This window comes from Patiriisocius sp., from assembly GCF_051252435.1.
Taxonomy (GTDB): domain Bacteria; phylum Bacteroidota; class Bacteroidia; order Flavobacteriales; family Flavobacteriaceae; genus Patiriisocius.
Genome location: NZ_JBPOFW010000006.1, coordinates 57,672 through 115,342, shown reverse-complemented (window position 1 = coordinate 115,342; position 57,671 = coordinate 57,672). Strand labels below are relative to the sequence as shown.

Here is a 57,671-nt window from a genome sequence, read left to right as displayed (position 1 = left end):
GATGCCTTTGTCTCCCATTATTACTAGCGTTCTATCTTCCACGGCAACATAAATAAGCACGCCGTTGCTATGCTTAGTGTTATTCATGTGCAAGAAATCAAACACTTCCGCAGCTCTTTCAAAAGGGTCAAGTTCTGAAGTCGCTTCAAGGTGAACCCGTATTTCACCACTCGTATTTCCCTCAGCAACACGAATTGCATTGATTATATTGGCCTCGTCTTCAGCGGTTAAAAAATCTTCTACTTTTGACATTATTTAATTTTGCGGGTTATTGTTTTATTGAATAAAATCGGAATGCTTACGTTCCAAAATCAAACTCTACATTTGGCGCTACATCGCTACCTTCTTTTGCTTTAAAATAAGCGATTTGGTCAAATTTTCCCACAAAATTATTGATGATGTTATTTGGGAATGTTTGAATGTGCTTATTAAATGGTCTTGCACTTTCGTTAAAACGATTGCGCTCTACATTAATTCTATTTTCGGTACGTTCTAACTCGTTGATAAGTTCTTTAAAATTTTCATTAGCCTTTAAATCTGGGTATCTTTCAAATACAGCCAATAGTCTTGATAAAGCTCCCGTCATATTTTCCTGTACTTGCTGGAATTGCTCCATTTTTTCAGGAGTAATATTTGTTGGGTCAATAGTAATGGATGTCGCTTTACTACGTGCCTCGATTACTTTCGTCAAGGTTTCTTGTTCAAATTCGGCATATCCTTTTGCCGTATTTACAATATTAGGAATAAGGTCTGCTCTACGTTGGTAAGCGCTTTCAACATTTCCCCATTGTGCCGTGGCATCTTCTTTTAAGGAAATTCCAGTGTTATAAAATTTAGGTCCCATTGTAAATCCAATAATGGTTAGAATAGCTACAATGGCGATAATAAAAATGAGTGATTTTTTCATGATAGGTTGTTTAAAGTTGGTCTTTTATTTTAAGTAATTCGGTTTTAACGCCTTCTAGCTTTCTAATAATATCAAAGCTATCCAGTGTTTTCTTTCTGTTTTCTTTCAAATGAGTTTTAGCTCCTTCGAGTGTAAATCCTCTTTCTTTAACTAAGTAATAGATGAGTTCTAGATTTTTTACATCAGCGGGTGTAAATTTTCTGTTTCCCTTTGCGTTTTTCTTGGGTTGTAGAACGTCAAACTCCTTTTCCCAAAACCGAATCAAACTATTGTTCACCCCAAAAGCCTTGGCTACTTCGCCAATATTATAATATCTTTTTTCAGGTAATTCTATATGCATGTTAGTTGGTGGTCTTTAGTCATTAGACGGTAGTAATATGTTAAGGGTTAAAAGTTAAACGTGTATTTGTTTTTAATTATATCTATGTAAGAACATCACCTCCCAACCTCCACTTCTAAGGGGAGGAGGTTTTCAAATCCTCCTTTCGAAGGGGATTAGGTGGATGTTCTTCGGTTTAATCAATTCTTTATTTCATAAAATTTCAGAAATCGTACATCTACAACCGCACATCGCAAATCCATTAGTCAAGACTCTGATTTTCAGCTTGCGATTTTTTCAAAATATCGGCAAATTCTTCAGGGCTCAAATTTCCGTAGTAAAAATTAATAGGATTGATGCGCTCACCATCTTTAAAAACCTCGTAATGTAAATGAGGTGCTTCAGACCGCCCAGTGCTTCCAATAAACCCAATGAGATCACCACGTTTCACTTTGTTGCCTTGTCTCACATTGTATTTGTAGAGGTGTGCGTACAAACTTTCATAGCCAAAACCATGCTCAATCCGTATGTGATTTCCGTAGCCCGTAGCTGTATTGTCTGCTCGTGTTACTACGCCATCGCCACTTGCGTAAACAGGCGTTCCTCGCGGTGCTGTAAAATCCATTCCAAAATGAAACTTACGAGCTTTTGTAAATGGATCCGTGCGATACCCATAACCAGACGCCATGCGTGTTAAATCTTCATTGTTTACCGGTTGGATGGCAGGAATAGCAGCCAATAACTCTTCTTTTTCCTCGGCCATTACAGCAATTTCATCAAGTGATTGCGATTGAACTACAATTTGTTTGGTGAGAATATCGAGTCTTTTGTTACTAGAAACTATTAAAGACGAATTATCAAATCCCTCAAGGTCTTTATACCTATTAATACCTCCAAAACCTGCCTTTCTCTGCTCATCAGGAATGGGATTTGCTTCAAAATAAACGCGATATAAATTGTTGTCTCGGTCTGCAATTTCATGGAGAACCATTTCTGCCTCTTCCATTTTTTTGTTCAATAAATCTAATTGAAGTTCGAGATTTGCGAGCTCGCGTGCTTGCGTTTTTTCCTTTGGAGTTTCAAAACCAGGAAGATTTAAAAATAACAGCATTAATAGAAAACCGCTGAGCACGATTCCCAAAAGACTCAAAAGAAAAATACCCGTCTTGCGGCCCTTTTTCCGTTCTATTTTTTGATAGGAAAGTGTTTCGCTATCGTAATAATATTTTACCTTAGACATACGCCAAAAAAACTTATTTTTGCTCGTTGATATGTTGCGCTTTTGAGCACAATGTTACACAAATATAGAAATTGTTTCGCTAGTACACTAAACGTATTGGCAACCACAAAAATTATACTATGAAGTCCAGCGAAATACGCTCACAGTTTTTAGAGTTTTTCAAGTCAAAATCCCACGACATTGTACCTTCTGCGCCCATGGTGTTGAAAAATGACCCCACGCTAATGTTTGTTAATAGCGGGATGGCACCTTTCAAAGAATATTTCCTCGGAAACGGAACTCCAAAGAACACGCGGTTGACCGATACGCAAAAATGCCTTCGTGTTAGCGGAAAACACAACGATCTTGAAGAAGTGGGTTATGATACGTATCATCACACTTTGTTTGAAATGTTGGGGAATTGGAGCTTTGGAGATTATTTTAAAACCGAAGCCATTGCTTGGGCATGGGAACTTTTAACCGAAGTTTTCAAAATAGACAAGGACATTTTATATGTAACCGTTTTTGAAGGAAGTGATGATGCTGATACTCTAAAAATGGACACGGAGGCATACGATATTTGGAAACAATACATTTCTGAAGACAGAATTCTCAAAGGAAATAAAAAGGATAATTTTTGGGAAATGGGCGATCAAGGACCCTGTGGACCATGTTCGGAAATCCACGTAGACATTCGCTCTGCGGAAGAAAAAGCACAGGTTGACGGTAAATCATTGGTGAATATGGACCATCCACAAGTGGTGGAAATTTGGAACCTGGTTTTCATGCAATACAACCGTAAAGCAAATGGAAACCTCGAAGTTTTGCCAAACAAACATATTGACACAGGAATGGGGTTTGAGCGTTTGTGCATGGTTATGCAAAACGTAACGTCAAATTACGATACAGATGTTTTTACTCCCATTATTCGTGAAATTGAAACGATAACCGATACAAATTATGGCGAAGATGAAAAGATAGATATCGCCATTAGAGTGATCAGCGACCACGTGCGCGCGGTGGCTTTTTCAATCGCTGACGGGCAATTACCGAGCAACACGGGAGCAGGTTATGTAATTCGCCGTATTCTGCGACGTGCAGTGCGTTATGGGTTTACATTTTTGGATAAAAAGGAACCTTTTATTTACAGGCTCGTTTCAGTATTGAGTAAAAGAATGGGTGATGCTTTTCCTGAAATTAAAAGTCAAAAGCAACTTATTGAAAATGTAATAAAAGAGGAAGAGGTGTCTTTTTTAAGAACATTGGATCAAGGTTTGATTTTGCTCGATAGAATGATTGAAGATGAAACTTCAAAAGAAGTTTCTGGGGCGAAAGTATTTGAACTTAAAGACACCTACGGTTTCCCCGAAGATTTAACCGATCTTATTCTTAGAGAACGCGGCTTCACATATTCAAAAAAAGAATTTGCCGAAAAATTACAAGAACAAAAGAATAGAGGTAAGGAAGCTTCTGCATCACAATCTGATGATTGGGTAATTTTAAAAGAAGATGCCGAAGAAGAATTTGTGGGCTACGACACACTCGAAGCAAACGTACATTTAACACGTTATCGCAAAGTGACTTCCAAAAAGGATGGAGAAATGTACCAACTGGTATTCAATCTAACTCCATTTTATGCTGAAGGTGGAGGACAAGTGGGCGATAAGGGCTATTTAGAAACACCAGATGGAGATGTTGTTTACATACTTGATACGAAGAAAGAAAACAATTTGATTATTCATTTTGTAAAGAATATGCCCAATCAATTGGAAGCTACAATGAAAGCCGTTGTAGATTCAAAACAGCGTTATAGAACAGAGTGTAATCACACAGCCACACACTTGTTGCACCAAGGATTACGAGAAATTTTGGGGACGCACGTTGAGCAAAAAGGAAGTGCGGTTCACTCAAAATATTTACGTTTCGACTTTTCGCATTTTGCAAAAGTGACCGATGAGCAATTGCGCGATGTAGAAGAATTTGTAAATGCTAGAATTGCAGGTAGATTACCACTCCAAGAAAACCGAAGTGTTCCCATGGAAAAAGCAATTGAAGAAGGTGCTATGGCACTTTTTGGGGAGAAATATGGCGATGCCGTTCGTACCATTCGTTTTGGAAAATCGATTGAACTCTGTGGTGGAACGCATGTTGAGAATACTGCGGATATTTGGCATTTTAAAATTAAAAGTGAAGGTGCCGTTGCAGCAGGAGTTAGACGTATCGAGGCCATTACTAATGATGCAGTAAAAGATTATTTTGCAGAAAATGATAAGGCCTACGCCGAAATAAAATCGCTTTTAAATAATACGCAGGAACCTACTGTAGCTATTGAAAAGTTGCAAACAGAAAATTCCTACTTAAAAAAACAAGTTGAGCAATTATTAAAAGACAAAGCAAAAAATATCAAAGGCGATTTAAAGTCCGAAGTGACTCAAGTGAATGGAGTAAATTTCTTGACAAAAGAATTAGATTTGGATGCCAATTCGCTCAAGGATTTGGCTTTCGAATTAGGTGGAGAAATAGACAATCTCTTTATTCTCTTCGGAAGCAATAATGATGGAAAGGCTCTGCTTACCTGCTACATAGACAAAAAATTAGTCACCGAAAAGAACCTAAATGCTGGTACGATTGTAAGAGAATTAGGGAAGCACATTCAAGGTGGTGGCGGTGGTCAGCCCTTCTTTGCAACCGCCGGAGGAAAAAATCCTGATGGAATTGTGAAGGCATTGGAAGATGTGAAAAGTTATTTGAAATAAGATGAAACTAACAACAACAATCCCATTATCAAAAGAGCGTAATCAGATTGATTACAAATCAAAAGTGCTATTGTTGGGGAGTTGTTTTGCCGAAAATATTGGAGAAAAGTTAGAGTACTTTAAATTCCAAAATCTAATAAATCCTTTTGGTATTTTATTCCATCCAGTTGCGATTGAAAAATTAATCACACGTGCCATAAATGAAGTTGAGTTCACTGAGAAAGACATCTTTTTTCAAAACGAACAATGGCATTGTTTCGAGGTGCATTCTTCACTTTCAAATGCAGATAAAGATATATTTCTGTCAAAGTTGAATACAGCTTTGGTTGGTTTTAAAAATTATATTATTGAAGCTTCACACATCATTTTAACGTTGGGAACGGCTTGGGTCTATCGCGAAATTTCAAATGATACCGTGGTTGCCAATTGTCATAAAATTCCGCAGAAAAAATTTATAAAAGAATTATTGTCACCAGACGATGTGAGCGATGTGCTACTCGGTATTGAAGCACTTATTAGAGACGTAAACCCCAATTGTACTCTCATACATACAGTTTCTCCCGTGCGGCATATTAAAGATGGTATTGTTGAAAATAGCCGCAGCAAAGCACATTTGATTGCTGGCACTCAAGAAATAGTTGAACCCAGAAAGCACAATCATTATTTCCCCTCTTTCGAAATAATGACAGACGAACTTCGCGATTATCGTTTTTATGGCGAGGATTTAATTCACCCAAACAACACTGCAATTTCAATTATTTGGGAAAAGTTTAAAACGATTTGGATTGCTTCGGAAACGGAACCGCTTCAAAATAAAATTGACATCATTCAAAAGGGATTACAACATCGTCCATTTAATCCGCAGAGTGAAGGTCATATAAAATTTGAAAAGGATCTGCATCTTAAAATTTCCGAAGTAAAAGAACGATTTCCTTGGATTGATTTTTAATAGAAACTCTTAAAAATTAGTAGTATACGTCAAATGCCCTATTGAATCTGCTTGATTCTTAGGGCATCTTTGTTTCATTAATTAACCATTCCTCATTAAAGGAATCTAAAACTTAAAAATTATGAAACTTTTCAAACATTTTTTTCTTACAATTATTATGGTATCCTCTTTAGTTGCTTGCAAGAGCGATGATGATGGAGGCGATGACCCAACTGGTGGAACAGGTTCGTTTACAGCAATGGTAGATGGTAGTTCTTACAGCGGATTAGAAGGCACTGTGGTTGCACAACTTACTGCATCTGGACCTACTCAAGTACTTGCTGTATCTGCAGGGACTGCTCAGTCTGAAAATTTACAAATGATTGTTACCACCTTTGATGGAGTGGGGACATACCCATTGAATTTTACAAACTTAGGGACATACAGCTTTTTACCAGATTCTTCAAATCCAGACCCAAGTACTGTTGTGATTTATACAACTGCTGGTGCTGCCCCTAACAATGCAGGTGAAATAAATATTTCTAGTTTTGATGGAGAAACGGTACAAGGAACATTTTCATTTACAGGGTATTCTTTAGATAATAATAGCGATACGGTTTCAGTGACCAATGGAGAGTTTAATATTACTGTAACTAATAATTAAACAAATACAATTGCACGTGTTGAGGAGCACTTGCAATGTTTGAAGAGCCCTGTGCTATTTACGGTACAGGGTTTTCTTTTTTAAGTCTTTGAAGGACTAAACCTAAAAAAGCTTAAACAGTTTCACTAATGACTATTAAATGTTTAAATAGCCAATTTAGAATATGAAACTTTAGGAGATTACATGATGAGTCTCAATATATCCCATAAATAACATATAGGGTTTTTGTAATGAAGCTGAATGCGAGTTTTAAAATTTAACTAATCATTACTTTATACGTCAATTGCCTTATTGAAATGGGTATAGAATTAAAGCAACTTTGATGTATATATCAATCATCTAATTTCGAAAAATTATGAAAACAATGTATAATTATATTACAGTACTATTTACATTAACTGTAACAACAATGATAGCTCAAAAAGCCGAAACTCCAGATTTTCGTTATGATACAGGGGCGAAGATAAATGAGATGCGTCTTACTCAAGGAGGAACACTTGTTGTAGCAACGAATGATGGTCTTGTAGGAATCAAGCCAGGGTCAAACGAATTACTTTTTAATTTTACTGAATACGGACGTGTAAAACCAGAGGAACTTACATTTATACCTAACACACCTTATGTAATGGTGGCACAGGGAGGTTTTGCGAATCTTACTTCTAAAAAAAGTATTGTTGACTACATATCTGGTAAAACACTATTTTCAACCGAAGGAAATGGCTGGAAAATGGTGTATAGTTGTGATGTAATGATGCCTCAAAATAAATTAGTCGTTACAGGTCAAAGACGTTCAGAAGAAAAATACGCGTATGACCTTGCAGTATATGACTTAAATACGGGAAAAGAGGACTATCGATTTAACATTGTCGATCCTAACAAAGTTACTATTGGTGGTTCTGGAATGACTTTGACGGGTACTCCATTATTGTTGAAAAATCATTTACTGATACCTACAAATAAGGGTATTCTTGCCAAGAAAGCTTTAACAGGAGAAACGCTTTGGCAAAACGAAACTGATGATGTAAACTGGATGGTAACCAATGAGAATGAAAACGAAATTTATAGTTTTGAAGCAGTTAATCAAGGTAAAAATACACGTATACATAAATTTGGAGTAAATGGTCAAGAGTTGTGGAAGGATGATCATAAGGTTAAGGGACAAGTAGTGAATTTTGAAATCTTACCTTCTGGTATCGCGGTTGTAAGCAACACAAGTGATGGTGGGAGCAATAGTGTATTCTCTCCTAAGAACGAATCTAACATAGCGTTTCTTAGCGCTACAACTGGAGAAGATTTATGGGATAAAGCACCCAAAACAAAAGGATATGTTCAGCATTTTTATGTTATGGAGGATGGAATATTATTTGGTATATACCAAGGGGGTATTAACAAAGTTTCTTTTGATGGTCAAACACTGTTCAAAAAACCACTAAAAACAGGGGAGAACATTCTAACGATGGCGCATACTCCTCAAGGATTAATTTATATTACCAGTGAGGACGCTAATATTGTAGATTTAAAAACAGGAGGCCAAGTATGGGATAAGCCTTTAAAGTATAAAAGGGCAGATGCTATCTCTTCCACCTTTGATGCTAACAAAGATCGCTATTTAATTAGCGCAGACAATACACTTTATGCTGTCGATAAATCTACTGGAAAAGTTAGTGAACTAGCAGATTCAAAATTTGATGGAAAGGAAGCTCCTTCTCATATTGAGGTGAGAAATTCTAATATACTTTTAACGAGCGAGCAGAACATGATGATGCTTGATCAAGACGGCAAAAATGTTTGGCATGAATACTACCGTGCACCTGGGAAAAGTGCAATGGGTGCAATTTTAGCAGGAGTAACTGCAGTTGCTTCAGCGGCTGGGTCAATGGCTGCGGCAAATTCATCATTACAAAATAGATTAGCTGGTTACGACAGCCAGGCTGATCGTGAAAGTGAACTGGCTGGTGGATTGGCAGCCGCTTCCGGTGCTTCAATTTCTGAAATGTTAAAAAGATTTAAAGCAACTGCTGCAACCGAAAATCACCAATTTGTACTAACAAAATTAGATGATGGAGTGGGATTAGTAAAGTTAAATAAAGATACCGGAGTAATGGAAAAAGAAATAATATTGAAAGATAAGAAGCCAGAATATATAGTAGATGATTTTGCAGGAATACTGTATTACAAAGCTGATAACAATTCAATATTTGCGTACGATCTAAAAAAATAAATGTTTAAAATAGGAACACGTTAATCAAATTATAATAGTTGTAATTAGTGAGGAGTAATTGCAACATTTAAAGAGCCCTGTGCTATTTACGGTACAGGGTTTTCTTTTTTCTGAAACATAAATAATTTTTTTATAATGATTTTTGGACTTTCACTTTTTTTTATCTGTAGTGCTATTTTGGTTGTTTTTTATTTCAGAAATAAAAATAATACAAAACAACACAAAGTTAAATGTCTTGAAATTTCAGAAATCCTTGAACTTCATTCTTTTCAAATTGAGAAAAGGCAAAACCATTTACGGCGATACAATTTTTTAGAATACAATCTAAGTCAATGTCTTGTTGTTCAGCATGAAATTGTTTTGTAGCTTTATGACAACTAATCAACACTAACAATGAACCGCAACCAACTTCTCTGGATTTGTTTATTGCTCTTTTTTTCAACCACCGTATTCGCCCAAAATACACTTAAAAATATTGATAGTGTGCTTCAGGTTTTAAAGAACAAACCTCAAGATACTTCAAAGGCGATTTTGTTTCAAGAAATTGCTGGACATTATAATATTACGCACCTTGATAGCGCTCAACCTTTTGCACGGAAAGGTCTTTTGTTATCTAAAAAACTAAATTTTAAAAGAGGGGAGTGGATGAACCTAAGTATGCTAGGCAATTATCACGAGCGTAAAACACAGTATGATTCTGCAAGTTTTTATTACTCCCAGGCATTAAAAATTATAAAAGTTGAAAAGTCTATTAAAGGAGAAGCGATTGTTTATAACAACATAGGCATGCTCAATATTAGGACTGGGGATTATGATGATGCCATTGCCAATTTTTTTAAGTCGATGGATGCTGAGGAGCGATTGGGTAATAAAACCGGAATCGCAGAAGGATTGAACAATATAGGTGTTGCTCACTATTACATGGCAAATTACGATAAAGCGACAGAGTACCTATTGCAGGCACTACAAGCTCAAAAAGAACTCGGCAATACGAAAGGGCTGCAACAAGGTTATAATAATGTGGGTGCTATTTTTGATTACCAAAAAAAGTACAAACAAGCAATTGCTACTTATGAAAAGGCCCTGGCAATAAGCAGAGAATTAGGAGATAAAAAACTGGAAGCTTCAAACCTTACAAATATCGCTTTGGCATATTCAAAAAATGAAGAATTTGAAAAAGCTGACGATTATTTTGAAGAAGCGTTGGCCGTGAGAACTTCCATAGGCGATAAAACAGGACTTGCACATTCATATAGTTCTTTTGGCGAAAGTTTGCGGCAACAAAAACGATTTGATATTTCAGAAAAGTATTTAAAAGAAGGACTTGTTTACGCAGAAGAAAACAAGTTGAAACTTTCCATGAAAGAAACCTATTCGTCTTTGGCAGAGTTGTATAAAGACCAAAATAAAAAGGAACTGGAAAGTGAGTTTCTTCGGAAATATATTTCAATCAACGATTCTATTCTTGACGAAACAAAGGCCAAAGCAATAGCCGAACTCGAAACAAAATATGAAACCGAAATAAAGGAAAAAGAAATACTAGAACAAAGAGCAAAGCTAGCCGAAAAGGAAATTGAAGTAACCCAAAAAAACAATCTTATTTACGGAAGTTTAAGCCTAGCAGTAATTTTAGGACTTTTGGGGTATTTAGTTTACAATCAACAACGCCTTAAAAATCGCCAACTTAAAAAAGAGGGAGAATTAAAAGAAGCACTTGCCAGTATAGAAACGCAAAATAAACTACAAGAACAACGTCTTAGGATTTCACGAGACTTGCACGATAATATAGGAGCGCAGCTCACTTTTATCATTAGTAGTCTCGATAATTTAAAGTTCGGCTTCCCAGAAATGAAAGAAAAATTAGCAAACAAGTTGGGCAGCATCAGTCAATTTACGGGACAGACCATTTATGAGCTTCGGGATACTATTTGGGCGATGAACAAAGAAGAGATTTCGTTTGAGGATTTACAAGTTCGCATTGCTAATTTTGTGGAGAAAGCAAAAGGGATTTCAAATACTTCGGTCGATTTTATTGTGGATCACGATATTTCAAAAAACGTTACATTGAGCTCTATTGTGGGGATGAATGTGTATCGCATCATTCAAGAAGGTGTAAATAATGCAGTTAAATATGCAAACGCGAATGCGATTGTAATTCAAATTTCCGAAGAAAAAAATAATTACAAAGTGGTCGTAAAAGATGATGGAAGTGGGTACAATCCTGCTGAAATTGAAATGGGCAACGGTCTCAGTAATATGAAAAAACGTGCACGGGATATTCAAGGAGAAATTTTATTTACTTCGGAAATTGGAAACGGGACAACCATCGATTTAAATTTTCCAAAATAAGGCAAATGCCCTATACCAAATCGTTGAACTTTTACTGAAATTTGATAGCATAGCCAAAGTGATTTTTCAACTAACAACCAAAAATTTGCAGCTAAAAATAGCCATAGTAGACGATAACAGTTTTTTGATCCATGCGGTCAAAGAAAAGTTATCGTTTTTTGATGATCTTCAAGTAAAGCACACGTCTTTAAATGGAAGCGAACTTTTGGCTAAATTGGAAGAAAACCATGTCATCGATTTAATTTTGATGGATATTGAAATGCCCGTACTCAATGGCATTGAGACAACCGAAGTTGTAAAGAAGAAATTTCCGCAGATAAAAATTATTATGCTCACTGCCTTTGATAACGACGAGCATATTTTCAACGCAATTAAAGCGGGAGCAGATGGTTATTTGTTAAAAGAAACGGGGCCGCAAGAATTATACGACGGAATTATTGAAACCATGGACGGCGGTGCTGCGATGAATCCATCGATTGCCATGAAAACCTTAAAGTTACTTCGCAATCCTTTAAATATTGAGAACCAAAAAGACAAAGAAGAAATCTCCCTTTCCAAAAGGGAAGTTGAGGTATTAGAGCAATTAAGCAAAGGATTAAGTTACACCTTGATTGCAGATAATTTATTTCTTTCTCCCAGCACAGTGCGCAAACACATAGAAAATATCTACAAAAAACTCCAAGTGCACAGTAAAATTGAAGCCGTGCAAAAAGCAAAAAATCATAATCTCATATAATTTGCGTTAACAATACATTGAGATGTTATTGTTAATCTTTCATAACCTTCTAGAAACATACTTTTGGGCTATGTACTTTTAAAACAAATTATATTTTATGAAATACTTCCTTTTAATTACCTTTTCAGCAGTGCTGTTTTCTTGTATGTCGTGCAACAAAAATGACGATAATAATGCCGATGTCATTGTCATAACTCCAGAAGCCCGAGGGATTGGATACTCCTTAAGTGAAAAAGATTTTTCAAATACCTATTTAGACTTACGAAATGCATTACAAAGCAACCCAGATATCTCTATAGTTGCCGAGGTAAACCATACTCAAAATGCTCAAAACAATGGATTTGATCTTCTTAATACGAGAGTAATTCTTTTTGGAAATCCCAACTTGGGAACTCCTTTAATGCAGGAAGACCAATTGGCTGGATTGGATTTGCCACAAAAGATGCTTGTTTATGAAAACGCAGATAACAATGTTTTTGTAGCGTTCAATACAACTACGTATTTAAGCGCAAGGCATAATGTGGGTGGTGCGGAAACCATAGGCCAGATTACTGCAGCGCTCAATAATCTTGCTACGGGAGCAACCAATGGAACGATTACAGAAAATCCATCAACATCAATTACGCTAAATCAGGGAATTTCTACAATTGTGAGCAACAATGATTTTAACTTGACCTATAACAAATTGAGAAATAGCATTACCGACAATGAAAATTTAACTGTTATTGCAGAATTAGATCACCAAGCCAATGCGCAAAGTGTAAATATGCAATTGAATCCCACACGTTTAATTGTCTTCGGAAATTCTAATTTGGGGACACCTTTGATGCAAAATAAACAAACTACTGCCATTGATTTACCGCAAAAAATGCTAGTTTGGGAAGATGCCCAAGGTGTAGTAAAAATATCGTACAACACGCCAAGCTTTTTGAAAGACAGACACGCTATTACAGGAAATGATGAAATTATTTCAACAATAAGTACAGCCTTATTTAATTTAGCTGACTCAGCTGCGAATTAATTAATCCAAAAGCTTAAAACAAAAACCCCAAAATATTTTAAATGTTTTGGGGTTTTTAATTATATAATATTTCCGAAGAGACTATAAGCCAAAGGCTTCTTTTACCTTCTCCACGTAATCCAATTTCTCCCAAGTAAACAATTCTACTTCCATTTTTTTATCCTTTCCATTTGGGATTGAAAAAGTTTTAGTGACTGTTTCATTTTTACGTCCCATGTGTCCATAAGCAGCGGTTTCGCTGTACATGGGTTGGCGTAGATTTAAACGAGCTTCAATAGAGGCTGGACGCATGTCAAAGAGTTGAGCTACTTTTTTAGCGATTTCGCCATCGGTTAAATTCACTTTTTTAGTTCCGTAGGTATCTACAAAAATCGCCATGGGTTCTACAACGCCAATGGCATAACTTACTTGAACTAAAATCTCATCACAAACACCAGCAGCAACCATGTTTTTTGCAATATGTCTTGTTGCATAGGCAGCAGAACGGTCTACTTTACTAGGGTCTTTTCCCGAAAAAGCACCACCACCGTGTGCACCTTTTCCGCCATATGTATCAACTATGATTTTACGTCCTGTAAGACCAGTATCTCCGTGAGGACCACCAATAACAAATTTCCCCGTTGGGTTAATGTGATAGGTAATATCATCATTGAACAATGCTTGGAGTTCTGGCTTCAACATAGCTTTTACTCTTGGAATCAAAATTGAAATTATATCGCTTTTAATTTTGGCAAGCATTTTTGTATCGTCTTGATCAAAATCATCATGCTGTGTCGAAATTACTATACTGTCAATACGCACAGGTTTGTTATCGTCGCTATATTCAATGGTTACTTGACTTTTTGAGTCAGGACGCAAATATGGGATATCTTTTTCTTCCCTTCTTAGAACAGCAAGTTCATGCAACAATCTATGAGATAAGTCAAGCGCTAACGGCATATAGTTTTCCGTTTCTTTGGTGGCATATCCAAACATCATTCCTTGGTCACCGGCGCCTTGTTCCTCTTTAGTATCACGGTCAACACCACGATTAATGTCGTCACTCTGCTCGTGAATTGCAGAAAGCACCCCGCAAGAATTTCCGTCAAATTGATATTCTCCTTTTGTATATCCTATTTTATTGATAACGTCCCTGGCAATTTTTTGTACGTCTAAGTATACCTCGCTCTTTACCTCGCCGGCAAGTACTACTTGACCAGTTGTCACAAGCGTTTCGCAAGCAACTTTTGACTGTGGGTCAAAGGCAAGAAAATTATCAATCAATGCATCACTAATTTGGTCTGCAACTTTATCTGGGTGTCCTTCCGAAACACTTTCGGATGTAAATAAATACGCCATAAAATGGTTTTAATGTTTAAAAATGTTGAGGTAGATTTGACGGGAACGTCCAGAATAAATTACAATTTGTGTAATTCACTATTTAGCATTTAAATCCAATTTTTTTTTGGATTATTTTTTCTGAAATATCAAACATTCAGAAGAGGTTGCAAGCAGTCAAATCTTTCCTCTTTAATTACTGCACAAAGATACTTTTTTCTTATACAATGACAATGATTATTGCTTTAAAAGCTTTGCTCGCTGTATCACTTGGATTGGGTAGGATAATACCTCCGGGGTTTCTTCATTTGTGTCACCGCTTTTCCATTTTTTTTCGATGTCTACAAAGACAATTTCAAATACTAAATGGTCTTTTTCAAACGTGATAAACGTAGTTAATAATTTTCCGCCAACTTCAAAAAGGGTGTAGAGTTTGTTTTCAACCACCTTGTTTTCTAGGAGAATTCCGTTGTTCTCATCGACCACATAAATCCCTTTTTTGGCATCTTTTTCTTTCAATGTGTACAAGCGTACTTGTCTTTGCTCTCCAGTTCCGTAGATAATGGTGTAGGTGTATTCTTCTGAAATTTCAGTCGGTTGCAAATGGAATTCCATGGGGAATTCGGAATTTCCTTTGTCATTATAAATTTTTAAAATGCCTGTATAATTTCCGAAGAAGTCATCCGGAAAATTGACTTTTTCCTCTTGTGCCGAAATTTGAAACACCGAAAAAAATAGAAATGTAATGTAAAGTGAGCGCACTATTGTATTTTTAATGAACCGAAAAGATACTGAAAAATTGATTGGTGATTGCTAACTGCATAATTGAAAAATCATCAATTTACTACCAAAGATTAACTTTATGAAAGTAATCCTAGAAAGAAAAAACGATGATTATTTATTTGAAGCAAAAGGGAAAAGTGGTGTGCCGTTGCTTATTGATAATACTGTTGATGGAGTGAGTTACGGCTCCAGCCCAATGGAACTTTTACTTATGGGAGTGGGCGGTTGCAGCGCTATAGACGTGATTCATATTTTGAAGAAGCAACGTCAAAAAATTACCTCGTACAATATTGAAGTTTCAGGAGAGCGGGAGGAAGTAAAAGAGGCGAAACCATTTACCTCAATGCACGTTCATATTATTCTCGAAGGTGAAATTTCCGCAGAAAAAGCGATTAGAGCAGCGAAGCTTAGCTTTGAAAAATACTGCTCGGTTTCCATAACATTAGAAAATTGTGTGAAAGTAAGCTATGCTATTACTCTTAATTCCGTTAACATTGTGTCAACTTAACAAACTTACTTCTCTATGTTAACTAGAAAAACAAAATACGGACTTAAGGCACTTTCTTTTTTAGCCAAACAAGAACCTGGAATTCCTGTCCAAATTTCAAAAATCGCTGAGGCGGAAAATATTTCATTAAAATTTTTAGAGAGTATTTTATTGACGCTGCGTAAAAATGAACTTCTTATTTCAAAAAAAGGAAAAGGGGGTGGATATCTTTTAGCTAAGAAACCCAACGAAATTTCTCTCGCAGCAGTATATAGAATTCTAGAAGGTCCCATTGCTTTAGTCCCTTGTGTGAGTCTCAATTTTTATAAAAAATGTGATGATTGCAAAGATGAAGATGCCTGTTCCATTCACGATTTTATGATTGAAGTTAGGGATAGTAATTTGAAGATTTTTGAAAATAAATCGGTGGCAGATTTGGTGTAAGATTACCGCTATATTTGTTGCTCAAAATTAGCACTATGTCCATCCCATCAAAAATTGACTTTATCAATACCGTTGCCCGTGTTTCTCCGTACGTGCATCAAACTCCTGTAGTCACGTCAAGACTTTTAAACGAAATAAGTGGCACACAGCTATATTTTAAATGTGAGAATTTCCAAAAAATGGGAGCCTTTAAAATGCGCGGTGCCGTCAATGCTATTTTACAATTGAGCGATGTTCAAAAGCAATCTGGCGTAGTGACGCATTCTTCAGGGAACTTTGCACAGGCCGTTTCTCTCGCGGCTAAAAATTTAAATATTCCAGCATATATTGTGATGCCGTCAAACGCTCCTAAAGTAAAAGTAGATGCAGTAAAAAGCTACGGTGGAAAGATTACAATTTCAAAACCTACTATTGAAAGTCGTGAAGAGGAAGCGGCCAAAATACAAGAACAAACGGGCGCAACTTTTCTGCATCCATCCAATAATATGGATGTGATTTTAGGACAAGGAACCGCAGCTTTTGAGCTTTTAGATAAACATCCAGATTTAGATGTCATTGCAACACCTGTGGGAGGTGGTGGTTTGCTTGCTGGAACTGCTGTGGCAGCGCATTATTTTGGCAACAATTGCCAAATAATCGCTGGCGAACCTTTTGAGGCAGACGATGCTTTTCGGTCTTTAGAGGCAGGAATCATTCAATACAATGAAACGGCAAATACGGTGGCTGATGGCTTGCGAACGCATTTAGGAAACCATAATTTTCCAATTATTCAAGAACTAGTTTCTCAAATAATTAGAGTAGAAGAAGATGAAATAATCGCTGCCATGCGTTTGCTTTGGGAACGCTTAAAAATTATCATCGAGCCATCATGCGCAGTACCTTTTGCTGCAATTTTAAGAGAGAAAGAGCAATTTAAGGGTAAAAAAATAGGTATTATTCTTTCTGGCGGAAACGTCGATTTATCAAACTTGCCTTTCTAAGATCCACAACTTTGCTTTAATTTGTCGCCATGACCCGAATTTTACTTGCGTTGTTTTTATGCATTACCTGTTCCGCTTTTGGGCAGGAAACCACAGGCGCAACTATTGATGTCAATTATTTTTATGGTACAATTCTGCGCCATAATAAAGATATTGCGCATTTAATCAAGGGGCATCCGGACGGATTTATTGCGAGTTACAACACGCAGACATTTGGTAAAAATAGATGGGAACAGGCATTTAATTATCCAGAATATGGCTACTCTATTTTATACCATAATTCGCACAATCCCGAGTTGGGAAATACTATCGGAGTTTTAGGGCACTACAATTTCTATTTTTTAAATCGAAATGTAATGCTCCGTTTAGCGCAGGGAATTTCATACACAAACAACCCTTTTGATTTAAACGATAACCCAAAAAATAATGCCTACGGAAGCCACTTACTTGCGACCACTTATATTTTGCTCAACTATCAAAAAAAGAATATTTTTAAAGGATTTGGCGTCCAAGCCGGTTTGACTTTTATTCATAACTCCAATGCCAATTTTAAAGCGCCCAATTCCAGTACAAATACAGTGGGAGTAAACCTTGGCGTGACCTACGAGCTTGATGGAGGTTTAGAAAAAGAGTTTGTAGAAAATGATACCTTCGGAAAAGTGACAACACCCATACATCTTAATTTCATGGTACGGGGTGGTGTAAATGAAAGCGACTTCCTAGGCTTGGGGCAAAAACCATTTTATATTCTCACCGCATTTGCCGAAAAGCGATTAAACTTTAAAAGTTCCATCCAATTGGGAACGGAAGTTTTCTTTTCAAAATTCTTGGAAAGTGAAATTGATTATATCGCGGCAGCATTCCCGAGCAGAGGGATTACGGGAGATGAAGATTACAAACGAGTGGGGGTTTTTGCTGGCCACGAACTACACATCAATAAACTTTCGTTCATTACACAACTGGGCTATTATGTATATTATCCCTATGATTTTGAGGGCCGTGTTTATTTAAGACCTGGGTTGAAATATCATATTTCAGAAAAATTATTTACTGAAGTTTCCTTGAAAACTCACGGAGCAAAAGCTGAAGCACTAGAGTTTGGAGTTGGATTTAGAATATTGTAAATAATGGAGAAAATAAAACGTTTTTTGAAACAATTGCTCGCTATTTTTTTAGTGGGAATTCTTTTCGTTGCATGCAATTCAGAAAATGGGAACGATTGTTTTCAGGCTGCTGGCACTATCGTTGAAACTAATTTTACCGTCGCTGCTTTTTCAGAAATTAGAGTAGAAGGGGAAGTCACGTTAACCGTAGTTCAAGGCGACGCGCAAGAAGTAATTGTCGAAACGGGAGAAAATTTATTATCGGATATTCAAGTGAGTGTTGTAGGAGATATTTTGATAATAAGGGATGATAATACTTGTAATTTTGTTCGGGATTATGGGGTCACAAAGGCGACGGTGACTACCCCAATATTGACTAAAATACAAAACTCGTCAAGTTATGATGTAACGGGAATTGGGCAATTATCTTTCCCCGAGTTAACCTTACAGAGTAACACTTCGGGCGGCTTGGCAGATCCATTAAAAGGTGGAGATTTTTATGTAGATGTGGCTTGCGATGTGTTAACTATAAATGCAAATGGACAAAGTGTTTTCTATGTAACGGGAACGGCAGCTACTGCGAGAATTAGTTTTTTAGATGAAAATCCACGATTTGAAGGAAGAGATTTGATCATTGGAAGTTTAAACATTTTTCAAAGAAGCGCCAATAAAATGATTGTGAATCCAACCGACCAAATAACGGGCGAAATTGTAGGTACGGGAGATGTAATTTCTGTAAATCGCCCGCCTATTGTTGAAGTGGAAGAACGCTTTACGGGGCGTCTTATTTTTGAATGATGAATGTTGGCAGCGTTTCATATTTATATCGGCACTTTGCTATTTTAATTGTTGCAATTTTCACAATTTTAAACAGTAATGCGCAGCAAATTTCCGAAGAAAAAGCACCTTCATTTTACAGCATTCAGCTAGATTATTACTACGGAAATATATTAGAACACAACCCAGATCTGTCTCATTTAATTTTAGGGCACCCAACAGGATTTTTAGCTTCTTTTAACCGAAAAACTTACGGAGTGAAAAATTGGGAACGGTTTTTTAATTATCCAGATGTGGGAATTACTTTTGGATATCAAGACCCGCACAATCCCTTGCTGGGCAAGCAATTGAGCTTGAACGGGCATTTTACTTTTTACTTTTTAAATCGTAATCTCCAACTCACTGTTGGCCAGGGATTGGCATATATTACAAATCCGTATGACGTTGAAGAAAACCCTTCTAATAATGCCTACGGTTCTCGATTTGCAACGTCTATGTTTTTTAAATTTGGATATGTAAAAGAAAATATCTGGAATGGTTTTGGGCTGCAAGCGGGGTTGTTTTTTATGCATTATAGTAATGGAAATTTTAAAGCACCAAATACGAGTACCAATACAATAGGCTTGAATTTGGGAGTAAAATATGACTTGAATCATGAGAATTTTCCAGACTATATTCCGTTGCAAAACGGAGAAAGTATTAAAGATTTTGCCGAAAGGATAAAGTACAATATCGTTTTTAGAGGGGGAGTGAATCAAAGTGATGTCATTGGCTCGCCGCGATACCCGTTTTTTGTGGTTTCGGGGTTTGCAGATAAGCGGTTAAATTATAAAAGCACGCTACAACTGGGAGTTGATATATTTTTTATGGAATACCTTAAAAAATATATTGATTATCGGGCGGTTGCTTTTCCAGAAAATGGAAATACGGGCGATGAAGATTACAAGCGCGTGGGGGTTTTTGTAGGGCATGAATTGCGCTTTAGTAAAACAGCGTTTGTAACGCAATTGGGGTATTATGCTTATTTTCCTTTTGAAGATGGAAGCAGGATCTACAATAGATTGGGCATCAATCGCTATATGTTCAATGATAAATATTTTGCTGGAATTTCGGTTAAGTCGCATTGGGCAAAAGCAGAGGCGATTGAATTCAGTATTGGTACAAGGCTTTAATTTTTTCTGAAATGAAACACATTTTATACATATTCATTATTTCACTATTCATTGCTTGCAACCGAGAAAACGCTCCAGATTGTTTTCAAAACGCAGGCGAAATTGTCACTTCCGAAGTAAGCGTTGCGCCTTTTACTAAAATTTTGGTTTGGGAACAGGTCACTTTGTTTATCGAAGAGGGAGAAACTCAAAAAGTGCGTATTGAAACTGGAGAAAATTTATTGAATGATGTGGAACTGATTGTTTTGGGTGACCAACTCAATATTTATGACAATAATAGTTGCAATTTTGTACGTGATTATGGCATTACCAAAGTGTATATCACTTCGCCAAATATTACTGAAATAAGAAGCAGTACAGGCTTTCCAATTACCAGTATTGGTACATTAAATTATCCCGAATTAACGCTGATTAGCGAAGACCAAGCGGTTTCAGGTATTACACATGTAGATGGTGATTTTGAAATTACTTTAGCTACAGAAAATTTAAAGGTTGTTTCAAACGGAATTTCAATTTTCAAGCTGCAAGGCACTGCCACAAGAGCAAACTTTCAATTGTACGCAGGAAACACTGGAATTAATGCACGCAATCTTGAAGTCTTTGAGTTAAACTTATATCATCGCAGTAGTAATAATATGTATGTAAATCCTGTGCAATCCATTAGAGGTCAAATTGTTAGTTTTGGTGATGTGATTTCGGTGAATATGCCAAACATTATTGACGTTGAAGAATTGTTTGACGGTAGGCTTCTTTTTGAATGATTCCTTTATATTTACGCTTCTTAAAATGAATATGAAGCATTTCTACCTGTTGGTTATTTTTTGTTTTTGTAGCATTTCGCTTTTAGCGCAAGAGCCACAAGCGGATGAAGATAAAAAATATTTTTCCTTAGAAGCAGACTACTATTACGGTAGTATTTTAGAGCACAATCCAGATATTCAACACGTTATTACGGGACATCCTCGTGGCGTTACATTGAGCTATAATAGAAAAACTTTTGGTGGAGAAGCTTGGGAACGTTTTCATCGCTATCCAGATTGGGGGTTTACTGCGATTTATCAAGACATGCAGAATGAATTTCTAGGCGAAGCATATAGTTTATACGGGCATTACAATTTTTATTTTTTTGAGCGAAATTTAGTTGTTCGCGTGGGTCAGGGAGTTGCATATAGTACAAATCCGTTTGACCGAGAAACAAATTTTAATAACAATGCCTATGGTTCTCGAATTCTGAGTTCCACATTTTTGAAATTCAATTACGTGAAAGAAAATTTTTATAAAGGTCTTGGTTTCCATGCTGGTTTCTCCATTATACATTACAGCAATGCCAATTTAAAAGCGCCAAATAACAGCACAAATACCTTTGGTTTAAATGCGGGGGTGAGTTATCAATTAGACTACGAAGAACTTCCCGAATACACCCCAATTCAAGAAGATGAGAGTAGTAAAGATTATGCAGAGCCTATTAAATACAACGTGGCATTTAGATTTGGAGTTCACGAAAGTGATGTCGTTGGGTCGGGGCAATTTCCTTTTTATATCGTTTCGGCATTTGCAGATAAACGCATTAATTATAAAAGCACATTACAAGCTGGGGTTGACGTCATGTTTTTACCTTTTATGAAAGAGTTTATAAAGTACCGTTCTATCGCTTTTCCTGAAGATAATCTTTCAGGCGATGAAGATTGGAAACGTGTGGGATTGTTTGTTGGTCACGAGCTTCGATTTAATAAAGTTGCCTTTGTTTCGCAATTGGGTTATTATGTGTATTATCCTTTCGAATTTGAAAATAGAGTCTATAATCGTTTAGGGTTGAAACGCTATTTTTTGGGAGATAAAGTATTTGGTTCGGTAACGGTGAGAGCACATTGGGCGAAAGCAGAGGGTGTTGAATTTGGTTTAGGAATACGATTGTAATATGAAAAAACTACTTTTAATAGTGAGCATTTTGTGCTTGGCGAGTTGTACTTCGCCACAGGATTCATTAAATTGTTTTCAAACCGCAGGAACAATTATAGAAACTGAAATGAGCGTTGCCCCGTTTACAAAAATAATTGTTTGGGAACGCGCACAATTATTTATCTCGCAAGGCGAAACACAGAAAGTTGTCATTGAAACTGGCGAAAATTTATTGGATGATGTTGAGTTACAAGTCATCGACGGCGAGCTCAATATTTATAATAACAACAGTTGTAACTTGGTTCGTGACTACGGAATTACGAAAGTATATGTTACCTCACCAAACATAACACAAATAAGAAGCAGTACAGGTCTCACTACTGAAAGTATAGGTGTATTAAGATTTCCAGAATTATTGTTATTAAGTGAGGACCAAAACAATGAAGATGAATTTCACACAGATGGAGATTTTAGACTTGATTTAGAGATTCAAAATTTACGAATTGTAGCAAACGGACTTTCCAGGTTTTATTTAAAAGGTACCGCAGAAACAGCCGACTTTGGATTGTTTTCTAGCGATTGCGGTATTGAATCACGAGAACTGATAGTTCAAAATCTAAACATTTTTCATCGCAGTACAGACGTAATGGTTGTCAATCCACAACAATCTATAACGGGAAGGATTGTGAGTGTGGGTAATTGTATTTCAGTAAATCGACCTCCAATTGTAAATGTCGAAACCCCATATCGTGGGGAGTTAATTTTTGAGTAGGTTAGAGATGAGTTTTGATCTGTTATTGGTGAGAAATTAATTTTTAAGGGTTAATCTTCTAGCGAGCAAGTAATCGTACCTCCAAAATCTTACTTCGTAAATTTAATTACTCCTTCGTCAATTCAACAAATAGTTTTTCCAATGTCGTGTTCTTTTGGTGGAGTTGTAAGATTTTGAGTCCGCTGTCGTGGGCAAAATCAAAAATATCACCACGCATATCCTTTTCAGTAGTGCAATGAATGTTATAAACAAATCCAGCCAAGTTCTCAACTTTTGAAACGTTGGGCAGTTTGTTGAGCGCAACTTCTTCTACCCGATAATCAAATTCTACTTCAATTATCTGTTGTTTGCTTTTGTTGAGATCTGCTATTTTTTTGTCGAGAACGATTTCGCCTTTATTGATAATGATAACGCGGTCGCACATCGCTTCCACTTCTTGCATAATATGCGTAGAAAGCAGGATTGTTTTGGGTTCTTCTTTTTTGCTGAAATTTTTAATCAATGACCTGATTTCAATAAGTTGGTTGGGGTCCAATCCCGTGGTTGGTTCATCAAGAATCAACACTTTTGGGTCGTGCAACAAGGCATTAGCGAGTCCCACACGCTGGCGATATCCTTTAGAAAGCTGTCCTATTTTTTTGTGAGCTTCGGGCGTCAGGTCTGTTTTTTTGATGACTTCGGCGACAGCGGTTTTTGGCACATTGTAAATACTTGCGTTGAATTCTAGATACTCTTTAACATACATATCCAAGTACAATGGATTGTGTTCCGGCAAGTACCCAATGCTTCTTTGGACTTGTTTTTTTTCGGTAGCAACATCAAAACCATTTACCGTAGCGGTGCCTTTGGTTGCCTCGAGATAGGTAGTCAAAATCTTCATGATTGTAGATTTTCCAGCACCGTTAGGTCCTAGAAATCCTACGATTTCACCATCATTTACATGAAATGATACATTTTTTAAGGCCTGCTGATTTCCGTAGGTCTTCGTAATATTTTTTATAGTAATCGCCATTGTTGTATTTGTATTTCAAAGCTAGGGAATTAAAAAAAGCGAGAAAACATTTTGTCACTTTAAAATAATAACTACTTTAGCCATAACAATAACGAACAATGATCAATTCACGTACATATTTTAACTTTTGGTATTTCTTCTTTAGTCGAGAGGCCAGGGTTATTGTATAGTTGAGTTAACATATATAATTTACAAATCCTGGATATTTTATCCAGGATTTTTTTTGCATTAAACTGAAATAGTATGAAATTAAAAATCGCCATCCAAGGAATTGAAAGTAGCTTTCATGACCTTGCCGTAAAACAATTATTTCCTGAAGCCGAAACAACCCTCGTGCCTTGTGAGTCCTTTTCAAAAGTGACTGAAACGGTTAAAAATTTTAACGCAGATTTAGGAGTCATCGCAATTGAGAATACCATTGCCGGAACTATCTTGCCCAACTATAAATTGATTGATGATGGCGATTTTAGTATTCTAGGAGAGACTTTTTTGACCATAGATATGTTTTTGATGGCATTGCCCGGGCAGACCGTTCATGATATTGACGAAGTGCATTCGCATCCTGTAGCATTGCAACAGTGTACTGCTTATTTGCAAAGATTGCAGCCGCATTGCAAATTGATTGAAGGAAAAGATACAGCAAGCGAGGCAAAGCGCATTTTGGACGGAAAATTTAAAGGTGTCGCGGCCATTGCAGGAAAACAAGTTGCTGAAAAATACGGACTCGAAATTATCGCCAGTGATATCCAAGCCAAAAAAGAAAATAAAACGCGTTTTGTGGTCATAGGCCGAAATGCAACACAGGAAAAAGAACCGAATAAAGCCACAATAAATTTTGAGTTGAACCACGACATTGGGAGTTTGTCAAATATTTTACAATTACTGGCGACGTTCAATATAAATTTAACGAAAATACAATCGTTGCCCATTGAAGGAAAGCCTTGGCAATATTCGTTTTTAGTTGAAGTTTTATTTGAAGATTATGAGGTGTTCAAAGAAGTGATAACGATGCTCAGAAAAGCAGTATTAGAATTAAAAATAGTAGGTGTTTACAAACATAATTTGCACAATGCAATGAGCACCTTACACAAAGAAATGAATTATGCAGAATAAAAAAGAATTACGAACATGGTTGGACAAAATGGAATTGGCGCATCCACTAGTAATTGCGGGACCGTGCAGCGCTGAAACAGAACAACAAGTGCTTAAAATAGCACATCAACTAAAAGATACAGATGCTACCGTTTTACGTGCAGGAATATGGAAACCACGCACCCGCCCAGGAAATTTTGAAGGTGTGGGAGCATTGGGTTTAAAATGGTTGCAAAAGGCAAAAGAGGAAACGGGAATGCTTACAACCACAGAGGTTGCCAATGCAAACCATGTAGATTTAGCTTTAAAACATGACGTGGATATTTTATGGATTGGAGCGAGAACAACCGTTTCTCCTTTCATCGTACAAGAAATAGCCGACGCTTTGCAAGGAACCGATAAAATAGTACTTATTAAAAACCCGGTGAATCCAGATTTGGCATTGTGGTTAGGTGCCGTAGAACGTTTTTATACTGCCGATGTTAAAAACCTAGGTGTCATTCACAGAGGATTTTCAACATACGAAAAGACAAAATACCGCAACAATCCAGAATGGCAAATACCCATTGACCTTCAAAATAAATTCCCAGATTTGCCACTCATCTTAGATCCATCGCATATTGCTGGGCGACGTGATATTATTTTTGATCTTTGCCAAACCGCACTCGATTTGAATTATGATGGACTAATGGTAGAAACTCATTTTGATCCGGACAATGCTTGGAGTGATGCTGCACAACAAATTACACCCGCAACGCTTGATCAAATGACGGTTGATTTGCGTATTAGAAAAAAGGATGAAAGTGCACTGGAGTTTAAAAATCAACTAAACACACTACGAACGCAAATTGATGTTATTGACAATAAATTATTGGAGATGATTGGCAAACGTATGAAAATTGCAGATTCTATTGGGCTTCTCAAAAAACAGAATAACGTTTCTATTTTACAAGTGAAACGATGGAACGAAATGCTTGGTAGAATGATTCTTGATGGTGAGCAACACCACTTAAGTGAAGAATTTATTCTGAAATTATACAAAGCCATTCACCAAGAATCAATCAACCACCAAAAGAAAGTGATTAACGGTTAAAATCTGTATTTTTACGGCCAATGAAAGGACTCGTTTATAAATCTACAGGAAGTTGGTACACCGTAAAATCAAACGCGGGAGATTTCTATGATTGTCGTATAAAAGGCAAGTTTAGAATGGATGGTATTAAAAGCACAAATCCCGTTGCAGTGGGCGATACCGTGGAATTTGAAGTGGAGACAATTGGTGATGAGACCATCGGCATAATTTCAAAAATTGACGAACGGGAGAATTATATCATTCGTAAAAGTGTCAATCTTTCAAAACAAACGCACATCATCGCGGCCAATGTTGACATTGCATTTTTATTGGTGACGCTTAACAATCCGCCAACGTTTACAACATTTATAGACCGTTTTTTAGTGACTACCGAGGCGTATCACATAAAAGCGGTTTTGTTGTTTAATAAGATTGATACGTATAACGAAGATGAAATTTTAGAAGTCAAATACCTCGCCGCGATGTATCGAAGCATCGGGTATGAGTGTCTTGGAATTTCAGCAGAAACAGGCAAGAATATTGACAAAGTGAAGGAGATGATGCAGGATAAAGTGGTCATGTTTTCGGGGCACAGTGGTGTAGGGAAATCCACGCTGGCAAATGCTCTTGAGCCAACGTTAGAATTAAAAACGAAGAAAATTTCAGAACAACATTCACAAGGTCAGCACACCACTACTTTTGCCGAAATGTATGATCTTGATTTTGGTGCAAAAATTATAGATACGCCTGGGATTAAGGGCTTCGGTGTCGTGGAAATGGAAAAGGAAGAAATAGGTAATTATTTTCCAGAATTTTTTGCCTTGAAGCAGGAATGTAAATTTAACAATTGCTTGCATATCGAGGAGCCCAAATGCGCAGTGAAGGATGCCCTTGAAGAAGATAAATTGGCTTGGAGCCGCTACAAAAGTTATGTGCAGATTGTGGAGGGTGACGAGGAACATTTCAGAAAAGATATTTACGAAAAAGGCCAATAATTATAATTACTTCGGAAATTTTAATGCAGCCTACAATTGTGTAAAATTCAAAATAGTAAAGGTGAGAGTAGTATTACAAAGGGTACGTGAAGCTTCGGTAACGGTGGCAGGCAATCGTATTGCTGAAATAGGAAACGGATTATTGATTCTGCTAGGTATTGAAGCTGAAGATACACAAGAGGATATCGACTGGCTGACCTCAAAAATTGCTAAAATGCGCATTTTTAGTGATGCCGACGGCGCTATGAACTTATCCGTTCTGGACACAAAAGGCGATGCCATTGTGGTGAGCCAGTTTACATTGCACGCTTTCACTAAAAAAGGCAACCGACCCTCCTTTATAAAAGCTGCAAGGCCTGAAATCGCTATTCCGTTATACGAGCAATTTATCGCAGCACTCGAATTGCAAATGGAGAAGAAAGTGCAGACGGGAGAGTTTGGTGCTATGATGGATGTAGCGCTTATTAATGATGGGCCTGTTACTATTTTGATGGATTCAAAAAACAAGTGTTAAAATCTTAACAATTATTTCTTCTATATTTTCCTGTATTGATATAGATTTGTCGCAAACCCAATTAATGAGAATTACCTACTTATTTCTGCTGTTATCTATCTTTTCTTATTCCAATGCCCAAGATTACAGCGTAAAAAATATCGACGCAACGTTGCTTAAAAATGCCAACGCGGTTGTCCGCAATGAATCCACAAAAATCATTTTAAAAGACTTTGATGTTCAAGAAGAACACTACAGTGTTGTCATTACAGCTCTCAATAGGAGTGGTATTGATGCTCTTGATCCAATAGTTGGCTACAGCGGAAATGATAAAGTAAAAAACATTTCGGCAGTGTTGTACGATAAAAATGGAAAAGAGATTGAATCTTTTAAAGAGAAAGATTTTGCTGATGTTTCTGCATCTGGGGGTGATTTGTATTCAGATAATAGATTGAAGTCACTCAGATATGTTGAGCCACCTTATCCCTTTACATTAAAATTTGAATATGAATTAAAATCCAATACAACAGGGTTTATAAAACCTTGGATTCCCCGAACCTATTCAACCGTCGCCGTTGAGAAATCTAAATATGAAGTTGTAAACGAAAAGGAGGTTCCTTTAATAAAAAAGGAATATAATCTTGAAGGTTACAATGTAGATACAAAAGAAGCATCTAATTACCTATCATACTCAATTAATAAGATGAATGCCGTAGAAAATGAATATGCAAGTCCTCATTACACTGAGTTTGTCCCTATGGTTAAGGTAGCTCTCAAAAAATTTAGACTAGAAAATTCGGTTGCAGAAATTTCAACTTGGAAAGACTTCGGATTATGGCAAAATGAAAAATTACTAAAAGGAAGGGATGAATTGTCGCAAGAGACAAAAAATATTATTTCAAACCTCGTAAAAGATCTAAAAACAGATGAAGAAAAAGTAAAAGCGATTTATGAATATATGCAGAATAAAACCCGTTACATTAGTGTTCAGGTTGGAATAGGAGGATGGCAGCCATCTCCGGCTGAAGATGTAGATAAGTTAGGGTATGGAGATTGTAAAGGTTTGACAAATTATACGAAAGCACTCTTGGAAAGTCAAGGAATTACATCGTATTATTCGATAGTCGATAGCAAAGAAAACGGAGTAGATATAGATGAAGATTTTGTTGCGTTGCAGGGAAACCACGTCATTCTTGCGGTACCCTTTGAAGATGAGAATATATTTTTAGAATGCACTAGCCAAGACATCCCGTTTGGGTTTTTGGGTTCGCATACGGATGACAGAAAAGTAGTGATGATGACTCCAGATGGTGGCGTGATTACAAAAACCCCCACATATTCTGAAAAGGATAACACCAGAGATTTTAGTGCAACCGTAGTACTCGATGAAAATTTAATGATAAGAGGTACCACTACAGAAGTCTCCAAAGGACTCATTTACAACAGCAACTATCATTTAAAGGACTATGATAAAGAAGAGTTAGATCTTGCGTATAAAAACGCTTGGAGCCATCTTAACAGTCTTCGGCTTTCGGATATATCGTTTAACAATGATAAGGACAAGGTTGTATTTACAGAAAACTTAACGTTTGAAGCAAAGAATTATGTGTCTAAAGCAGGAAACAGACTGTTGTTAAACCCAAATATTTTTCATCGTTTTGAATACACGCCCCAATCAGTTTCAACACGGAAATTGCCTATCTCTATTAGAAGAGGTAAAACGTATAATGATGAAATAACATTGATTTTGCCAGATGATTATGAAATTGAGGCAATGTTTGAGCCTATTGAAATTTCAAATGAGTTTGGAAGCTATGAAGCGTCTCTCGAAAACGTAGGTGGTGGTAAGCTGGTTTACAAAAGAAAAGTAGTAATTAAAGCTGTAAAAGCACCTAAAGAGTCATTCGAGAAATACGATTCTTATATCAAAGCATTGGTAAAAAGTGACAACTCAAAAATAGTACTCGCTAAAAAATAAGAATGAAAAGGATTACATGCTTAATATTATTATTTAGTGTTTGTGCATTTGCTCAGGACTATAAATTTGGAAATGTTAGTGTTGAAGAATTAACTGAAACACATGACCCTCAATTTCCAGAGGCAAATGCAAAGGTGATTGTTAGAGATGTTGAGTATAATTTTGGGGTAGTATTGTATGTTTTTGAACGTATTAAAATTTATAATAAAGAGGGCTTTGAATTTGCTAATTGGGAAATAAATTTTGAAGACGTTGAGAGTTTAAAAGCTACTACATATAATTTAGAAAATGGTGAAATAGTTGCTACAAATGTTGAGAAGGGAAATATATTTAAAGAAAAGGTTACTGATGAGGAAGAAGTAAGTAAGTTTTCTTTTCCTAATGTAAAAGAGGGTTCTGTCCTTGAGTTAAAATACAAAGTTAGAGATATTGGTTTGCGTTGGATTGGCACACAAAGCTATATTCCCATAAAAAATGTAAAGGTCCTTATCAAGAATCCATATTCAAGAAAATTAAAAATTACCCAGAATCCCTTAAGTAGTGTTGAACTAAGGACTCTTGATAAACCTTATGAGCTTTTATATTTAGGGGAGAACATTGAGCCCATAAAAAGAGAAAGTTTCGTCTCAAATTTAGGTACATATCGGGGTAAAATTTTTATTGAGCTGGTAGGTTATTATGGTAATCATAAAATGAAAAATTGGACAGATGTAGTTACAGTATATAATGATGCGCAGTGGTTTGGAGCAGAATTAAAACGATCAAGCTATTTCAAACGCGATTTGCAGTCATTGCTTGATGGAGAGCCCAATCAACTGACTTTAGCAAAGAACATTTATTATTATTTGCAAGATAGAATGACTTGGGACGAACTCTACAGTCGAAATGCTGACGAAACGCGAACCGCATACAAAAACAAGAAAGGAAATTCAGCTCAAATAAATGTAACATTAACTTCGATGTTAAGAAAAGCGGGATTCACGGCCAACCCGGTTTTGGTCGCTACAAAGAGTAGGGGTTATATATTGTTTCCCACAGTACTTGGGTTCAATAGTATTTTAACCGCTCTTGAGCTTGAAGGAGAAATCTATTTACTGGACGCATCTAAAAAAAAATTAGGATTTGGCGAAATTCCTAACAAATTAATTAATGGAACTGGTGTAATTGTTTATGAGGATGATACTTTTAAAAAAATATCTACGAGACCCTCAAAAATTTCAAAAAGCTTCGTTATTGCGACCGCAACTTTAGATATTGATTCTGGCTCACTTTTGGGTAACTACAAACAGCGTATAGATGGATATCTAGCAAACAAATATAGAGAGGATTATAGTGGCAAGCAATCAAATGCATATTGGTTAGATTTACAAGAGGAAAATTCTTTGCTTTATTTTGCTGAATCTAATATTAAGGGGGAAATTGATGTGAGAGAGCCAATTACCTTAGAAACCAATTTTAAGTTAGAGGGTTTTATTGAAGGGGTAGGCAAAAATCTATATATTGACCCATTATTTATTTTCGGATTAAAAGAAAATAAATTTAAGGATGAGAAACGGAAATACCCTATTGATTTTACTTTTCCATATTCAAAAACCTACAAGATAACTTATAAAATTCCTGAAGGGTACCAAATTGAAAGTTTACCAGAAGGTAAGAATATTTCGATGCAGAAAAATATTGCATCTATTAAATATAATAATGAGGTTAGCGGTAATAACATATTGGTTTCTCTAGATGTTAATGTCAATTACCCGTTAATTGGAGCCGAATATTATGAAGGAATAAAAACAATTTTTTCTGAATTTTATAAAATTTCGAACTCAAAAATCGTATTAATAAAAAAATAATCAATATGCGTAAATTTATTACACTTCTCTTATTAATAACTTTTTCTGTTGCATTTCCGCAGAACTTTAAATCTGGCAAAGTTTCAAAAGAAGAACTTTTAGAAAAACAAAACACTTTAAACCCAAACGCAAATGCAGCTGTATTGTATAGAGAACATAAAACATCATTTGCGTATAATCAATCCAAAGGGTTCGAGCAGATAACAGAAGTCTTTGAACGCATAAAAATATATAATCCAGAAGGTTATGAATGGGGGACAAAAAAAATAAAGGCATATAATTATAATGAGGATAGGGAGCAGGTAGAAAGTATAAAAGGAACAACTTTTAATATAGAAAATGGGAAAGTGAAGAAAACCAAGCTTGATAACGATAATATCTTCAAGGAACGATTGAATAATTATTATGTAATTCATAAGCTGACCATGCCTAATTTAAAGCCAGGTAGCGTCATTGAAGTTGAATATACTATAACTTCACCATTCTTAGATATTACTGATATTCCCTTGCAATATGAAATTCCTATCAATAAATTAGTTGTTAATTTGGGGATTCCAGATTTTTATGTTTACCGAAACTACCCTAATCCTCAAGCTAGTAAATCCTATACATACACCGAAGATACTAAGAATGTTGATGTGACCATTCGCGGAAAAAGTGGTATAGGTTCTGCAGGATATAAGCCAGGTAGTGCCGGGAATTTAGGTCAAAACGTACAAAGTTATAAGGAAAGATTATATAGCTTGAATGAAGTAAATGTACCCCCACTTAAAAAGGTTGCATACGTAGATAATATTGATAACTATGCGGCAAAGTCGGTTTGGGAATTGACAATGATTAAAAACGGGAATGGTATTCCTAAAAGATATTCAAACACATGGGAAAGTGTTGTAACATCAGTTTATGAGCGAGATAGTTTTATAAATGCTGTAAATAACTCTTCTTTTTATGAAGAGGATTTGAAAAATACCATTGGTTCTGAAACGGACCCGGCTGTTAAAATGCAACTTATTTATAATTTGGTAAAAAGCAAAGTTGCTTGGAATGGATATTATGGTTATTTCCCAGAAGAGGGGACAAAGAGAGCCTATAAAGAAGGTAAAGGTAATGTGGGAGATATAAATTTATTGCTAGTTTCTATGTTACAAAAAGCTAATTTGAATGCTGAACCAGTGCTAGTAAGTTCAAAATCTCATGGAATTCCTTTGTTTCCTACTCGTTTTGGATTTGATTACTTAGTAGCACAGGTTTCTTTGGGCGGAAAGACTTATTTGTTAGACGCATCGAATACGGTTTCTACTATTGGAATTTTACCAGAACGCGCAATGAACTGGCAGGGGCGTGTTATTCGTCAAGACGGATCATCAGATTGGGTACCTTTATACCCCGGTTTCAGCTCTCAAAAGTTATCGTATGTTCAAGCGGAAATTGATTCCGATGGTAACCTTTCAGCAAAAGTGAGAGGCAGGTTAGGAAATCATTATGCTCGTGAGTATAGGTCAAAATATTATGGAAAAACTATTAAAGATCAACTTGACGGCATGGATACAAATGGTGAGGAAGTTACATATTCAAATCTTGACGCTAAGGATGTGAATAAGACAACGGAAAATGTAACATTAAGCTATGAGGCAAAATCCTCATCTTTAATTGAAAAAATTAATGATGATATTTATATTTCGCCAATGCTGTTCTTTGCACAAAAGGAAAACCCATTTAAAGATGAGAAAAGAGAATATCCTGTGTTCTTTAACTATCCAAGGGCGGATAAATATAATATTACGATAAAAGTACCGGAAGGTTATGAGGTAAAGTCTATGCCAGAATCTACGAAAGCTGCTCTAGCGGGAGATGCAGTATCTTATTCGTATTTAGTAAGTGAATCTAATGGAATGATTCAGCTCGCTGTTTCGTTAGAAATCAATAACCCTATTTTGGTCTCAAGCGATTATCAATATTTGAAACAAATGTTTGGACAAATTGTTGAAAAAGAAACTGAGAAAATAGTGCTTTCTAAAACCTAGCTATGGACATAAAAAACGCACAACAGGAAGTAGATACGTGGATTAAAAATCACGGAGTTCGTTATTTTAATGAACTTACAAACATGGCGCAACTTACAGAAGAAGTGGGGGAAGTTGCACGTATTATAGCTAGAAGATATGGTGAACAAAGCGAAAAAGAAAGCGATAAAAGTAAAGATTTGGGGGAAGAATTGGCTGATGTTATGTTCGTAGTTTTATGTCTCGCCAATCAAACGGGTGTAAATTTACAAGAGGCTTTTGATAAAAAGTTAGACATCAAAACCAAGCGTGACCATGACCGTCACCACAATAATGAAAAGCTCAAATAATGTTTAAAAAAATTGTTGGTCATAAGGGTTTTTGGAAGTCGGTTGTAATGCTGGGAATTAGTTTTGGTGTTATTCTTTTCATCTTAAGATGGGCATTTGCGGGTTTTTCATTTGAAAATTTATCCCCCACACCTCGTTTTTTTATTGGATGGGCACTAACCTCCTTTTTTTATGGGTTCATAATGACATATATTAAATTTTGGGCAAAGCTTAAAGAAAAAGATAATCGGAATAAATGATAGCACATCTTCATAAATCTAGTGATGTAAATGCTGTAACTGTTGAAATCACGGGCTCAAAAAGTGAGAGCAATAGGTTGCTAATTTTGCAGTCATTATTTCCTCAAATTACGATTGAAAATCTTTCAAATAGTGACGATACCGAAGTTCTCAAAAAGGCACTAAAAAGTACCAAAGAGATTATCGATATTCATCACGCAGGGACAGCAATGCGATTTTTGACAGCCTATTTTGCTGCAAAGAAAGACTCCAATGTAGTGCTTACGGGTAGCTCGAGAATGCAGGAAAGACCTATTGGGATTTTGGTCAAAGCATTGCGTGAGATGGGCGCAAATATTGAATATGAAGGTGAAGAAGGATTCCCTCCATTACGAATTAAAGGCGTTTCAACATTAAAAAATAAAGTAACAATACCGGCGGGAGTGAGTAGTCAATATATTTCTTCAATGATGCTTATTGCTCCTAGTTTAAAAGACGGATTAGAAATTGAATTAACTGGAGAAATCACATCCCGTCCCTATTTAGAAATGACATTAAAGTTGCTTTCTGAAATAGGAGTAACCTATCATTTTCAAGGACGACATATTAAAATTTCTCCGCTCAAAAATATAGCTTCACAAACCATTACGGTAGAATCAGATTGGTCTTCGGCTTCTTATTTTTATAGTTTGGTGGCGCTTTCAGAAAATTTATCGGTAACACTTTCGGCTTATAAAAATGATAGTTTGCAAGGGGATGCCGAGTTGGCGTCTTTGTATGAGAATTTTGGAGTTGTTACTCGTTTCAACCGTGATAATTCTATGACCATTTTAAAAGACAAACAGCCAGTTTTAGAAGCGATTAATTTGAATTTAATAAACACCCCAGATATTGCGCAAACAATTGCTGTGACTAGTTTTGGGTTGGGAATATCATGCAATTTAACAGGATTACACACCTTAAAAATCAAAGAAACAGACCGCCTAAAAGCCCTCAAAACTGAACTTTCAAAATTAGGCGCGTCCATTACAGTCACAGAAAATTCATTACATCTCAAAGCTAATAATAAAGCCGAAATTTCAGAAATTACAACCATTGAGACTTACCAAGACCACCGTATGGCGATGGCGTTTGCGCCGCTCGCGTTGCGATTTCCTATTGCGATTAAAGAGCCGATGGTGGTTTCAAAATCGTACCCAGAATTTTATACCGATTTAGAAAAAGTTGGCATTATTATTTCATTTTCAGTTTAGAATTTAGGAACTTTTATTCGCTTCGGAAATATGACTACCTGTATTTAATTGCTATGTATTTTAACGTTCTGCTGGCATGTTTTAGGATTATACTTACTTCTTAGATGAAAATAGAGCGCTTTGATGTTTCATATTTCAGAATAAATTAAAAAGATCTTGAAATTCCTGAAGGAATAGGTTCGGATTTAAACGTTAAAATTTCATTTTGAACGCTGATAATGATATTCTTCAAAAGATAAATGCCGTTTTACTTGACAACGCCTATCGCCAGATTGTATATTTGCAACTTTTAAAACCTAAAATCCAGAACCTATGGGGATGAAACTCTCGCATTTTAATTTCGAATTACCTGAAGAACTTTTAGCCGAATATCCAAGTGAAGAAAGGGATGAAGCCAGATTGATGGTCTTGAACCGCAAGGAGAAGACGATTGAGCACAAACAGTTCAAGGATTTAATAAACTATTTTGAAGAAGATGATATCCTTGTTTTAAATAATACAAAGGTTTTTCCTGCACGATTGTACGGTAATAAGGAAAAAACAGGAGCGAGAATCGAAGTGTTCTTGTTACGTGAATTAAACCCAGAAACAAGACTTTGGGACGTGTTGGTGGATCCAGCGAGAAAGATACGAATTGGTAATAAGTTATACTTTGGTGATGACGAAACGTTAGTGGCTGAGGTAATTGATAATACGACATCCAGAGGAAGAACACTGCGTTTTTTATATGACGGGTCGTATGAGGAATTTAGAAATAAATTGACCGAACTTGGCGAAACTCCATTGCCAAAATACATTAAACGAGAAGTGCAACCGGAAGATGCAGAACGTTACCAAACAATTTTTGCAAAAGAGGAAGGTGCTGTAGCAGCTCCAACGGCTGGATTACACTTTTCAAAACATTTATTAAAACGTCTTGAAATTAAAGGGGTTAAATTTCCAGAAGTTACATTACACGTAGGTTTAGGAACTTTTAGTGCTGTTGAGGTGGAAGACCTTTCAAAGCATAAGATGGATAGTGAGGAAATGCATATTCCTGAGTCTTCGGTAAAAGTGATAAATGACGGAATCGTAAAACAAAAGCGTATTTGTGCCGTGGGAACTACGGTAATGAGAGCTTTAGAGAGTTCGGTTTCTTCAAACGGAACTTTGAATGCGTATGATGGTTGGACAAATAAATTTGTTTTTCCTCCTTATGATTTCAGTATTGCAAATGCTATGGTTACAAATTTCCATACGCCAAAATCTACGTTATTGATGATGGTGGCTGCCTTTGCAGGACATGAATTTACTAAAAAAGCATACGAAGAAGCAATTAAAGAAAAGTATCGTTTTTATACGTATGGCGATGCTATGTTGATTATATAATCAAAAAACACTATTCAGTTAGAGATTTAAAACCTGATGGAAACATCGGGTTTTTTATTTATTGGTGATTTTTTATTGTTATGTGCGGTTTTTAAGTTATTTTAGTTGAGTTATTTACAAAGTAATTCCAAGGATATTTGAAGCACATTACTTATATAATTATTTTATTGACAACGGGTCTTTTGTTTGCACAAGAGCCTATAAGTTGGTCATATAAACTTGATGCTTCTCCAGAAATCATTGAGCTTCCATACCTAGATTTAGATTTAATCCAACAACAAGACAGCATTAATGACCTGGACAAGGGTCAGCCTTGGCGTTATGGAATTGAAAGAGAAGTTGTTTTGGATTTAAATAATCAAGGTGTTTGGACAGATCTTCCAGATGAAAACGGTCGTATTTGGCAAGCTGCAATAAAAAGTATTGGGGCTATTAATTTGAGCGTAAATTTTGAATCATTCTATCTCCCTGCGGGAAGTAGATTACAATTTTTCAATGAAGATAGAACTGATATTTCTAAATTATACGGCAGTAGTGAGAATACACCCAATAGTAAAATTGCATCTTGGTTTGTAGAGGGGGATTTAATATATGTAGAATATTTTGAACCATACACCGTCTCTGATGATGTGGTTTTGAAAATAGGAAGTGTAATTCATGGCTATAGAATGGGAAAAGTACATGAATTGTTAGATGCTAACCGTGGATTAAATGATAGCGGGGATTGTAATTATGATGTAAATTGTCCTGTGGGTGAAGATTTTGATGGATATAAATCAGTTATTAAAAAAGCGGTTGCTTTACTTACTCTTGGTAACGGATATTTGTGTTCTGCTTCAATGATAAATACTACTGCAATGGATAAAACGCCCTATTTAATGACGGCTAATCATTGCTTACAAAATAGTGACCCAACATTTTGGAGTGTTCGTTTTAATTGGGTGAGTCCAAACCCTGTTTGTGGGGAAGAAGTTAATAGTGTAGATATTCAAACCAACTTTACAATGAGTGGAGCCGAGCTAATTTCTAATAATACTATTAGTGATTTTGCGTTGGTAAAATTATATAATCCTGTCCCGGTTTCATGGGATATTACATTTGCGGGTTGGGATAGAAGCGATGTATTGCCAGAATTTCAAGTAGGTATTCATCACCCCAATGGTGACATTATGAAGATATGTAGAGATAACGATGGTGCTACTAAGGACAATGCAAATGGAACCGATGTTTGGCTCATAGGCGGTGTAACTCATGGTACAGGTGATGGCTGGGAAATAGGAACAACCGAGAGTGGTTCTTCTGGATCCCCTTTATTTAATGAGAGTGGAAAATTAATTGGACAACTTTATGCGGGCCAAGCTTCATGCAACGGAATTGAGAATAATAATGATTACGATATTTATGGTCGATTTGCCACCTCTTGGGATGCTGGTGACACTCCTCAAACTCGTTTAAAGGAATGGCTGGATCCAATTAATAGTGGCCAGACAACTATTGAATCTGTGCAAAATATTCTTAATACTCCGGATAATCAACTCACCGGAATTTTAGAAATATACCCCAATCCAACTTCGTCGGTAATCAATATTACTAATAGTAAATATCCAAATTTAGTATATGGTTTTTATAATACGATTGGGCAACAAGTAATGTCGGGCTCGTTGTCAAATACTTATAATGTGCTTGATGTTGAGAATTGTACCGAAGGGATTTATTTTTTAAATCTAATTGACGAAGATTCAAATCAACAAATTACTAAGAAAATAATTATTAGTAAATAGAGGTTTATTTGTAGCTTATGATTCCAATTCCGTTTTCTGCGGAATTTTTTTTGCTCTTTTGCCATCCATAAATTGTATTTTTGCTTTCAGATGAAATTAGAAAAAAAAGACATACGATCACTTTCAAAAGAAGAGTTAAGAGATTTTTTTACAAGTATAGGCGACAAACCTTTTCGTGGTAATCAAGTCTATGAATGGCTATGGAGTAAAGGTGCCCATGATTTTGATAAAATGACCAATATTTCAATTGAAACAAGAGCGCACTTAGAGGAGAATTTTGTCATTAATCATATTGAAGTAGATAGTCTTCAGCGAAGTGAAGATGGAACAGTTAAAAATGCTGTTAAATTGCATGATGGTCTTATTGTAGAATCTGTATTAATTCCAACTAAAAAAAGAACAACAGCATGTGTTTCATCTCAGGTGGGTTGCAGTTTGGACTGTAAGTTTTGTGCTACTGCAAGACTCAAAAGAATGCGCAATCTTAATCCTGACGAGATTTATGACCAAGTAGTTGCGATTGATAAAGAGAGCAGGCTTTATCACAACCGCCCACTTTCAAACATAGTCTTTATGGGTATGGGGGAGCCATTGATGAATTACAAAAATGTATTAGCCTCTATTGAAAAAATAACCAGTGAAGAAGGACTTGGTATGTCGCCAAAGCGAATTGTAGTTTCAACTTCAGGTGTTCCCAAAATGATAAAGAAGCTCGCTGATGATCAGGTAAAATTTAACCTCGCCGTTTCACTACATTCAGCTATTCAAGAAACTAGAGAGCAAATTATGCCATTTGCGAAGTCGTTTACCTTACCAGATTTAAAAGAATCATTGGAATATTGGTACGAGCATACAGGTAAAGGTGTTACTTACGAGTATGTAGTTTGGGATGGGATAAATGACAAAGAGGAGGATATAAACGCGCTCGTTCAGTTTTGCGGCTATATACCATGCAAGGTAAATATCATTGAATACAACCCTATTAATGACGAGGAATTTCAGCAGGCAAATAATGCGGCAATTGATAATTATATAGTCAAACTAGAAAAGGCTAGAATTCCTGTAACCGTAAGGCGCAGTAGAGGCAAAGATATCGATGCTGCTTGTGGGCAGTTAGCGAATAAGGCATAAAAAAAGAGCCTCATTACGAGGCTCTTATTAAAACTCTAAGTTAATTAAAATTATTTTTTAACAATTTTAATGGTATTAGTTAGGTCACCTACATTTACTCTTGCAATATACATTCCTGAACTTAAGCTTGATAAACTTACAATTTCGCTAGTCGCAGATAGATTAGATTCAATTACTTTTTGACCGTTAACATTGTAAATAGAAACAGCACTTAGTTGGTTTGCTGCTTTTAAATTTAGATTATTATTAGCGTCTACAAAATATGTAAATCCATCTATATTATTATTATCAATTCCTAAAATTCCTTCTCCAGCTTCAAGACCTTCATTTGGAGTTAAATTGATAGCATAGTCCTTAATAGTTATACTTGATGCATCGGCAGGTACATCTAACCTTACCCAACCATAATGTTGGTCTGCACCAACAGTAATTCGTAAACCTAAATATTTGTCAACTTGACCATCACACCATTGACTATTGGTATATGCACAGCCCATCCAGTTTAAAGTTTGGTAGTTCATATTTGCAATCCAAGTCATCTCAGCAGCATCTATGGGTGCACCTTCGCTCAATGCAAAAGGATAATTGTAGTTTCCTCCGTTCAAACCTAAAATTGAACTAGAGTTACTAGTATATACTCTAGCTGTTGTTCCGGGAGTTGCCCCTGAAAATACACCATCATTACTTATCTCATAATCAACAGTAGCGTCACCGTTTAAATCTAACATAAATCTTGTCCCTGTTAAAGTTTCATCAGGGTCAACGTCAGTATATTGAATTTGACCAGTAGCGTCTGAAACGCCTGCAATAGCCAGGGTTAGAGCGCCGTATTGGGCAAGTCTTTTGCTTAATTTTTTTGAAGTATTTTTTTTCATAATAGATTTAAATTTAGATTAAAAAGAATTAAAATATATCTTAATTTTGAGATAAATTTAATTAAAAGATACTTCATTCACAAAAAAAATGGAAGAAAATAAAAATAAAATCAAATTTAAAATCACGCCTGAGGGATCGTTAGGGCTTCTTGCTTTAGGTGATATTGGTCTTAGGGAGTGGAGGAAAGTGAGAAATGAATTTACAAAAACAGAAATTGATGAAGAAGAATAAGTTATTATTGATAGGATGGGATGCTGCCGATTGGAAGATAATCGGACCTTTATTAGCCAAGGGAGAAATGCCAGCGCTTAAAAAATTAATAGATAACGGTGTCTATGGAAATATGAGCACAATGAACCCACCATTTTCTCCTATGTTGTGGACGAGTGTTGCAACAGGTAAAACCCCAGATAAACACGGGGTTTTAGGTTTTATTGAATTGGCTCCAGATTTAAAAGGAGTCCGTCCAGTGACAACAAACTCGCGAAAAACAAGAGCTTTATGGAATATTTTACATAACAAAGGGTTTAAAAGTAATTTAGTGGGTTGGTGGCCTAGTTTTCCTGCTGAACCAATTAACGGAGTTGTAATATCTGAAAAATTTCAAAAAATAAATAAAGACCCAAAAAAGAAAAACCCACTTCATCCAGATGCTATACACCCAAAGAATTTTAAAGGAGAAGTTTTAGATTTACGTATGCGCCCATATGAAGTGACTGATCAACATATACTTCCTTTTATTCCTAAAGCTGCTGAAATAAACCAGGATAAAGACCAATCCTTGTCAACTTTTTCAAAGCTCTTTGCAGAAAACGTCTCAGTTCATGCTGCTACTACATATACAATGCAGAACACAGAATGGGATTTTATGGCCGTTTATTATGACTTGATAGACCATTTTTGCCATGCATTTATGAAATACCATCCACCTAAATTAAAAGAAGTTCCTATTTGGCATCATGAAATGTATAAGGATGTTGTAAAAGGAGCCTATAAATTTCAAGACATGATGCTTGAACGCACACTTGATTTAGTTGACGATGACACTACGGTAATGATTTTGTCTGATCACGGATTTGAATCCGGACCCAACCGTATTTTAGAAATGCCAAAATATCCCGCTGCACCTGCTTTAGAACATCGCCAATTTGGAATGTTTGTGGCTAGTGGACCAAATATAAAAAAGAATGAAAAAATCTTTGGCCTAGGTTTAATTGATGTAGCACCAACGGTTTTACATCATTTTGGACTTCCAGTTGGAGAAGACATGGATGGTAAAGTAGCACTTGATATATTTAAAAATCCGGGCAAAATCGAAACTATTAAAAGTTGGGATGCAATTGATGGTGATTTCGGTGAATTGAAAAGTGACCATGAAACCGATCAGTTTTCAGATCAAGAAGCTTTACAACAACTTATTGATTTAGGTTATATCGAAAAACCGGATGAAGATATTGAGAATGCTATTTTCAAAACAAAATGTGATCTTAAATTAAATTTAGCGCGAGTTTATTTAGGAAAAAAAGATTATGAAAAAGCAAGAGAGTTATTACTAGAATTGATTACGGAGCCAGAACCAATTGACGTAATTCCTTTTTATATGGATTTACTGACTATTGAATTAAAATTTTCAAATTTTGAAAAAGCAAGAGAATATCTAGATAAATTAAGGTCGCTCAATAGTGAGTTTGAGTCCACAACTTATTTTGCAGAATCACAAATATTATTAGGAAATGGCGATATGGATGGTGCTTTGTCATTATTAGACAAAGCTGTTAAAAATAAACCAAGTCCAGAAGTGTATTTCCAAATTGGTAAAGTCTACAGGAGAACTAGCAAATTTCAAAATGCTAAAACTGCATTTGAAAAAGCAATAGATTTCGAACCTGATAGGGCAAAATATCATAGGGCTTTAGCTGAGGTCTTGGTTCGTTTGGGAGAATATGAAGAAGCTGCAGAGTCGGCCTTAACTAGTATTGAACTTGTTAAGTATTTCCCAGATGCTCATTACACTTTAGGAGAAGCATTAGAAAAAATGGGAGATTTAGAAAATGCAAAATTAGCATTTGAAACTGCAAAACGCCTCAAGCCTAAAGAATTTCATAGAGCCGCAAAGGCTATTGAAAACTTGACAGAAAAATTGGCTAAACCAATGGAGCTTCGAGACAAAACAGACTATAAGTATAGAGAAAATCAAATCGTTGTTGTGTCTGGTCTTCCAAGGTCTGGTACATCATTGATGATGCAAATGTTAGATAAAGGAGGAGTTGAGCCACTTGTAGATGGTGTTAGAGAGGCAGACTACTCAAATCCAAAAGGATATTATGAATATGAGCCAGTTATGTCGTTGCATAGAAAGAATGATTGGCTAGATAAGGCTCAGAATAAATCTGTGAAAATAGTTGCTCCATTACTCAAGCATATAGATCCTCAATTTAGATATAAGGTGATTTTTATGAAACGTAATTTAAATGAAGTTGTCAAATCACAGCAAAAGATGATTGGCAAGTCTCCAGATACGCTTCCGGTAAAATTACTTAATGCTTATCAGGAGCAACTAAATCAAATTGAGGTTTGGAAAAATAAAGAGCCTGGAGTCGAAATTATTTTTATCGATTACAAGGATGTTCTTGAAAACACTCAGAGCGTCACTAAAAAGGTTTGTTCTTTCGTAGGGAAGGATTTAGATGAAAAGGCAATGGCAAGTTGTGTAGATAAATCACTCTATAGAAATAAAGTAATTTCAAAATAAAAAACTTTAAATATTTGGAAAAGGCACAATATTAAAATTTTAATTCTGTGCCTTAATTTTTACTGTATTTTTGACCTACAAATGAAGGTAGTAGCGCAAATAAAATTGCCCATCCAGGCAGAAATGGAACTTTTTGAAAAGAAATTTTCGAATTCCATGACCTCAAAAGTGGCGTTGCTCAATCGTATCACTCATTATGTTGTCAATAGAAAAGGCAAACAAATGAGGCCCATGTTTGTTTTTCTAATCGCAAAAATGACCGGTGGTGGCGAATTAAACGAACGCACCTACCGCGGTGCATCGGTAATCGAATTGATACACACAGCTACTTTGGTGCACGACGACGTGGTTGATGACAGTAACCGAAGACGAGGCTTTTTCTCAATAAATGCACTTTGGAAAAATAAAATAGCCGTACTCGTTGGAGATTTTTTACTTTCAAAAGGATTGTTGCTTTCTATTGATAATGGCGATTTCGATTTACTTAAAATTATTTCAGTAGCCGTTAGAGAAATGAGTGAGGGCGAGTTACTGCAAATTGAAAAAGCAAGAAATCTAGATATCACAGAGGAAATCTATTTCGAAATTATCCGTCAAAAAACAGCAACATTAATCGCTGCCTGTTGTGCCATGGGAGCACAATCTGTAAATGCGCCCAAAGATACCGTTGAGCAAATGCGCAAATTTGGTGAACTCATTGGTATTGCATTCCAGATCAAAGACGACCTATTTGATTATGGCGAGGAAGCAATCGGTAAACCCACCGGGATAGATATCAAGGAGAAAAAAATGACGCTGCCCTTAATTTATGCCATTAATAACGCTTCGAGTAAAGATAAAAAGTGGCTCATAAATTCGGTGAAAAATAAAAATCACGATAAAAAAAGAGTAAAAGAGGTTATTACTTTTGTAAAAAATAATGGTGGTTTGGAATACGCCGTTACAACAATGAAAGACTATCAGCAAAAAGCCCTTCAAATCCTTCAAGAATATCCAAAATCTGAATATCGAGACTCACTTGAGTTAATGGTCAATTATGTAATCGACAGGAAAAAATAGAAGCAGATTAGTTTTAACCGCTCAAATTTTATAAATTTTTAATTTTTTTCAGAAATATTAACTAGGTGAAACTTATTGATTTTGAGTAATTTAAACTTTGAAAAATGCCAAAATCCAAAATTTTTCATATTTTTTTAATTCTTCAGACAACCAAAACAAGAAATGCTGCGTCTTTAAAATAGAAGCCATCTCTAAACTAAATTTTGAAACTAATTTCATTACATAAAAATTACAACAACCTTATTGCCAAGGCAAGCAAAGGAAACCGAAAAGCGCAACAGCAACTGTTTGAACTTTTCGCTCCAAAAATGCTAAGTGTATGCCGTAAGTACATGAAGCACCAAGACGCTGCCGAGTCTGTAATGTTAGCTGGTTTTTTAAAAGTATTTCTAAATCTGGACACCTTTAAAAACCAAGGTAGTTTTGAAGGTTGGATTAGAAGAATTATGGTCAACGAATCTATTTCGCAATTACGGAAAGACAAAAAACTAGATTTTAAGGACACGGTAATGATTGAAAATTCCATGGAGCATGTTACATATTTGGAAAGCGAAATGGAAGTTGAAGAAATACAAAAAATAATTGATGGTTTACCGGACGGTTACAAAACGGTATTTGTACTGTACGCCATTGAAGGATACAAACACAGTGAGATAAGCGAGTTGTTGCAGATAAGCGAGAGCACCTCAAAAACACAGTTATTCAAAGCAAGAAAAATGTTACAACAGCGCATTACACAACAAGAAAATACACACTATGGAACGCATTAAATTTGAAGAAAATAGCCGAGAAAAGTTTGAGGAGCGCGAGCTGCAACCTTCGGCCGGGGCGTGGAATAAACTTGAGGGAATGCTCAACGAAGCGCAGCCTAAAAAGAAAAAGGGAGGTTTTCCTTGGTTGGCTGTTGCCGCAAGTTTTATAGGATTTGTAATCATCGCATCCATTTATTTCAATCAAAACGACAGTGAAGACAGTTTAGTAAATGAAGATACGCCTTCGGAAATTTTAAAAACCGAAAATAACAAATCTCCATTTAAAACTGTAGAGGAAATAAACAAAGAAAACGAAGCAGTCGCCAACACCGAGACTGAAAATGAAGCAATGGAAAATGGTACGGATGAGCTTAAAAATAGCGCAAAAACGACTCAAAATGATAAAGACAGAATTGCAACAAGCGACGTTAATAAAAATACCAATCCGTCGCAAAAAACGCAGCAAGGAAAAAGTAGTGTGCTCAAAACTATAAATAACACTCCTTATAATAATGCGGGTCAAATTTCGGCTGTCCCTAATGATAAAGGGAATGCGATAACTGGAGAAAATAAAGAGGGAATGAGTAAAATTTCAGAAACAAGTATTTCAAAAGTGGATGAGGTAGTTGCCCAAATTAAAGATGCTCAAAACAAAAACGGCACCGTTACCGAAGCTGAAATAAATACCCTGCTCGCTTCTGCCCAGCAAGATTTAAAGCTTCAAAATTTATTGGATATCAATACTGGTAAAGTGGATGCGATGGCGCTATTGGGAGAAGTAGAAATGGAGATGGAGCAGTCCTTTAGAGATAAAGTATTTTACGCTTTGGGCGAGGGTTTTGAACAATTAAGAACATCAATATCGGATCGTAATAATTGAAAGTAATAAAGTAACCTATTGAATAGTAATAAATTAAATAACATAACAATGTTTTGACTGTAAGACCTTCCGTCTTACGGAAGGGACTCTTAAACTCAAAAAACAATGAAAACAAACACACTAGTATTAGCAGTTTCACTTTGGATCTTATCAATCTGTGCAGCAAAAGCGCAAGAAACCGAAATGGACAAAAAGAGAGATTTCATCGTACAATCTGAAAAAGAAGCTTTGAAAACTGAGGTTGACAAAATAAACGAAGACCTCGATGCCGGAACCATTACTCTTGTAGAAGCAGAAAATTTAAAAAAAGAAGCCGCAACAAAACATGCCCTAAATATTGAGAATAAAGTGGCAATCCTTGAAAATAAAGAAGCGTTGAAAGAACGAAATGGTGACGAAGAAATGAGTAAAAAAATGTTTAAAATTACATTTGACGATGATGGATACTATTTTGATGATAAAAATGATACAATTCAAAAACGCAAGGAAGATATTCGCACCTATTCAGGTTTAACGTTTGCTTTCGGACTTAACAATGCCATAGCAGATGGACGCTCATTAGATGATTCTCCTTATAAAATAGGCGGAAGTCGTTTTGCTGAAATTGGACTTTCATGGTCAACACGAGTTTTTAAAGAAAGCAATTGGTTGAGAGTAAGATATGGTCTTTCGTTTCAGTTCAACGGTTTAAAAGCTGAGGATAACCGATACTTTGTTGAGAACGGAGACCAAACAGAATTACAGGAATACCCTTTAAATCTGGACAAGCAAAAATTTAGAATGGACAATTTGGTAATCCCTATACATTTTGAATTGGGACCCTCAAAAAAGATTCAGAAGAAAGATTATTTTAGATACAACACAGATAATAGCTTCAGACTTGGGTTGGGTGGATATGCCGGGATTAATTTAACGACACTTCAAAAATTGAAATTTGATGATAATGGACAAGACGTAAAGCAAAAACAAAAGGACAATTTTAATACAAATAATTTTATTTACGGGTTGAGCGCCTATGCAGGTTGGGGAGACACATCGTTGTATGTTAAATACGATTTGAATACCATTTTTAAAGATAACCCTATTGAAGAGCGCAACGTATCTTTGGGTATACGTTTTGATTGGGATTAACAAAATTTGTGTTAGTTAGATAAAAGAGATTTCAGGGAAACCAGAAATCTCTTTTTGATTTTTTATTATAACGAATGTGTGGTTGAGCGCAGTGGAAACCTTCAATGAAAAAACGAATCTAAAAAAAATCATCCTCTACCTTTTCTTCGGAAATGTGACAATAAAATCCCTCTCTTTCTGAGTCATTTTTATGTAGTTTTGTTTTCTTACTTTAGTAGCAATGATTAGCCGTACCACCATAGACAATGTTTTTGAAACCGCCCGCGTAGAGGAGGTCATTGGTGATTTTGTGCAGCTAAAAAAATCTGGGAGTAATTTTAAAGGCCTCAGTCCTTTTACAGATGAACGTTCTCCGAGTTTCATGGTGAGTCCCGTGAAACAAATTTGGAAAGATTTCTCCAGCGGAAAAGGAGGAAATGCCGTCACCTTTTTAATGGAGCACGAACATTTTACCTATCCAGAAGCCATAAAATACCTCGCCAAAAAATACGGAATCGAGATTGAAGAAACCGAACAAACCAACGAACAAAAAGAACAAGCAAGCGAGCGAGAGAGTTTGTATCTCGTCAACGAATTTGCTAAACAATATTTCCATAATACACTACTAAAAACCGAACCCGGAAAAGCCATCGGCCTTTCCTATTTCAAGGAACGTGGTTTCATAGATGAAACTATTGAAACGTTTTCTTTAGGATACTCCATTGACGAATGGTCAGCATTTACAGATGCTGCGATAAAAAAGGGTTATAATTTAGAATTTCTAGGAAAAACGGGACTTACGATAATTAAAGAAGAAAAGCAATTCGACCGCTTTAAAGGACGAGTTATGTTTCCCATTTTGAGTATGAGCGGGCGCACACTAGGATTTGGTGGGCGTATTCTTGTCAATGATAAAAAGGCGGCAAAATATTTAAATTCTCCCGAGAGTGAGGTGTATCACAAAAGCAAAGTGCTTTACGGAATTTATCACGCCAAACAGAGCATTGCAAAAGAGGATAATTGCTATTTGGTTGAGGGATATACAGATGTGATTCAATTTTACCAACGCGGCATTCAAAATGTGGTTTCATCTTCAGGGACGGCATTGACGCCTGAGCAAATTCGCCTTGTAAATAGGCTTACAAAAAATATAACGGTGTTGTTTGATGGTGATGCCGCGGGATTGAGAGCGTCATTGCGCGGAGTTGATTTAATTTTGGAGCAAGGAATGAACGTCCGTATTTGTACATTCCCGGAGGGAGAGGATCCAGATAGTTTTGCGAAGAACAATACATTAGAAGATGTACAAGCCTATTTGGCGGAGCAGTCTCAAGATTTCATTTCATTTAAAGCATCTCTTTTAGCAAATGAAGCCGCAAACGACCCCATTAAAAAAGCGGAGACCATTCGGGATATGGTGGTGAGCATTTCTAAAATTCCTGATGTTATTAAACAGGAAGTTTATATCAAAGAATGTTCGCGCATTATGGATATTAGCGAAGATGTGCTATTTAGTACGTTGGCGCAAATCCAAAAAAAGGATACCAAAGAAGCTGCCAAAAAACAAGCAGAACCCAACAGGCCTTTTGAGGTTATTTCTGCGGAAATGCAACAAACTAAAAAAGTTGATGTTCAATTTGAATTAGAGAGAAAAATCATCCAATTATTATTGCTCTACGGAATGCAAGAAGAGGAATTTGAAGATTTAATTTTGGAAACAAATGAAAAAGGAGACATCTCATTTCAGCCTGAAATAATTACCACTAAAGTTTTTGAAAAGGTGTATTTGGACCTTCAGGAAGATGAAATTGAATTCACAAATGATGACTTCAAAAGCTTATATTTCATAATTATTGATAGTCTCAATCAGCAACAGGAATTTAAGGTTGATACATTTATAAATGAGCTAGAGCCCGAAAGTGCAAACGTGGTTTCTACAATTTTAATGGATGAAGAAAAATATGTTTTACATGACTGGGGGAGCAAAGAAATTTATGTAAAACAAAAAACAACCACAGTTGCACAAATAGTGAGCGAGACAATTTTAAATCTCCGTAGGTTTTTGGTTACTAAAAAGATAAATGAGTTGATAAAATCTCCTGTGGAAGGTGGTGAGTACAAAGATAGAAGCGTATTGGAAACCGTTAGGGATTACAACACGCTGCATCATATAATTTCAGAAAAACTTAGGCGTGTAGTCTAGTCTAATTTATTTCTATCCAAATTGGAACATTCTTGATTGATGAATCAAATCGGCAAGGTTGTCAACTTTTAATTTTTTTAGCAATCTAGTTTTGTAAGTACTAACTGTTTTTTCGTTAATGTCTAGAGCGTTGGCAATATCTTTATTTCTCTTTCCGCTAGAGAGCAGATTAAGTACTTCGATTTCCCTCGATGATAATTTTTTATAACGACTGATTGCATTGCTTTCTCCCACATTTCTACTTGTAAATGTAGAAGTTAATTCTTCATTTAAGAAAATACCACCCTTGGCAATTTGCTTCATCGCTTTCACAAATGTCTTTATGTTGGCGGTTTTTGGTACATATCCAGCAGCACCAGATTTTATAGAACGTAACGCATAAATTTCCTCAGGATGACAAGAAAAAATCAAAACGCGCATTCCTGGAAATTCTGTTTTGATACCTCTTAGGGCATTGATTCCATTAATATTTGGAATATCGATTTCCATGACTAAAATGTCTGGTGTATTTTCTCTTAAACTATCATAAAGTTCTTCTGCGTTTGTTGCTTTTCCAATGATTGAAAAATTATCATTTTTCTTAAGCATAGACGTAATGCCCTTTCGGGTCATTGGGTGGTGGTCTGCTAGTAAAACTGTCTTCATAAATCTTTACTGTAAGGTTGCCGCGAGTTAGTTTGAGCGGGTTGTATTTATTGTAATATTAATACTACAAATCAAATGTAAGTAAAGTAGTAATTGTTAAATTTTCTTTTCGTTATAACGTTTAAAAATTCGTTTAAAAACGATTATCTCCTAAATTTCATTGGAATTTCGCACACGGGTATTGGGTTCATTTTATGTTGGTTTGCTTTGTTTAACCTAGTGTATATGTCAAAAACAATTTTTTGGCGTCCTGTAAAGTCTTGAGATTTCTTTCCTACATCTGCCATTTTCATTGCCCATTCTAGTTCATCATAACTAGCACCTATCTGGTCCTCATCGGTTCTGCTATCGCCAAAAAGCCCATCAGTCGGTGCGGCTTTTAATATGCTCTCTTGAACTCCCACATATTCCCCAATGGCATACACCTCGCTTTTCATTAAATCGGCAATGGGACTTAGATCCACTCCGCCATCACCATATTTTGTGTAAAATCCTACTCCAAAATCTTCTACTTTATTCCCAGTTCCCGCTACAAGGTAACGATGCAATCCTGCAAAATAATAGAGCGTCGTCATTCTCAGGCGAGCACGTGTGTTTGCTAGTGATAGATCTAAAAAAGTATCGTCAGCAGTAAAAGGTACGTGGGATTTAAAGGTTTCAAAAGTTGGTGTTAAGTCAACTTCAACGTTCGTGACGTTTGCAAATCTCTTTTTGAGTTGTGCAATGTGTTCGTCGCCACGAGTCACTTGACTTTTTGCTTGATGAATGGGCATGGTAACACATAAGGTGCGAAGCCCCGTCATTGCGCATAATGTTGAGGTTACAGCGCTGTCAATTCCACCGCTTACACCAATTACAAAACCGTCCATTCCGGCATTTTGAGCATATTCTTTTAACCAATTAACTATATGATCTGCTACTTTTTCTGTTTGCATATTTCTTCTTTTTGATTTTGTTTTGCTATACTTCGGAAATGTTTAACACCTTATTTTTTTGGTGTTGTTTAAAGAATGACCAACCTTAAAATTGTATTTTTGTCGCCAACCGAAGGACAAAAAAATTGTTCCACCGTAAAATTAATAAAAAGGAATTGCGTTCCATACATTCACTCCGTTTTAATTCTATGAATAAATTTATTTCATTGCTCATTTCCGTAGTAATTCTCATTTCCTGTGAGGAAAAAAGTGCTGTGGAAAAAGAAATTGAAAAGGTACCGGTGGACGTTTCTGTTTTGCGATTTGATAAAATTTTTGCCAATGCAACCGAGGAAGATCTGCCAAAATTAAAATCACAGTACCCCATGTTCTTTTCGCCAAGGGTGGCAGATAGCATTTATGCGCAGCGAATGGATGATACGTTGCAACATCAATTAGAGGACGAAGTTTTAAAAGCGTTTCCCAATGAAGAAAAGTTGGTCGAAGAAATAGGGCCACTTTTCCAACATATTAAATATTATTTTCCACGATTTAAAGTGCCCACAATTGCAACCGCAATATCTGATGTTAGCTACGAAAATAAAGTCATTGTCGCAGATACACTGCTCGTTATATCGCTGGATACATATCTTGGTTCAGACCATTTTTTCTATACCGATATTAGCAAGTTTATCACAAAAAATATGCGCGAGTCGCAGATTATGCCAGATATTGCTACTCAATATGCTAGAAAATTTGTGAGTCCGCCAAATTCAAATAGTTTGCTGGCTCAAATGATTTACTTCGGAAAAGAGCTATATTTAAAAGATCTTTGGTTACCAGAAATTTCCGAAGCCGAAAAAATAGGCTATACCGAAGCCGAAATGCAATGGGCAAAAGATAACGAAGAGCAAGTTTGGCGTTACTTTGTGGAGCGGGAAATGTTGTTTAGCACAGACCCTAAATTAGCGCCTCGGTTTATAAATCCAGCTCCTTTCACAAAATTTTATCTTGATATTGACAACGAATCTCCTGGAATGATGGGAAGATACATGGGGTGGCAAATTGTACGTTCATTTATGGAAAAGAATGACGTAACTCCGCAACAACTATTATTATTTGATGCTGAAAGTTTATTTCAGAAATCAAAATACAAACCAAAAAAGTAAAGCAAAATGGCAATCTTACATAAATCAAAAATATCTATTGACGTTTCACTAGATGAAAATAAAGTCCCAGAAAAATTGCATTGGACAGCACAGGACGGAGGCGTTAATAATGAAGAAACAAAGGCAGTTTTATTGTCTGTTTGGGACCAAAAAAATCAAGAATCTCTGCGTATTGATTTGTGGACCAAGGACATGCCTCTTGATGAAATGAAGGTGTTTTTTCATCAAACATTAAGTGCCATGACTGATACATTTCAGCGTGCAACAAACGACGAAAAGATGGCAGATACCATGCGTGATTTCTGTGATTACTTTGCCGAAAAGCTAGAGTTGAAGAAGAAGTAAACTAGCCATCAGCTAGTTGCTGGTAGTAGGTGTTTTTTCAATTTTTATATGTCTTAAAATGAAACTTATCTTTATTTACAACGCAAATTCAGGAACTATAAATGGGTTGTTGGACAGCGCCCACAAAATACTCAATCCATCTACATATAATTGTAAATTGTGTGATATTACGTTTGGAGTTCTTAATGAAAAAGAGGTCTGGAAAAATTTTAGAGAAACTTCAAAAACTGAAATGATATTCCTTCACAAAGACGAATTCTTAAAACAATACCGCTCAAAGTGGTTGCCTAAATATACCTTTCCCATTATTCTTCAAGAAGAAAATAACGAGCTGCACATATTTTTGAATACGCCTGAAATAAATAAATTGGAAGAAACGAAAGCGTTAATTGCTGCTATCCAAGAGAAAATTTAATTTTCCTAATTCCTAATTCCTAATTCCTAATTAAGAATAATCAAGCTTGTCAATAGACCCTGCCACATCTTCATTTACTGTGTCAATATATTCCAAAAGATCATCGCGTCCCACATATTTGCTTGATGAAGTAGTAAAGTACTGTGGCATTTCTTCCCAGGTTTCAAGCATTTTTTGTTCATAAGCAGCTAAGTTTCTTTCGAGCGCTCCAGGCTTCAATTTGTCTGCTTTTGTAAAAATGATATTGAACGGGATTGCACTTTCTCCTAGATATTGCATGAATTCCATATCAATGGGTTGAGGTTCATGACGGCAGTCAATGAGTACAAAAGCGAGTACAAGTTGTTTGCGTTTTTCAAAATAATCTGTGATGAATTTTTGAAAAGTCTTTTTTGCTTTTTTAGAAACTCGTGCATACCCATAACCCGGTAAATCCACTAAAAACCAATTTTTATTAATCAAAAAGTGATTGATCAATTGTGTTTTTCCAGGTCGCCCCGAAGTCTTTGCAAGGTTTTTTTGATCAACGAGCATATTTATGAGCGAAGATTTCCCCACATTACTGCGACCAATAAAGGCATATTCGGGCAGCCTGTCTTTAGGACATTTAGCAACTTCGCTGTTGCTCATTGTGAATTCTGCGCTTCTTATTTTCATATGGATTACTCGCGTATGCGGGTAGCTTTAAAATTTTAGCTAAAGTTTATTTGTTTTGACTCAAAATAGAGATAGAGTTTACTGTTTTAATCTGTAAAATTCCCCTTCCTCGGAGGGGTTAGGGGAGGTTTTTTAATATCCTCGCTTCTCTAGCCAAGCATACAATAGCTCGTTAAAAGCATCAGGATGTTCCATCATTGCAGCATGACCACATTTTTCAATCCAGAACAATTCGCTATCTGGTAATTTCTCGTGAAATTCTTTCGCAACTTCGGGAGGAGTTACGTTGTCATTTTCGCCCCAAATAATACAAACTGGAGTTTGCATTTTGGGTAAATCTTTACCCATATTATGACGAATAGCACTTTTTGCAATGGATAATGTGCGAATTAATTTATTACGGTCGTTGACGGTTTCATACACTTCGTCAACAATTTCTTTGGTCGCTATTTTAGGGTCATAAAAAACATTTTCAGCTTTTTTCTGAATATAATCACGATCCCCTCTCTTAGGATAGCTTTCGCCCATAGCGCTTTCATAAAGTCCAGAACTTCCAGTGATAACAAGAGCTTTGATATATTCGGGGTATAATTTTGTGCATAACAGCCCAATATGTCCCCCCAACGAATTTCCTAGTAAAATAACATCTTTCAATTCTTTATGGTCGATGAAAGATTTTACGTATTTCGAAAAGTTTTTAACATTGGTTTTTAGAATTGGCATATTGTAAATTGGCAATTCAGGAATCAAAACTTTGTATCCCTTAGGAGGGAAAAAGTTGGCGACGCCATCAAAATTGCTCAATCCGCCCATCAACCCATGAAGAATAATTATTGGAGTGCCTTCGCCAATTTCTAGGTAGCTAAACTTCCCTTCTTTTTTAAGTTGATTGTTCATTGAGTTGGTTGTGTTATCAAAACAAAAGTACATTATTTTTTTCGGAAATATTAACCCCTTTTTTAACCGATAAATTTCATTTCACTATCCGTTTTGGTGGAGTTGTTGAAAACATTCTGATACCATTGAGGTACAATGAATTAAGAGCGGATTGATGCTTTTAAAATTTCGGAAGTGGTAAAACTTATCAACAAAGTGGTAAAGAGTGGGAAAAAGTGGGAAATACTTTTTATATTTGACTTTTACCGTTGTCGCTTATAGGTGTGGTATTCTCAGGTAGTTAACTCGTAAAATCATGACCAATTTAATTGGAACATACGAATGTAAGGCAGACGTCAAGGGGCGTGTGATGGTTCCTTCGGCTTTGAAAAAGCAGTTGGACCCTGTCGCAGCAGGCGGTTTTGTGATTAAAAGAGCGGTGTTTCAACCGTGTTTGGAATTGTACCCCATGGAAGAGTGGAATGCGCTGATGGATAAAATGAGCAAGCTAAACCGGTTCAATCGAAAAAATGTAGATTTCATTCGCAGGTTTACAGCTGGTGTGAAAACGGTGGAATTGGACGTTTCGGGACGATTGAATATTCCCAATGACCTTGCTTTGTTTGCGGGAATTACAAAAGATCTGGTCATTTCTTCAGCAATAAATATTGTTGAGATTTGGGATAAAGAGAAATATGAACAGGCTATTGACGACGCTGCCAATGACTTTGCAGACTTGGCAGAACAAGTAATGGGCGATGTAGAAGATAGCGATGGAATATCATAATCCAGTATTGTTGCACGAGACCGTTGATGGTTTAAGTATCAAGCCAGATGGCGTGTATGTAGATGTCACTTTTGGTGGTGGTGGTCACTCGAGAGAAATCTTGAAACGACTTGGTAAAAATGGTGTTTTAATTGCTTTTGATCAAGACAAAGATGCGTTAGAAAATGCACTCGATGACCCTCGATTTATCATGGTAAATGAGAATTTTAGATTTCTGAAACGATTCTTAAGATTTCACGGATATAAAGAAGTAGATGGCATTTTAGGGGATTTTGGTGTTTCATCACATCAATTTGATGTTGCGGAAAGAGGTTTTTCGACCAGATTTGAAGCAGACCTCGATATGAGGATGAATCAAGATAGTCCGTTTTCGGCGTACGATGTCATCAATAAGTATGAAGAGTCGCAATTGCGAAATGTTTTGTTTCAGTATGGTGAATTGAGAGCGGCGGCGGGAATGGCGAGAATTATTTGTGAAAACCGAAAAGAAACTCCCATTACTTCAAGTGAACAACTGAAAAAAGCATTGGGAGGGTTTTTGCCAAAGCACAGAGAGAACAAAATTTTAGCCCAAATATATCAAGCGATTCGGATTGAGGTAAACCAAGAGCTAGATGTTTTAAAAGAATTTTTAGAGCAAACAATTGAAGTTCTAAAGCCAAATGGAAGATTAAGCTTGATAAGCTATCACAGCCTCGAAGACAGATTGGTAAAACGATTTATGCGAAATGGAATGTTTGAAGGAGAGCCAGAGAAAGATGTGTTCGGTAGAGTGGAAGTACCATTAAAGCCAGTAGGAAAATTTATCATCCCCAGTGTTGAAGAAATAAAAATAAATAACAGAGCCAGAAGCGCAAAGTTGCGAATTGCTAAGAAACTCTAAATGAAAAAAGGACTTTCAAATATCATTAAAGGAAAATTCTTGGTAAGTGACGACGCTTTTAAAAATTGGCGTTTTATCATTTTTTTGAGTGTATTGGCTTTGATAATGATTGGGAGCAGTCATACCGCAGATAAAAAAGTGCACCATATTGCTGCACTTAATAATAAAGTGAAAGAATTAAAGAGTGAGCGGTTGGATTTGCGAAAGCAAGTAACACAACTCAAAATGGAAAGTAAAATAACGGCGGCTATGTCACAGAGGGGGTTATCTCCTAGCGAAACGCCACCACAAGTAGTAACAATCATAAACAAAGAAGACTAGCGGTGCCCATACAAGAAAAAAACATATTAAACCGCTTATACTTTATCGCCGGAGGTATGTTTCTCTTTGCGCTTTTGATTGCCGTAAAATTAGTGGATATTCAATTTGTTGATGGTGACAAATACCGCGAGCTCGCCACAAAGAATACGACTAAAAATGCTATCATTCCAGCAAACAGAGGAAATGTTTATTCAGACGACGGTAGTCTGCTTGCTAGCTCAGTGCCTAAATATGATATTCGGTTTGATGCGGTAACGGTTTCGTCTAAAGATTTCAAGGAGTTTTTGGTGCCACTTTCTAAAGAGCTCAGCAAGATGTTTGGGAAACCAGCTTCGTATTATCAAAATGTGCTTCGTAAGGCTCGCGCGAATAAAAATCGCTATTTACTTATTGCGAAGAATTTAGGGTATTCAGATTATATAAAGGTAAAATCAATGCCTCTTTTCAGAAAAGGGCCTTATAAAGGTGGAATTATCGTAGACCAGCGAACCGTGCGAGAACACCCAATGGGAAAAATAGGCGAGCGTCTCGTGGGAGATGAAGACCGAAATACTCCAGGTTATTACGCTGTAGGATTAGAAGGTGCGTTTCATCAAATGCTGAGTGGAAAAGAAGGGAAACGCTTAAAGCAGAAAATAGCCAAAGGCCAATGGAAGCCTGTTTATGATGAAAACGAAGTAGAACCGCAAGATGGCTACGACGTGATTTCTACAATAAATGTAAACATGCAGGATATTGCGCATCACGCATTATTGAAACAACTAGAGGAATATGAGGCGGATCACGGTAGTGTAATTGTGATGGAAGTTGCCACGGGCGAAATTAAAGCTGTTTCAAACCTTGGGAAAGGAGCCGGAGGTAACTATTATGAGCGCTTAAACTATGCGGTGGGCGAATCTACTGAGCCTGGATCTACATTTAAAACTATTGCATTGACAGTAGCTTTAAATCAGAAAGTCATTGATACAGGTACCGTGGTCGATACAAAAAATGGAAGTGATAGATTTTATGGGCGTACCATTTCAGATTCTAAACGTGGTGGCTATGGTGAAATTTCAGCAGCCAAAGCACTTGAGGTTTCCTCAAACATAGGTTTTGCAAGATTAATTGACAATGCATATAAAGACAATCCAAAAAAGTTTACGAACCAAGTCCAAGAATGGGGTCTCGATAAGAAAATAGGTATTCCAATAAAAGGAGAGGCAGATCCAATTATTCCTGAAGAGGGCGATAATGTATGGTCGCGTAATGCATTGCCGTCTATCGCTTATGGATATAATTTACAAATGACGCCTTTGCAAATTCTCACATTTTATAATGCAATTGCAAATAATGGAAAAATGGTAAAGCCACACTTCATTAAAGAAATTAGAGATTGGGACGAGAAGATTAGGGAAGTGGAAGTCGAAGTGCTGAATGAAAAGATTGCGTCTCAAGAGACTATCGATAAAATACAGGCTATTCTAGAAAATATAGTAAAACGAGGAACGGGGAAAACGTTGTATTCCAAAAATTTCTCTATGGCAGGAAAAACTGGAACTGCCAGAAAAGACTACGCCAACTTTGAAGAGTGGAAGAAA

The 57,671-nt window shown here is 36.2% G+C and carries 54 protein-coding genes (2 of these 54 cut by a window edge); 42 read left to right on the top strand and 12 right to left on the bottom strand.

The window, feature by feature from the left end:
• The 4 genes from ACSHW7_RS13330 to ACSHW7_RS13315 form a co-directional block, all read right to left on the bottom strand.
• Positions 1-252, bottom strand: the 5' portion of a protein-coding gene (locus ACSHW7_RS13330; RefSeq protein WP_435679862.1) for a TPM domain-containing protein. The gene continues 186 nt to the left of window position 1, outside the view; the window shows 252 of its 438 coding nt (coding positions 1-252); its start codon is at positions 250-252; its stop codon lies beyond the left edge, outside the window.
• 46 nt (positions 253-298) lie between these two features.
• Positions 299-907, bottom strand: a complete 609-nt coding sequence (locus ACSHW7_RS13325) for a LemA family protein (RefSeq protein ID WP_435679861.1) — start codon at positions 905-907, stop codon at positions 299-301.
• Positions 908-917: 10 nt separating this feature from the next.
• Positions 918-1,247, bottom strand: a complete 330-nt coding sequence (locus tag ACSHW7_RS13320; RefSeq protein ID WP_435679860.1) for a MerR family transcriptional regulator — start codon at positions 1,245-1,247, stop codon at positions 918-920.
• 241 nt (positions 1,248-1,488) lie between these two features.
• The gene (locus tag ACSHW7_RS13315) at positions 1,489-2,466 is read right to left on the bottom strand and encodes a M23 family metallopeptidase (RefSeq protein WP_435679859.1); all 978 of its coding nucleotides are present in this window, start codon (positions 2,464-2,466) and stop codon (positions 1,489-1,491) included.
• 119 nt (positions 2,467-2,585) lie between these two features.
• Here ACSHW7_RS13315 and alaS point away from each other — a divergent pair, with 119 nt between their 5' ends.
• The 7 genes from alaS (at position 2,586) to ACSHW7_RS13280 (ending at position 13,120) form a co-directional block, all read left to right on the top strand.
• Complete coding sequence (alaS, locus tag ACSHW7_RS13310; RefSeq protein WP_435679858.1) at positions 2,586-5,201, top strand: alanine--tRNA ligase; 2,616 nt, start codon at positions 2,586-2,588, stop codon at positions 5,199-5,201.
• A gap of 1 nt (position 5,202) precedes the next feature.
• Entirely contained in the window at positions 5,203-6,150 is a 948-nt protein-coding gene (locus tag ACSHW7_RS13305; protein WP_435679857.1) for a GSCFA domain-containing protein, read from the top strand.
• A 121-nt stretch (positions 6,151-6,271) separates the two neighbouring features.
• Positions 6,272-6,793 (top strand): DUF6252 family protein, encoded by a 522-nt coding sequence (locus ACSHW7_RS13300; protein WP_435679856.1) that lies wholly within the window; start codon positions 6,272-6,274, stop codon positions 6,791-6,793.
• Positions 6,794-7,148: 355 nt separating this feature from the next.
• Positions 7,149-9,014 carry a PQQ-binding-like beta-propeller repeat protein gene (locus ACSHW7_RS13295; protein WP_435679855.1) on the top strand — a complete coding sequence of 622 codons (1,866 nt, stop codon included), beginning with the start codon at positions 7,149-7,151 and terminating at the stop codon, positions 9,012-9,014.
• 393 nt (positions 9,015-9,407) lie between these two features.
• On the top strand, positions 9,408-11,363 hold the full coding sequence (locus ACSHW7_RS13290) for a tetratricopeptide repeat-containing sensor histidine kinase (protein ID WP_435679854.1): 1,956 nt from the start codon (positions 9,408-9,410) through the stop codon (positions 11,361-11,363).
• Between the two features lie 85 nt (positions 11,364-11,448).
• Positions 11,449-12,099, top strand: a complete 651-nt coding sequence (locus tag ACSHW7_RS13285) for a response regulator (RefSeq protein ID WP_435679853.1) — start codon at positions 11,449-11,451, stop codon at positions 12,097-12,099.
• Between the two features lie 97 nt (positions 12,100-12,196).
• Positions 12,197-13,120 carry a DUF302 domain-containing protein gene (locus ACSHW7_RS13280; protein ID WP_435679852.1) on the top strand — a complete coding sequence of 308 codons (924 nt, stop codon included), beginning with the start codon at positions 12,197-12,199 and terminating at the stop codon, positions 13,118-13,120.
• A gap of 81 nt (positions 13,121-13,201) precedes the next feature.
• On the opposite strand, the gene metK is transcribed toward ACSHW7_RS13280, so the two are convergent.
• Together metK and ACSHW7_RS13270 are read right to left on the bottom strand one after the other, a co-directional pair.
• A complete protein-coding gene (metK, locus tag ACSHW7_RS13275; RefSeq protein WP_435679851.1) occupies positions 13,202-14,458 on the bottom strand; it encodes a methionine adenosyltransferase in 1,257 nt (418 codons plus the stop codon).
• 216 nt (positions 14,459-14,674) lie between these two features.
• A complete protein-coding gene (locus ACSHW7_RS13270; protein WP_435679850.1) occupies positions 14,675-15,199 on the bottom strand; it encodes a hypothetical protein in 525 nt (174 codons plus the stop codon).
• Positions 15,200-15,299: 100 nt separating this feature from the next.
• Here ACSHW7_RS13270 and ACSHW7_RS13265 point away from each other — a divergent pair, with 100 nt between their 5' ends.
• From ACSHW7_RS13265 to ACSHW7_RS13225, 9 genes are read left to right on the top strand one after another with little or no spacing between them, the layout of a single operon-like run.
• Positions 15,300-15,728 (top strand): OsmC family protein, encoded by a 429-nt coding sequence (locus ACSHW7_RS13265; protein WP_435679849.1) that lies wholly within the window; start codon positions 15,300-15,302, stop codon positions 15,726-15,728.
• Between the two features lie 15 nt (positions 15,729-15,743).
• Positions 15,744-16,151: an RrF2 family transcriptional regulator gene (locus tag ACSHW7_RS13260; protein ID WP_435679848.1), complete on the top strand. Its 408-nt coding sequence runs from the start codon at positions 15,744-15,746 to the stop codon at positions 16,149-16,151.
• A gap of 35 nt (positions 16,152-16,186) precedes the next feature.
• Positions 16,187-17,131: a pyridoxal-phosphate dependent enzyme gene (locus ACSHW7_RS13255; RefSeq protein ID WP_435679847.1), complete on the top strand. Its 945-nt coding sequence runs from the start codon at positions 16,187-16,189 to the stop codon at positions 17,129-17,131.
• Between the two features lie 29 nt (positions 17,132-17,160).
• The gene (locus ACSHW7_RS13250; RefSeq protein WP_435679846.1) at positions 17,161-18,255 is read left to right on the top strand and encodes an acyloxyacyl hydrolase; all 1,095 of its coding nucleotides are present in this window, start codon (positions 17,161-17,163) and stop codon (positions 18,253-18,255) included.
• Between the two features lie 3 nt (positions 18,256-18,258).
• Positions 18,259-19,032: a head GIN domain-containing protein gene (locus tag ACSHW7_RS13245; RefSeq protein WP_435679845.1), complete on the top strand. Its 774-nt coding sequence runs from the start codon at positions 18,259-18,261 to the stop codon at positions 19,030-19,032.
• The gene (locus ACSHW7_RS13240) at positions 19,029-20,183 is read left to right on the top strand and encodes an acyloxyacyl hydrolase (RefSeq protein WP_435679844.1); all 1,155 of its coding nucleotides are present in this window, start codon (positions 19,029-19,031) and stop codon (positions 20,181-20,183) included. The genes ACSHW7_RS13245 and ACSHW7_RS13240 overlap by 4 nt, the downstream gene beginning before the upstream one ends.
• An 11-nt stretch (positions 20,184-20,194) precedes the next feature.
• Positions 20,195-20,944, top strand: coding sequence for a head GIN domain-containing protein (locus ACSHW7_RS13235; RefSeq protein ID WP_435679843.1), 750 nt, complete (start codon positions 20,195-20,197; stop codon positions 20,942-20,944).
• Between the two features lie 31 nt (positions 20,945-20,975).
• Positions 20,976-22,100 (top strand): acyloxyacyl hydrolase, encoded by a 1,125-nt coding sequence (locus tag ACSHW7_RS13230; protein ID WP_435679842.1) that lies wholly within the window; start codon positions 20,976-20,978, stop codon positions 22,098-22,100.
• A 1-nt stretch (position 22,101) separates the two neighbouring features.
• On the top strand, positions 22,102-22,854 hold the full coding sequence (locus ACSHW7_RS13225; RefSeq protein ID WP_435679841.1) for a head GIN domain-containing protein: 753 nt from the start codon (positions 22,102-22,104) through the stop codon (positions 22,852-22,854).
• 106 nt (positions 22,855-22,960) lie between these two features.
• On the opposite strand, the gene gldA is transcribed toward ACSHW7_RS13225, so the two are convergent.
• Complete coding sequence (gldA, locus tag ACSHW7_RS13220; RefSeq protein ID WP_435679840.1) at positions 22,961-23,866, bottom strand: gliding motility-associated ABC transporter ATP-binding subunit GldA; 906 nt, start codon at positions 23,864-23,866, stop codon at positions 22,961-22,963.
• A gap of 243 nt (positions 23,867-24,109) precedes the next feature.
• Between gldA and ACSHW7_RS13215 the strand changes: the two genes are divergently transcribed.
• The 12 genes from ACSHW7_RS13215 (at position 24,110) to rlmN (ending at position 39,447) form a co-directional block, all read left to right on the top strand.
• Entirely contained in the window at positions 24,110-24,979 is an 870-nt protein-coding gene (locus tag ACSHW7_RS13215) for a prephenate dehydratase (RefSeq protein ID WP_435679839.1), read from the top strand.
• Positions 24,969-26,051, top strand: coding sequence for a chorismate mutase (locus ACSHW7_RS13210; protein ID WP_435679838.1), 1,083 nt, complete (start codon positions 24,969-24,971; stop codon positions 26,049-26,051). Before ACSHW7_RS13215 ends, ACSHW7_RS13210 begins: the two co-directional genes overlap by 11 nt.
• 20 nt (positions 26,052-26,071) lie before the next feature.
• Entirely contained in the window at positions 26,072-27,025 is a 954-nt protein-coding gene (gene rsgA / locus ACSHW7_RS13205) for a ribosome small subunit-dependent GTPase A (protein WP_435679837.1), read from the top strand.
• A gap of 61 nt (positions 27,026-27,086) precedes the next feature.
• Positions 27,087-27,539 (top strand): D-aminoacyl-tRNA deacylase, encoded by a 453-nt coding sequence (gene dtd / locus ACSHW7_RS13200; RefSeq protein WP_435679836.1) that lies wholly within the window; start codon positions 27,087-27,089, stop codon positions 27,537-27,539.
• 64 nt (positions 27,540-27,603) lie between these two features.
• Positions 27,604-29,496, top strand: coding sequence for a DUF3857 domain-containing protein (locus ACSHW7_RS13195; RefSeq protein ID WP_435679835.1), 1,893 nt, complete (start codon positions 27,604-27,606; stop codon positions 29,494-29,496).
• A gap of 2 nt (positions 29,497-29,498) precedes the next feature.
• Positions 29,499-31,343, top strand: a complete 1,845-nt coding sequence (locus ACSHW7_RS13190) for a DUF3857 domain-containing protein (protein ID WP_435679834.1) — start codon at positions 29,499-29,501, stop codon at positions 31,341-31,343.
• Between the two features lie 5 nt (positions 31,344-31,348).
• Positions 31,349-33,367: a DUF3857 domain-containing protein gene (locus tag ACSHW7_RS13185; RefSeq protein WP_435679833.1), complete on the top strand. Its 2,019-nt coding sequence runs from the start codon at positions 31,349-31,351 to the stop codon at positions 33,365-33,367.
• 2 nt (positions 33,368-33,369) lie between these two features.
• Positions 33,370-33,696 (top strand): nucleotide pyrophosphohydrolase, encoded by a 327-nt coding sequence (locus ACSHW7_RS13180; protein ID WP_435679832.1) that lies wholly within the window; start codon positions 33,370-33,372, stop codon positions 33,694-33,696.
• 235 nt (positions 33,697-33,931) lie between these two features.
• Positions 33,932-35,167 carry a 3-phosphoshikimate 1-carboxyvinyltransferase gene (locus ACSHW7_RS13175; protein ID WP_435679831.1) on the top strand — a complete coding sequence of 412 codons (1,236 nt, stop codon included), beginning with the start codon at positions 33,932-33,934 and terminating at the stop codon, positions 35,165-35,167.
• Between the two features lie 318 nt (positions 35,168-35,485).
• The gene (queA, locus tag ACSHW7_RS13170; RefSeq protein ID WP_435679920.1) at positions 35,486-36,535 is read left to right on the top strand and encodes a tRNA preQ1(34) S-adenosylmethionine ribosyltransferase-isomerase QueA; all 1,050 of its coding nucleotides are present in this window, start codon (positions 35,486-35,488) and stop codon (positions 36,533-36,535) included.
• 137 nt (positions 36,536-36,672) lie between these two features.
• Entirely contained in the window at positions 36,673-38,316 is a 1,644-nt protein-coding gene (locus tag ACSHW7_RS13165) for a T9SS type A sorting domain-containing protein (RefSeq protein ID WP_435679830.1), read from the top strand.
• Between the two features lie 90 nt (positions 38,317-38,406).
• Positions 38,407-39,447 (top strand): 23S rRNA (adenine(2503)-C(2))-methyltransferase RlmN, encoded by a 1,041-nt coding sequence (gene rlmN, locus ACSHW7_RS13160; RefSeq protein ID WP_435679829.1) that lies wholly within the window; start codon positions 38,407-38,409, stop codon positions 39,445-39,447.
• A 50-nt stretch (positions 39,448-39,497) separates the two neighbouring features.
• On the opposite strand, the gene ACSHW7_RS13155 is transcribed toward rlmN, so the two are convergent.
• Positions 39,498-40,322, bottom strand: a complete 825-nt coding sequence (locus ACSHW7_RS13155) for a T9SS type A sorting domain-containing protein (RefSeq protein WP_435679828.1) — start codon at positions 40,320-40,322, stop codon at positions 39,498-39,500.
• 88 nt (positions 40,323-40,410) lie between these two features.
• Between ACSHW7_RS13155 and ACSHW7_RS13150 the strand changes: the two genes are divergently transcribed.
• The 7 genes from ACSHW7_RS13150 to dnaG all read left to right on the top strand — a co-directional run bounded on the left by ACSHW7_RS13150 (position 40,411) and on the right by dnaG (position 49,079).
• Complete coding sequence (locus tag ACSHW7_RS13150; RefSeq protein ID WP_435679827.1) at positions 40,411-40,554, top strand: hypothetical protein; 144 nt, start codon at positions 40,411-40,413, stop codon at positions 40,552-40,554.
• Positions 40,541-43,075 (top strand): alkaline phosphatase family protein, encoded by a 2,535-nt coding sequence (locus tag ACSHW7_RS13145; protein WP_435679826.1) that lies wholly within the window; start codon positions 40,541-40,543, stop codon positions 43,073-43,075. Before ACSHW7_RS13150 ends, ACSHW7_RS13145 begins: the two co-directional genes overlap by 14 nt.
• A gap of 81 nt (positions 43,076-43,156) precedes the next feature.
• Positions 43,157-44,134, top strand: coding sequence for a polyprenyl synthetase family protein (locus ACSHW7_RS13140; protein ID WP_435679825.1), 978 nt, complete (start codon positions 43,157-43,159; stop codon positions 44,132-44,134).
• Positions 44,135-44,337: 203 nt separating this feature from the next.
• Positions 44,338-44,904: an RNA polymerase sigma factor gene (locus tag ACSHW7_RS13135; protein ID WP_435679824.1), complete on the top strand. Its 567-nt coding sequence runs from the start codon at positions 44,338-44,340 to the stop codon at positions 44,902-44,904.
• A complete protein-coding gene (locus ACSHW7_RS13130) occupies positions 44,891-45,766 on the top strand; it encodes a hypothetical protein (protein WP_435679823.1) in 876 nt (291 codons plus the stop codon). Before ACSHW7_RS13135 ends, ACSHW7_RS13130 begins: the two co-directional genes overlap by 14 nt.
• A 105-nt stretch (positions 45,767-45,871) precedes the next feature.
• On the top strand, positions 45,872-46,897 hold the full coding sequence (locus ACSHW7_RS13125) for a hypothetical protein (RefSeq protein ID WP_435679822.1): 1,026 nt from the start codon (positions 45,872-45,874) through the stop codon (positions 46,895-46,897).
• 220 nt (positions 46,898-47,117) lie between these two features.
• Positions 47,118-49,079 carry a DNA primase gene (gene dnaG, locus ACSHW7_RS13120; RefSeq protein WP_435679821.1) on the top strand — a complete coding sequence of 654 codons (1,962 nt, stop codon included), beginning with the start codon at positions 47,118-47,120 and terminating at the stop codon, positions 49,077-49,079.
• A 12-nt stretch (positions 49,080-49,091) separates the two neighbouring features.
• Here the strand turns inward: dnaG and ACSHW7_RS13115 are convergent, their stop codons facing one another.
• Together ACSHW7_RS13115 and nadE are read right to left on the bottom strand one after the other, a co-directional pair.
• A complete protein-coding gene (locus tag ACSHW7_RS13115; RefSeq protein WP_435679820.1) occupies positions 49,092-49,724 on the bottom strand; it encodes a response regulator in 633 nt (210 codons plus the stop codon).
• A gap of 143 nt (positions 49,725-49,867) precedes the next feature.
• Positions 49,868-50,659, bottom strand: coding sequence for an NAD(+) synthase (nadE, locus tag ACSHW7_RS13110; RefSeq protein WP_435679819.1), 792 nt, complete (start codon positions 50,657-50,659; stop codon positions 49,868-49,870).
• 188 nt (positions 50,660-50,847) lie between these two features.
• Between nadE and gldB the strand changes: the two genes are divergently transcribed.
• The 3 genes from gldB to ACSHW7_RS13095 are packed head-to-tail and all read left to right on the top strand — an operon-like array spanning position 50,848 to position 52,567.
• Positions 50,848-51,807 (top strand): gliding motility lipoprotein GldB, encoded by a 960-nt coding sequence (gene gldB, locus ACSHW7_RS13105; protein ID WP_435679818.1) that lies wholly within the window; start codon positions 50,848-50,850, stop codon positions 51,805-51,807.
• Positions 51,808-51,813: 6 nt separating this feature from the next.
• A complete protein-coding gene (gldC, locus tag ACSHW7_RS13100; protein ID WP_435679817.1) occupies positions 51,814-52,152 on the top strand; it encodes a gliding motility protein GldC in 339 nt (112 codons plus the stop codon).
• 58 nt (positions 52,153-52,210) lie between these two features.
• Positions 52,211-52,567, top strand: coding sequence for a GTPase (locus tag ACSHW7_RS13095; protein ID WP_435679816.1), 357 nt, complete (start codon positions 52,211-52,213; stop codon positions 52,565-52,567).
• A 30-nt stretch (positions 52,568-52,597) separates the two neighbouring features.
• On the opposite strand, the gene yihA is transcribed toward ACSHW7_RS13095, so the two are convergent.
• Together yihA and ACSHW7_RS13085 are read right to left on the bottom strand one after the other, a co-directional pair.
• Complete coding sequence (gene yihA / locus ACSHW7_RS13090; RefSeq protein ID WP_435679815.1) at positions 52,598-53,224, bottom strand: ribosome biogenesis GTP-binding protein YihA/YsxC; 627 nt, start codon at positions 53,222-53,224, stop codon at positions 52,598-52,600.
• Between the two features lie 132 nt (positions 53,225-53,356).
• Positions 53,357-54,121, bottom strand: coding sequence for an alpha/beta fold hydrolase (locus ACSHW7_RS13085; protein ID WP_435679814.1), 765 nt, complete (start codon positions 54,119-54,121; stop codon positions 53,357-53,359).
• A 295-nt stretch (positions 54,122-54,416) separates the two neighbouring features.
• Between ACSHW7_RS13085 and mraZ the strand changes: the two genes are divergently transcribed.
• The 4 genes in view from mraZ to ACSHW7_RS13065 are tightly spaced (at most 2 nt apart) and all read left to right on the top strand, a layout consistent with a single transcriptional unit that may run on beyond the window.
• Positions 54,417-54,887 carry a division/cell wall cluster transcriptional repressor MraZ gene (gene mraZ / locus ACSHW7_RS13080; RefSeq protein ID WP_435679813.1) on the top strand — a complete coding sequence of 157 codons (471 nt, stop codon included), beginning with the start codon at positions 54,417-54,419 and terminating at the stop codon, positions 54,885-54,887.
• The gene (rsmH, locus tag ACSHW7_RS13075) at positions 54,874-55,770 is read left to right on the top strand and encodes a 16S rRNA (cytosine(1402)-N(4))-methyltransferase RsmH (protein ID WP_435679812.1); all 897 of its coding nucleotides are present in this window, start codon (positions 54,874-54,876) and stop codon (positions 55,768-55,770) included. The genes mraZ and rsmH overlap by 14 nt, the downstream gene beginning before the upstream one ends.
• The gene (locus ACSHW7_RS13070; protein WP_435679811.1) at positions 55,771-56,091 is read left to right on the top strand and encodes an FtsL-like putative cell division protein; all 321 of its coding nucleotides are present in this window, start codon (positions 55,771-55,773) and stop codon (positions 56,089-56,091) included.
• A 2-nt stretch (positions 56,092-56,093) separates the two neighbouring features.
• Positions 56,094-57,671, top strand: partial view of a penicillin-binding protein gene (locus tag ACSHW7_RS13065; protein WP_435679810.1) — the 5' portion only. Its footprint extends 426 nt past the window's final position; 1,578 of the gene's 2,004 nt are visible here — the first part of the coding sequence; its start codon is at positions 56,094-56,096; its stop codon lies beyond the right edge, outside the window.

What these genes read in the sequence shown, in the direction of transcription:
- ACSHW7_RS13325 (WP_435679861.1), bottom strand. Translation starts at nt 907, where the DNA reads ATGAAAAAATCACTCATTTTTATTATCGCCATTGTAGCTATTCTAACC.
- ACSHW7_RS13320 (WP_435679860.1), bottom strand. Translation starts at nt 1,247, where the DNA reads ATGCATATAGAATTACCTGAAAAAAGATATTATAATATTGGCGAAGTA.
- ACSHW7_RS13315 (WP_435679859.1), bottom strand. Translation starts at nt 2,466, where the DNA reads ATGTCTAAGGTAAAATATTATTACGATAGCGAAACACTTTCCTATCAA.
- alaS (WP_435679858.1), top strand. Translation starts at nt 2,586, where the DNA reads ATGAAGTCCAGCGAAATACGCTCACAGTTTTTAGAGTTTTTCAAGTCA.
- ACSHW7_RS13305 (WP_435679857.1), top strand. Translation starts at nt 5,203, where the DNA reads ATGAAACTAACAACAACAATCCCATTATCAAAAGAGCGTAATCAGATT.
- ACSHW7_RS13300 (WP_435679856.1), top strand. Translation starts at nt 6,272, where the DNA reads ATGAAACTTTTCAAACATTTTTTTCTTACAATTATTATGGTATCCTCT.
- ACSHW7_RS13295 (WP_435679855.1), top strand. Translation starts at nt 7,149, where the DNA reads ATGAAAACAATGTATAATTATATTACAGTACTATTTACATTAACTGTA.
- ACSHW7_RS13290 (WP_435679854.1), top strand. Translation starts at nt 9,408, where the DNA reads ATGAACCGCAACCAACTTCTCTGGATTTGTTTATTGCTCTTTTTTTCA.
- ACSHW7_RS13280 (WP_435679852.1), top strand. Translation starts at nt 12,197, where the DNA reads ATGAAATACTTCCTTTTAATTACCTTTTCAGCAGTGCTGTTTTCTTGT.
- metK (WP_435679851.1), bottom strand. Translation starts at nt 14,458, where the DNA reads ATGGCGTATTTATTTACATCCGAAAGTGTTTCGGAAGGACACCCAGAT.
- ACSHW7_RS13265 (WP_435679849.1), top strand. Translation starts at nt 15,300, where the DNA reads ATGAAAGTAATCCTAGAAAGAAAAAACGATGATTATTTATTTGAAGCA.
- ACSHW7_RS13260 (WP_435679848.1), top strand. Translation starts at nt 15,744, where the DNA reads ATGTTAACTAGAAAAACAAAATACGGACTTAAGGCACTTTCTTTTTTA.
- ACSHW7_RS13255 (WP_435679847.1), top strand. Translation starts at nt 16,187, where the DNA reads ATGTCCATCCCATCAAAAATTGACTTTATCAATACCGTTGCCCGTGTT.
- ACSHW7_RS13250 (WP_435679846.1), top strand. Translation starts at nt 17,161, where the DNA reads ATGACCCGAATTTTACTTGCGTTGTTTTTATGCATTACCTGTTCCGCT.
- ACSHW7_RS13245 (WP_435679845.1), top strand. Translation starts at nt 18,259, where the DNA reads ATGGAGAAAATAAAACGTTTTTTGAAACAATTGCTCGCTATTTTTTTA.
- ACSHW7_RS13240 (WP_435679844.1), top strand. Translation starts at nt 19,029, where the DNA reads ATGATGAATGTTGGCAGCGTTTCATATTTATATCGGCACTTTGCTATT.
- ACSHW7_RS13235 (WP_435679843.1), top strand. Translation starts at nt 20,195, where the DNA reads ATGAAACACATTTTATACATATTCATTATTTCACTATTCATTGCTTGC.
- ACSHW7_RS13230 (WP_435679842.1), top strand. Translation starts at nt 20,976, where the DNA reads ATGAAGCATTTCTACCTGTTGGTTATTTTTTGTTTTTGTAGCATTTCG.
- ACSHW7_RS13225 (WP_435679841.1), top strand. Translation starts at nt 22,102, where the DNA reads ATGAAAAAACTACTTTTAATAGTGAGCATTTTGTGCTTGGCGAGTTGT.
- gldA (WP_435679840.1), bottom strand. Translation starts at nt 23,866, where the DNA reads ATGGCGATTACTATAAAAAATATTACGAAGACCTACGGAAATCAGCAG.
- ACSHW7_RS13215 (WP_435679839.1), top strand. Translation starts at nt 24,110, where the DNA reads ATGAAATTAAAAATCGCCATCCAAGGAATTGAAAGTAGCTTTCATGAC.
- ACSHW7_RS13210 (WP_435679838.1), top strand. Translation starts at nt 24,969, where the DNA reads ATGCAGAATAAAAAAGAATTACGAACATGGTTGGACAAAATGGAATTG.
- rsgA (WP_435679837.1), top strand. Translation starts at nt 26,072, where the DNA reads ATGAAAGGACTCGTTTATAAATCTACAGGAAGTTGGTACACCGTAAAA.
- ACSHW7_RS13195 (WP_435679835.1), top strand. Translation starts at nt 27,604, where the DNA reads ATGAGAATTACCTACTTATTTCTGCTGTTATCTATCTTTTCTTATTCC.
- ACSHW7_RS13190 (WP_435679834.1), top strand. Translation starts at nt 29,499, where the DNA reads ATGAAAAGGATTACATGCTTAATATTATTATTTAGTGTTTGTGCATTT.
- ACSHW7_RS13185 (WP_435679833.1), top strand. Translation starts at nt 31,349, where the DNA reads ATGCGTAAATTTATTACACTTCTCTTATTAATAACTTTTTCTGTTGCA.
- ACSHW7_RS13180 (WP_435679832.1), top strand. Translation starts at nt 33,370, where the DNA reads ATGGACATAAAAAACGCACAACAGGAAGTAGATACGTGGATTAAAAAT.
- ACSHW7_RS13175 (WP_435679831.1), top strand. Translation starts at nt 33,932, where the DNA reads ATGATAGCACATCTTCATAAATCTAGTGATGTAAATGCTGTAACTGTT.
- queA (WP_435679920.1), top strand. Translation starts at nt 35,486, where the DNA reads ATGAAACTCTCGCATTTTAATTTCGAATTACCTGAAGAACTTTTAGCC.
- rlmN (WP_435679829.1), top strand. Translation starts at nt 38,407, where the DNA reads ATGAAATTAGAAAAAAAAGACATACGATCACTTTCAAAAGAAGAGTTA.
- ACSHW7_RS13155 (WP_435679828.1), bottom strand. Translation starts at nt 40,322, where the DNA reads ATGAAAAAAAATACTTCAAAAAAATTAAGCAAAAGACTTGCCCAATAC.
- ACSHW7_RS13150 (WP_435679827.1), top strand. Translation starts at nt 40,411, where the DNA reads ATGGAAGAAAATAAAAATAAAATCAAATTTAAAATCACGCCTGAGGGA.
- ACSHW7_RS13145 (WP_435679826.1), top strand. Translation starts at nt 40,541, where the DNA reads ATGAAGAAGAATAAGTTATTATTGATAGGATGGGATGCTGCCGATTGG.
- ACSHW7_RS13140 (WP_435679825.1), top strand. Translation starts at nt 43,157, where the DNA reads ATGAAGGTAGTAGCGCAAATAAAATTGCCCATCCAGGCAGAAATGGAA.
- ACSHW7_RS13130 (WP_435679823.1), top strand. Translation starts at nt 44,891, where the DNA reads ATGGAACGCATTAAATTTGAAGAAAATAGCCGAGAAAAGTTTGAGGAG.
- ACSHW7_RS13125 (WP_435679822.1), top strand. Translation starts at nt 45,872, where the DNA reads ATGAAAACAAACACACTAGTATTAGCAGTTTCACTTTGGATCTTATCA.
- dnaG (WP_435679821.1), top strand. Translation starts at nt 47,118, where the DNA reads ATGATTAGCCGTACCACCATAGACAATGTTTTTGAAACCGCCCGCGTA.
- ACSHW7_RS13115 (WP_435679820.1), bottom strand. Translation starts at nt 49,724, where the DNA reads ATGAAGACAGTTTTACTAGCAGACCACCACCCAATGACCCGAAAGGGC.
- nadE (WP_435679819.1), bottom strand. Translation starts at nt 50,659, where the DNA reads ATGCAAACAGAAAAAGTAGCAGATCATATAGTTAATTGGTTAAAAGAA.
- gldB (WP_435679818.1), top strand. Translation starts at nt 50,848, where the DNA reads ATGAATAAATTTATTTCATTGCTCATTTCCGTAGTAATTCTCATTTCC.
- gldC (WP_435679817.1), top strand. Translation starts at nt 51,814, where the DNA reads ATGGCAATCTTACATAAATCAAAAATATCTATTGACGTTTCACTAGAT.
- ACSHW7_RS13095 (WP_435679816.1), top strand. Translation starts at nt 52,211, where the DNA reads ATGAAACTTATCTTTATTTACAACGCAAATTCAGGAACTATAAATGGG.
- yihA (WP_435679815.1), bottom strand. Translation starts at nt 53,224, where the DNA reads ATGAAAATAAGAAGCGCAGAATTCACAATGAGCAACAGCGAAGTTGCT.
- ACSHW7_RS13085 (WP_435679814.1), bottom strand. Translation starts at nt 54,121, where the DNA reads ATGAACAATCAACTTAAAAAAGAAGGGAAGTTTAGCTACCTAGAAATT.
- mraZ (WP_435679813.1), top strand. Translation starts at nt 54,417, where the DNA reads ATGACCAATTTAATTGGAACATACGAATGTAAGGCAGACGTCAAGGGG.
- rsmH (WP_435679812.1), top strand. Translation starts at nt 54,874, where the DNA reads ATGGAATATCATAATCCAGTATTGTTGCACGAGACCGTTGATGGTTTA.
- ACSHW7_RS13070 (WP_435679811.1), top strand. Translation starts at nt 55,771, where the DNA reads ATGAAAAAAGGACTTTCAAATATCATTAAAGGAAAATTCTTGGTAAGT.